This is a genomic window from Candidatus Acidiferrales bacterium (assembly GCA_035515795.1).
GTDB lineage: Bacteria > Bacteroidota > Ignavibacteria > Kryptoniales > JAKASW01 > JAKASW01.
Genome location: DATJAY010000002.1, coordinates 57,672 through 115,342, shown reverse-complemented (window position 1 = coordinate 115,342; position 57,671 = coordinate 57,672). Strand labels below are relative to the sequence as shown.

Below are 57,671 nucleotides of genomic sequence, written 5' to 3'. Positions count from 1 at the left end.
CAGACAGAATACTCTGCAACATTTTTATCGTTATGCCGGTTGAGTTCAGAAATTACTTCCTTCTCAAACCTTGGACCGAGGTTAAGATTTCCTCCAGAGGCACCATAAAGTAAGCTGATCCATTTCAAAACAAGAGGGTCATTCTCGCTGAGTAGCTTGCTTAGCTCATTCTTAGTCTGAGGTCGCATGGCTGGCAAGAAATATCCCGGGGCAAGCATGACCGCTTTGCCAACAATGGAATTAGCTTCTTTTGTCGCTGTCTCTGCCTCCCGGCGATCAGTAATTTGGTAAATAGCCGAAACTAGCCATGTGAGATTCTCTTTGTCATTTTCGCGTGTCATCTGCCCCCTGAGGAAAGGCAAGAAACCCCGCTCCTTCAGAAGACCTATCGCTTTGTACGACCACCGTCTAACTTGAACGTCAGTCCAAGTTCCATGTCTAGACATCATTCTCAAAATCCTGGACCGAGTTTGACCTTGAGGGATATATCCAGATTCCATGATATCACAAAGTCGCTGTATTCCGCGCTTAACCATCGCAGGGTCGGCAGACTTTAGGAGCTCAAAAATCAAAGCTAGCGCAGCGTCATTTTTCGCGATCATTATTCGTCATACCTTCGATAACAACTCTCAGAAGATTGGAATCTTCATTGACGGATAGGCACCAGTATTCATGGTCACGACATAAGTGACTACCATCTGGTATTACTTTACAGTGAAGCCCGACTTCCAGAAATTGGGCACGCAATTCATCTCTGCTCCGTTGATCTCGGCGATAGACATTTGCCATTACAGCTCCATCAGGCTTTACGACTCTTCTGATTTCCTTAATCTGCTGAATGCTTATCGGGAACTGAAATACAAAGAGTGCAACAACAAGATCGATGCTTGAATCAGGTAATGGTAGGGGAGCATTAAGATTAAAGTGAAAAGACTTAATCCCCTTACTACTCAATAAATCGACAGATTCTAAATCAAGATCTGCTGTGAAATACTCTTTGAACTTGTGACCGGAATCTGGGAAAAGAGGGTTACTATCAGGACCGATTTCTAGAACCGAATTTATAACAAGACTATCTATCACCCGCAAAAACTTGGCTCTCACCGAGATGTTTATCTCCCAGTGGGGCATCTTCTGAATGAATTGTTCACGCAGTTTATTGACTGCCAGGACTTCATCTTCGGACAATTCCTCTGCTGACTTCGATATGTAAATGAAATCCATAAATCTGGAGTAGGTCTTGCCTTCGCATCGAATCGTCTCGGGCCTTTCTGGACCAGCGGGATCAATATACATGATTCCATTTGTTGCCTTCTTCAACTCACATAAAGGTGGGTCGTCATCTGCCTTTTTCATTATCGGTCCCTATCTCCATTTCTTCATTTACTTCGAATATATTTTCAGATATTCGGTTTTTACTTGGGCAATTAGGCGCCTGCGAGCAGTCGTAATTCGTCTCGTTGTGTTATACTGCAACCTGAATCCAGCTTCAGTGGCATATTGTTCAAGTAGATCACTCGTATCTTGTCTGGAACTTGAATCGCCGAGCACAATAGCCAGCAGTCCTGTCCGTTTCAAAACTGAATGCCAAAGTCTGAAACAATCATGCATGTAATCAACGTACTGCTGAAATGCTTTCGCGCTGTTCCTAGAAGACCGCTGCCCCATCTCTCGTTTCCTGAGTTCTTCAAAATCATCAAAGGAATATCCCTCTACAGGAATCAAATCCTTTTCGAACCACAAGAAAGAAAGCCGCTGTGATTTAACATAGTCTGCAACGCCGTAATAAGGTGGTGACGTCATAATGAGATCGACCGAACTTTTTGGAAGGGCACTTACAAAAAAATTGCTGTCTGCACATGACACTCGGTGTCTGCGTCTGATCTCCCTCCTGGACAACATAATTCCTCTCCCTTGCATATCATCAAGTACCTCATCGACAAAACTTGAATATTTCTCCAATGCTCTGTGGAAAGCATTAAACGCATCCTTGTAGATTATTTCGTCATGTTTCGGTGCAACATTATCGCACACCCAGCCCCAATGACGCCACTGTGAAGAAACCGTTTTGAGAATGCTGGAAAATATCGCCTGCGCCGGGATTCTGATTGAAGTCTCACGAATACACTTCACCCTATGTAAGATCAAAAGGAGTTCTTTATAGGTATCTTTGTGATACCATCTTTTCAATTCGGTCTCTTTCGGGTGATGATTTGTAATCAACTTTTCATCTTTGGCAAAAAGTCCACTTCGTGATCGAAAGGAAAGAGTCTCATGTAAACGCGACAGGTCGGGAAAAAGAAGCTTAGCCTGTGAAATAAGAATCGCAATGGGATTTGAATCAACCCCGATAAAACTTCGGTTCAACCTAATCGCTTCCAGTCCCGTAACCGACGTCCCACAAAAGGGATCCAATACAACGGCATTCTCCTTCGTCAGCAATGGGATAAGAGAACCCGGTACCGCAGAGACAAATGTGGCCGGGTACCAATGAAATGATTGCATGCCTTCATTTCGGATGTTAGGAAAATCCCAGTCAACACCCTCAAGATCTTTCTTAGAATAACTCAATTTGCCTTCTTTCGAAATAATTCAATAAAGGTCGTTCGTCGTAGTCCTCGGGGAATTTTGTCCAAAACCTCCATCCAGGAGCGATTGTCTTGACCAGCTCAATTACTTTCACCCGCCATGCATTCTTTTCCTTTTCAGGAATTCCAAGCATATCTCGTCCATAATCCCTTGTCGCAATTGCTGACACTAAAATACTGGAAGAGTCCGTTCCCACGGTTAACTGCGCACCCTGCATGTTTTGGAAATGCGTTTCTCGAGCAACTAACTTTGATTCAGGCCAAAAGAAATACTGTGCCTTCAACCTGAACTCCATAATATCGGATTGGCTAACTCCTTCTTCGATCAAGGGAAAGGAGACTGGGGGTTTCTCTGTTGAAACGAACCATACATAATCAATTAACTCGTACTGGGGCCGCGATAGTAGCCAAGTGGCCTGGCTTCGCGTCGAACTATTGTCCAGGAGATTTTGCTCAAACTGAGAATCGGTCAGAAACCAAGTCTTCTCATCAATCACGTTTGACTCTACTGCATTTATGAGCAAGAACTTCAAAAATGCATTATATGAGACACACTCCGGATGAGTGATTATCATCGTATAGATTTGTTCTCTCATAACAAGCCATTTTCTAATCGCCGGAATCGCATCTGAGGAAAAGCGCAACTTCATCTGCGAATCAACAACAATATTTTTAAGGATCAGCTCTAAGTTCTCGTGAACTCCTTCATAACCAAGCAGATAAGCCATTCGATGGACATTGTCGATATTATCAATGTCAATGTCTGCCGACACTGCAGAACGAGAACCACCAGGTGGGCAAATCAGACGAAAGACCTCATCGCTCTTTATACCATGTCGCCTTAGAGTTCCAGCCAGTTGAAGAGAAGATGAAACAAGGATCTGATGATATTTATTAGTGGGATGATAATTGCCGAAGAGAATGGATTCCACCAATTTCTCATGTGAGAATGTGGGATTCTTTTTCTTAATGATCGTCTCTAGTAAATGGCCGAATGGAAGAATTCCCACGTCGTGCAAAAGGCCAGCTGTAATCAGAGTTTTCCTTTCTCCTATGGTGAGACTTGACCTTTCCGCAAGCTTATATGCAAGAAAAGAAACCCCAATCGAATGAGGAAATCTCCTCGCCGATGCCAGATCCTGGATATGCGGCGCATCAAAGTTCATAAGCCGCATATGCCTCAATCTCTGCACCTCTGGGCATCCAAGCAGTTCATAGAGTAGGTCCTGGTATGGAGTACCCCTAAAGTCGATTACACCATGGAGATCGTCCCTAAATAACATCACCGACCCAAACATGTAATGTTTCAAAGTGTTCCATCATGACTCCATACTAAGTTCACAAATTGCTCTCCATCAAAGATTTATCCTCCATCATGCACCATTTAATATTATTGATTGTCATGAATACCTTGACCATCCAAGGTAATTTAATTTCACAAGAAAGACTGATTATTCCAACCTTAGGGGCGATATATTGCCTTGTTTCGTCTTCATCCGACTTTTTTCAGCGCCGCATCAATATCCAGCACCGAAAGTTCACCGTTGCCATTCGGGTTGGCGGCGTCGAGGGTACCAGCGCACTCGTGGCATTTCATGATCGTCCTGGGCCATCCATTGAAATGGACGGCTCCACTCTCGGCAAAACCCCTTCGGGGTTGCGGGCTTTCGTGAGGCGTCCCGCCTTGCGGGATGCCGATGGTGATCCATTCTATTATTCATTGCCATTCCTTCGCAGCGCCGCATCAATATCCAGCACCGAAAGTTCTCGATCACCATTCGGGTTGGCGGCGTCGAGGGTACCAGCACATTCATGGCACTTCATTATAGTCTTGAGATACTTCTTCTCCACGAGCTCGGGAATGTAATCGAAATACTTCGGCTCGTCGGGAAGTATTTTGTCGTGGTAGAACTCGTAAAGTCCCATTGTCCCCTTCGATGAGTTGCACGAGCCGCACGCCCAGACCTCATTGTGGATCGACTGGATATGGTCGCATGTGGGACAGTCGGGTTTAATATGCAGCGACTTCGGTACGATGTGCTCGCGGGTCAGGTTCTCCGTCGAGCCGCAATAGGCGCACTTCTTCTCGGCTTCGACGAGCTGCCAGTCCTCGCGCTCGATGTGCGACCATGATTTCCCGCCCGACTTCAAGTCATGGAACGTCTTCTTGATGAAACCGTAATGCAGTTTCTTCGCCTGCTGCCCGTCCGGAACATTGAAGGCACGGCAGGTTATGATCTTGGCGTACTGGTAATAGATCAAATCGCGAATTGTTTTTACTTCTTTATCTGGCATACAAAAATCCCACTTTCTTTTCGTAAACCGGTATATCTTTTAGTGGCCCGCCTTCAATTACTAAAGCTCGTTTAATTTGCCAGGAAGGAACGATTAAAACAAATCACTATCCAGCACCGAAAACTCGCCGTCGCCGTTGAGGTCGGAGGTGTCGATTTCTAATTGATGCCTTGGATCAACCATGTCCATTTCTCCTAAGAGCCATATCAATATCCAAAGAGTACTCCATCATTTTTCAGATCTTTGCCACCATTCCCGACATTTTGAACAACGGATTCAATTTCATGAGAAAAAAATAAATACAACCTTCTGTCTGAAGCTCTCTCTAACCACGGTTGATTCCCGGCCCAAAGCCGGTCATTTCCCGGTTGGAAGCCGTATGAAAGCCGTCTGTTTCTCGGTCAAAAGCCGTGTGAAAGCCGTATGATTCTCGGTCGGAAGCCGCCTGTTTCTCGATTGCAAGCCGTGTCATTCTCGGTTGTCCCTCGATATCGCCTCGATTATGCCTCGGTATCGCCTCGGTCAGAAGCCGTCCGATTCCCGGTTGAAAGCCGCTTGCGCGCCTGACGACTTCCTCGGATCGGGAATCGAAGGCGCGGCGTGCAATGATCTTTTCGTACTGAGAATATGTGGGGTCGCGAATTGTCTTTACTTCTGTACTTGGCATAGCGCAGGTCCTCTTTTGGTCTTCGCATCTCATACAGCCCGTGCGAAAACGGAGTCACGTCCCCTTTCCACTGAACTTTCAATACGCCTGAATGGGCGATTTCGGGAGTCTCAGCTGTCATATACAATCCACCGTATATTGAAATCGCCCGCTTTGACTGGGGGGACGTGACGATCCGCCGACGGCGTACCGTTTTCGCGGGCACCCTTTTCTTTCCGTTCACAGTTCCCGTTCAACATTTGTATTCCAAGGTACGGGATCCCGCAAGGCGGGACTTTTGGGTGAGCAAAAGAAAGTGAACAAACACTACAATACTCCAATTCGCTAATGACTGATTCCACAAAACGTTCTTTCCTTTATCTTAATATCCCGATATTCATTGGGACAGGCTCCAGAAAGTACCAAATGCCGCCTTGCGGCATCCCGCAGGGCGACTTGACGCCATTTTTTCTCCAGCCATTTTACTCCAGTTGGGATATGTTAAAATCGCGAATTGCTTTTACTTCTCTATCTGGCATACAAACAGCCCACTTTCTTTTCGTAAACCATTCAGTGTTTCAAAACCCGCATCGAACGACTGATTTGATGCGAGAGGGAGATCAAAGCAAACTCACCCGCATTATTGTCCGGCGCATTTATTAACTTGAGCTAACAATACGAGACAGGAAGCTGCATGAAAATCATAGGCGCGAAAGAAGACGAAGAGTATGGGAGTCAAGCGAAGAGCAATCCCGGCATTGAGGACGGTCTTCATCGCCCCGGCCCGCCCCTCTCTTTCTCCGCACGCCGGACAGCAGGCATCGTCCTGAAGGTCCTTGCGGCTTCGATAATCGTGTTCATCCTCTGGCGCCAGTTCGTCAACGTGAAGGTGGACTCAGTGCTCGCACTTCTTGACAGGGTTGGATTCGCCGTAATGCTCGTCCTCATTCCGCCGCTCCTTGAATTATTGGCCGAGTCTCTCGGTCTCGCACTCTGCATTCCCGGCACCGGTCCGTTCAGACGTTTGTTCAAGGTTCTCCCCGTGCGCATCGGGTGCGACACGCTGATCAATTCCCTGCCTGCCGGCGTCGTGCCAGCTGAAACGCTCCGTCCCATCTGGCTGCGCCGCGCCTGCAATGTACCGATCGAAGAAAGCTTCGCCGCCTGCCTGATGGGAAAAATAAATATGGCGGCAGCACAGGGATTGTTCCTCACGGTCATCATGGCATTGATTATTTTTGCCGGGCCGGCGCATGGATCCGCCGCCGCGCTTTCAGGAAGAACAATGATGCCGGCAGTCGCCCTCCTCGCCCTCGTCTTCGCTGCGGTTATATACATCTACAGCGGCGCGCGTCTTACCCAGCTTGCATCGCTCCTGAAACGAATCACGTGGAATCGATGGAGGCGTTTTCTTTCCCGAATCGAGTCGAGCGTGAACAGAATCGACGCGACGATCCTTCACTTCTCACGTCAGAACCGGCGAGCGCTCTTCGGCTCCCTCGCATCGTTCGTCGTCGGATGGACACTGCTGGGATGCGAATCGTACGTGATCCTGAGAATCCTCGGTCAGAGCATCACGGTGGGTCAGGGATTCCTCATGGAAGGGACTGCATGTCTTCTCCGGATAGCGTTCTTCTTCATCCCGTCGGCTTTCGGTGCTACAGAAGCCGCTTATGTTTCACTGATCGCCAGTTTCGGTGTCGCCGACGCTCCCTCGGTCGCATTGGCATTTATCACCATCAAGCGGTCCCGCGAGGTCATCTGGATAGTCTTAGGATATCTGGCAATAATGATTTACGGAAGAAGCAAGGCTGGAGATGCGGGTTCCCTCCACCGGGTGAGCAAAAGAAAGTGAACAAATCCCACGAGATTCCAAATCACTGACATTCGATCGCAACATAAATTGCTCATAGCGCTTTTTCTCCTGTCTTAACACAAGAGAAAGAACCCCGGCGAGAGTTGGATTATCGTGAGCCCATAGGGCCGGTATTCGTTCATTCAAACTCTCGATTATTCCTCCGCTTCAATCATCCACCGGCTTGCGGCCTGGGCCACCGCAGGCATCAGCGACGTCGAAACCGTGAGCCGAATTTCACCTGCTCCATCGATCTTCGTTCCATTCTCCGGAAGGGAAAAAGTCTTCGCGACGACAGACGCCTGGTCCGGTGTCACGGAAGCCTGCGAAATTGTTGTAGCACTGAATCTCACCTCTTCGGTGGTCTGCACGTCCTTCAAGGCTCCGGTGCATTCGTTTCTGATCCCATCGTAGGTCTGACCCTCAGCTGCCCAGTCTGCGTTCTTTGCCCTGTTGAGATCGTACGCTTTCGAGAACATTCGTTCCATTTCTTTAAACAATGGGTAGCTGACAAGAGTCTTCCCTGCCGGGAGACTTCCGTTGAAGGTTACCTGGTACTGGTTGGCGCCCGGCATGATCTCGATTCTCACATCCCCTGTGTTGAAGTCTCCGGCGCAGACCTGCTCGCTCTTCGCAACATCGGTGTCGGAAGCGCTCGACTTATGCGTCATGCTCAGGAAGCCGCTTGCTTTTCCCACATAGAGGATCCGTTCCGCCGAAGAGTCTACGCGCTCGGCAGTGAACTCACCTTGAGCAACGAAGCCGTTCATCAGAAGCGCCGTGGACGATCTTTCTTTCTGGTCGTAAGCGTAGTTGACGATAGCAATTACGAATTTCCCGTGGAGCTTCCTGACCTTCGACCAGTCGGCGCCTCCGGGCATGAAAGCTGCGAAGGCAATGGATGCGACTGTCATGAAAGCAAAAAACAGAAAACGGTTCTTGCGCATAAGTTCCTCCTTGTGTTATTGGATGTGACACGAAACGCGCTGCAGGTTATGACCTTTGCGTATCGGTAATAGATCAAATCGCGTTTTTACTTCTTTATCTGGCATACAAACGTTTCCATTTTGTAAACCGATGAGTGTTTCAAAGCCCGCCTCAAATGACTGTCTAATTTGATAAGAACAGAAGATTAAAGCAAACACTGATGGCACCGACGAGATCGGATCTGATTCCCCCGGAAACCTGCACAGCCTGCCCGACTACTTGCATCTTCGTACGAACGACCTGCGCCGTTCTCCAGACCGCATGGATCACTGCTACAGCCACATGCAGCCTGGTCCCAAAATCCACTTCGAAGATGAATCTTGTGCGGATTACCTCTCTACCACCCTTTAAAAAGTCTCAAAAAGATTCCCCGTCATCCCGCATGGCGGGATTGGTTGGAATGACGAGCAGGCGTCATACTTTTTCGGATCTTTATTTCGACTCCACCATAACGTGAAGCGCTTCGTTGAGTCCGGTATAGATGTTCGCATACTTCGGGACGAAACCCAGCTCATCGTGCAGACGCTTGCTCGATAAGACCTTCGGCGTGACAAGCAACCGAAGAGTCTGCGGCGTAATGTTAGGCGGTCTGCGGCTCAATCTGTCTGTCCACGCCGCCGACCACGCATAAAGATAAGCGGCAAGTCTGGGAAGATAGTACGGACCGCGGACATGCAGCTGGGACGCAATCTCCTCGAGGAACTGCCGCCACGTTGCGGGCTCGTTGTCGCCTGCATTGTAAATGGTGAAACCCGGCTTCGCCTTTTCGCATGCAAGAAGAAGCGCCTCGGCGACGTCCTCGACATGTATGAAGCTGATTCTTACTTTTCCGTCGCCTCCCCACGGACAAAACCCCATTCGCAACTTGCCGCCCAGTTCGTGAAGAATGCGGCCGTCGGAGCCGTACACTTCGCCGACACGGCAAACCATTACTTCAGGAAATCCAGCATCATGGAACAACTCTTCAACACGGAGTTTTATTTCTCCGTAAGGAATCACGGGACGGCACGGATAATCTTCGTCAGCTTCGCCGTCGATGTCGCCGTAAACTTCTGCCGCACTTGCGAAAACCCACCTCCGCACTCCTTCTTTCTTTCCCCATTCAATCAGGTTATTGGCAATAACAAGATCGGTATCCACCAGCTCTTTCATTGTGCAGCCTGCAAAACCGCCAGCAAGATGGATGACAGCATCGGGGACTTCCCAATTGCGAATGGGATCGCGTAAATCCGCAACTAAATTTGTCTCGGCACCCGGACGTCTCGCGACTCCGGTCACTTTCCACCCGTGCAACCGCGCTTTTCTTACTACCGAGCGTCCGATGAAGCCGCCGGCTCCAGTCACGAGAACATGCATGGCTCACCTCACCTTGCTCAAGTAAACGATGGTGACTGTGGACTGTTCTTCGTAAGAATTCATCTCCTTGAGCACCGCCAGAGCGCGCACAGTCCCCTCGCGCTGGAAGAGCGCCGCAAAATGAGGAGGCACGCCGGGTTTATCGAGCGAGGAAAAACTCTTGCCAGTGTAGATCAGCATGAAATCGAAAGGCTGCCATGGAAGCGTTGACTGGATGACTTGAAGACCGGTAAACGTATTTCCCTTGGCGATAACCTCCTCGATAGCGGGCCTAATATGCTTATCGAAATCCGCCTTCCAGAGATAGGATGTTCCGGGTTTGCACCGAACCTGTACCAGTATCGCAGGCTCCGTCGCGGCTGGCGGCGATTGCCGGTCTACACTGAGCGATGGTAAACCCGCCGCCGTTCCGGCGAGAACTAACACCAGCATTATCCATCGCGGAATCCGGTTGATTTGCGACAACACGGTTCTGGCAAATCGAGACAGCAGCATCGGATCTTCCGAACGTGATGAGTACAAGATGCAGATAACTCCTATTAATCCGTCTATGCCTAGTAGAGATGGCGAACGCAGAAGGCATGCAAGCCCGACCCCGCCCAGCCAGGTGCCCGCCGACTCGACTATATGCAGGCAATTCATCTTGACTGAGGATGACATATCATTATGGTACGCACACATCCAGAAATACCTGAAAATGACCGCAACACTTGCAAGAACCAGGACAGCGGCAACTGTCTCCGTCCAAAATGGGAGCCGCCATACAAATGAGAGCTTGTAATCAAGCTGTAGAGCCAGCCACGGAAGAAAAAGGAAATAGACCAATAAAGTCGAGAGAGTAGGCAGTAAAAATCGCATGAATCGTTGCATGATATTTCCTTTCTTTTCTAAAAGTTGTTGGAATATTCTTCTATCATTTGATACTTCTATAAAGACAATTGGATTGGGTCAGGTTTTATTCTATTTATTATGCAAACGCTTTTGTCTTGTAATCTGATGAGTGTCTAAAAGCCCGCCTCAAATGACTGTCTAATTTGATAAGGACAGAAGATTAAAGCAAACACTGATGGCACCGACGAGATCGGATCTGATTCCCCCGGAGACCTGCACCGCCTTCCGAACCACTTGCATCTCCGTCCCGACCACCTGCATCTTCGTCCCAACGACCTGCATCTCTTTCCCAACCACTTGCATCTTCTTCCCAACGAATTGCATCTCTGTCCGAACCAATTGCATCTCTCTCCCAACGACTTGCATCTTCGTCCGAACGACCTGCATCTTCTTCCGAACCACTTGCATCTCTGTCCCAACTACCTGCATCTTCGTCCGAACGACCTGCATCTCTGTCCCAACTACCTGCATCTTCGTCCGAACGACCTGCATCTTCTTCCGAACTAATTGCATCTCAGTCCCAACTACCTGCATCTTCGTCCGAACGACCTGCGCCGTTCTCCAGACCGCATCAATCACCGCTGCACTCACATGCAGCATGGCCCCGAAATCCACTTGGGAGATGAATCTTGTGCGGAGCACTACACAATCCGCATTATCTCCCGTCGATCACCGTCACGGTGTTATCGTATTGGTTCACCACGTAAACTTTATGTGTGACTGAATTGACGGCGATTGCGACCGGTTTTGTCCCGACACGCAGGGTGGTAATCCCATTCGTTCTGCCATCGAGAACTGTAACGGTGTTGTCATTCGAGTTAGCTATATAAATCCTGTTCAGAGCTTCATCGACCGCCATCGCTCCCTGGCCTGCTCCGCCGGTCAATGTCGTAGTTTCGTAAGTCGCGCCGTCGATCACCTTGATGTCGCTGCTTCCGCGGTCAGCGACGTAGACCTTGCCGGTCGCGGGGTTGAGCGCAATCGAGGGGTTATCCACTGCCGCATAATTTATGTCGTGAAACGTGCCGGTAGAACAATCGACAACCAATACTTCGGGCGAATTAGTGCGCCGTCCCGCGCAAGAGACATAGATTTTATTTGCAGCAGGATCGACCGTGATGCCATATACTATGATCGTATCCAGGATGACATGCATCCGGCCTGTCGCGCAATCGAGCACGATCAGGCTGCTGTCTACCGAAATCCCTCCGATATATATCATGTTCGTACGCATGTTGGCCGCAATCGTCACCGGCGATCCTCCGACAGGCAGGAATGACACGGCGTTGGTCTTACCGTCGATCACTACAAGCTGACCGAAATTCCGGCACACGATGTAAAGCCTATTGGGGACCGGGTTGAGCGCCATTGCAATCGGATCGGCCGGAACAGGTATGTCGATCGTGTCATCTGTAGCTCCGTCAATTACTGTGACAGATTCCGATCCCGCCGCGTAAATCCTGTTCATTGCAGGATTGACAACGAGCATCTGAGGAGCAAAACAGGCATGTATGGTGGCCGTGCTGTTCCTCGCCCCGTCTATCACCGTGACGGTGCTGTCGTACGTATTCGATACGTAGATCTTGTCGGTAACAGGATTTACGACGACATCGGTAGGAAGGGCGCCGGTCGGAATCGTGGCCATTACCTTCTGTGCGTAGAGCGCGCGGGGCCCAAGTGTATCCACGGTGAAGAGAAGCGCGATGAGTGCGGCAGCGAATACATTATCGCAAAAATGATGAAGTATGAACTCTTTCATTCTTCCGCCTCCACGATCCATCTGCAGGCAGCCGGTGTCACTGTCGGCATGATGGTTGTCGAGACCATGAGCTGGAGCTCGCCCGATCCCTCGATCTTCTGACCGGTTTCCGGGAGATCGAAGAACTTCATGTCGGGAAACTTCTGGCCCGGCTTCGTCACCATCTTCGGTACGGAAGCCGCACTGAACGTAACCTCTTCGGTTGAGTCCACGCCTTTCGAGGCTTCTGTGAATTCATCCCTTAAGCCTTTGTCGATCCTTATGTCGTCGGTCCAATCGGGGTGGTACTTCGTATTGAAGTCGTAAGCTTGCGAGAACAAGTCTGCCGCCGCTTTGTACAGAGGATAGCTGATGACGGTTTTCCCGCCCACGCTTCCCTCGAACTCAACCTGATATTGGTTGTCGTCTGTCATGATCTCGACAGTTGCCTCGCCGTCATTAAATGGTCCTCCGCAGACCTGTTCGCTTGTTACCATAGTGTCCCCGAGGACGGTCGCCTTATGTGTCATACACATGAAGCCGCTGGCTTTTCCTTTGTAGAGGAGGGTGCCGCTCGAGGGAACCCGCTCGGCTTTGAACTCACCCTGGACGAGGAACCCGCTCATCGAGGATTCTATAAGGGCCTTCGCCTTCTCGTCGGAAGTGTAATTGTTGAGGGTAATGACGAATCTCCCGCGCAGTTTCTTGATCTTCGACCAATCAGTGGCTTCTTTCCCGGACAAGAATGCCGTCAAGGCAAGAAATGTGAGAGATGTAAAGAATATGCGGCAAAACTTTCTCATGTTAGACTCCTTGTTGAGTTCTGGTGAAGCTCCCTGTCATAAATGTTTTTCGTTTTTCTGGCCGGCACACAAACATTTTGCTCTTGTGAACCGATTAATAAATCAAACCGCCCTCCATGATGGCTTCTTCAATATCCGCAAGTTGATTCAATAATGCAAGAATGAGAGGCGGACGGAAGGAGTCTTCTCCGCGAAAGTAATCCGTCATCAAAACGGCCGCGAGAAAATTCCTCAACCGGTGTCCTGCTACGGATTCTTTAATAAAGCAATTATCTCTACGACGGCCGGAGTAATCATCAAAGTGCCGGGGCGTTTCTCACAAGCATCGACCGCGCGCAAAATCTCCCTCGCCCTTTCTCTATCCATACGACCGAGCTCGACTAGGCGATCGAGATTCGCATTGATAAAAGCCCTCGGCCATTGCCATACGAAGCTGGACGCAGGCACGATGTCGATGATCGGTTTCATCTCCGTTATCTCGAAGCCGCACTCTTCCAGCCACACCGGCAGGTTGAGACCTATATCCGGTTCCCCGCCGCTCGCACGCCAGCTTCCCATGACCGCTTCCACGAATTCCTCCAGTTCGCCGGAACGCGGAGCGAACCGCCACGTTGAATAGTCAAAGTATTCGTGAAGGACGATCACTCCATTCTTCTTCAAACTTCGTGCAATGCGGCTGACCAACTCATGAGGACGTTTCACAAAGGAGAATATCCACCTGCACCACGCTCCATCCGCACGCGGGGCCTGAAAATCTTCTTCGTCCAAATCGCATTCGACCGCGGTGATATTTGCGTAACCGCGTCGGTCCCGCGCTGACTCGACGTTGTCTAAAAATCTCCTGGAACGGTCTATGGCAAAAATGTGTCCCGAGGCTCCGACTATTTCCGACAGATCAAACGCTGCGTAACCCGGTCCACACCCGATGTCTATTATCGTTTGGCCGACAGAGAAGCCAGCGCGTTTCCATGTGTCCAGTGCCCGCGGCCGCCAAACGAGATGCTGAAGCCCGAGCCGCGAAATCTCTTCATCGTGCGTTCCCAGTATATAATCTTTTTCGGAAGCCATCTCATCTCCTTTCGCGATGTCACTTCTTTCTGAAAATCTGCAGTTGTTTAAAGATCCAAAAGCACAATAGAGAAAAAGTTTTTCAAATCATGATAGAAAGAAGACTGCGAACAACCAACCCGATTCTTGCTATGTTATCATTTGGTAGTTACAGCGACGACTATTGGAACTCGGAGGATATATTCTTGCGCTTACTCCGCTTTCTCGTCGATGACATCTCTGAGCGTCATCATCATTTCCGCAAGCCTGTACGGCTTTTGGATGAAATGAGTCACACCTAAGTCGAGCAGCTTCGATCTGACGTCTCCTTCTATGAAGCCGCTTGCTGCGATCAACTTTGCCTTCGAATCCATTGAACGGATTGTCCTCAGGACTTCATCGCCCGGAATCTTCGGTAGACCTAAATCCGATATGACGACATCGATATCCTTTCGCCACTTCTTATATAGGTAGATTCCTTCTTCGCCGTCCGATGCGACAAGCACATTGTAGCCTTTCGATTCGATGACGGCTCTCACAAGATTTCTCAGCATCTCTTCATCCTCGATCAGGAGAACGGTTTCGTTCCCGCCCGGAACATCCTGCATCGCTATTTCAGTCGTCTCGACATTTTCCATCTTGCGTTCCTTAACCGGAAGAAAGATGTAGAACGTCGTACCTTTGTCGAGCTGCGTCTCCACATCCACAAATCCGCGGTGGCTGGCAACGATGCTGTGAACGAGTGCCAGACCGAGTCCCGTACCTTTGCCGACCTCTTTGGTCGTAAAAAAGGGATCGAACATCCGCTTCTTCGTCTCCTCGTCCATTCCGATCCCGGTGTCGCTCACTGCGAGCATAACATATTTTCCCGGCGAGACTGCCGGAAACTTCGAAGCCAGCGACTCACCTTCCAATTGTCCGGTTCTAATCTTGAGCGTCCCGCCGTTCGGCATTGCGTCACGCGCATTGACGCAGAGGTTCAGCAAAACTTGATGGATCTGTGTCGAATCAGCAGCGATCGACGGAAGTTTGGTCTCGAGATCCGGCACTACCTCGATTGTCTTTGGGAGAGTTTCCTCGAGAAGTCTCATGATCTCCTCAGCAACATCGTTGATCGAGATGCGTTCATATACCGACTCGCCTTTCCGGGCAAATGTGAGAAGCTGCCTCACGAGTGCGGTTCCCCGGGCGGTAGCTTTCTGAATCGCTTCGGTGCTCCTCAATATTTTCTCCGGCCCGGGGTCTCTTCTCTCGAGGAATGCCGAGTAACCCGCGATAATGCCGAGAATGTTATTGAAATCATGGGCGATTCCACCTGCGAGGGTTCCGAGACTCTCTAATTTCTGTGCCTGGACAAGCTGGGTCTCGAGGTTCTTCTGCTTGGTGACGTCACGAAGAATACCAAGGACAGAGACGAGGCGACTCGATTCATCGCGAACACCCGTTATGCTGGCGCTGACCGTTACCAGTTCTCCATTTCTTCTTTTGAGAACGAATTCATGCTCTTTCAGATGATTATCCGATTCGAGAACCTCAAGGAGTAATTTCCTGTCTTCAGGTTCGGCATAAATATCGCGTATGTTCGTCCGAAGGAACTCATCCTTAGAATCAAAGCCGAGCAGATCGACCGCTGCCGGATTTGCGTCTATCATGGAGCCGTCGCGTCTCGCCATGACGATAGCATCCTTCGATTGCTCAAAGAGCGACCTGTATTTCTCCTCGGAATGTTTTAAGTCCTCGTAAGCGGCATTGAGTTTTTCTTCGGCTCTCTTCCTCTCGGTGATGTCCATGAAAGAAGCCATTATGCAAATGGGTTCTCCCCGTTCCGACTTCACGATGTTGGCGGAAATCTGGAAATCGAATGTGGTCCCATCTTTTTTTACACCTTTGCTTTCACCGAAGAAACCTTTCCCTGCCTTCATTGTTGCGATTGCACCTTGCAGCCTTTCCGCCGACATAGAGAATTCCGAAATATCCTTCCCGATCACATCATGAATGTGGTCATAGGCCCAAAGATTTAAAAAAGCTGCGTTGATGTAAAATACCTTGCCGTCCATGTCGGCGAGTCCGATCGCGCTCATGGATGACTCGATGGCGGCATTTCTTACAAGGAGCTGCTCTTGACTCTGCTTTTGATTGGTAATATCGCGCGTCACGGCGAATACCATCTTCTCTTCGACGAGCGGGACGCAGTTCCACGAAAGCCACTTATAAGTTCCGTTTTTACACCTGCACCGGTTCTCGATGGAGTAGACCGCCTTCCCTCTCGCAAGACCCGCTGCAAATTCGGTCGTCGGCCCGAGATCTTCGGGATGGATGAACTCCAGAAACGGTTTCGCCAACAACTCCTCGTTCGTCCAGCCAAGTATCTTCGACCACGCCGGGTTGATCTGCTTCAAGTACGAATCGAATCCTATGATCGACAACATGTCAAGTGAATAGTTGAACATGCGGTCGCGATCCTTTGACAGCTCCTTGTGCTTCTCGTCAAGCTCGATATTCTCAATCGAGTATGAAATGTCGGAAGACAATTCTCTCAAAAGAGCAACCTCCTGTTCGTCGAAGAACCTGGCTTCGGAAGAATAGAAGCAAATGACTCCGTAGGTTCGATCCGCATTCATCAGCGGGAAGGCCGCGGAGGATCTAAACCGGCGTTTAAGTGCCTCGGTATGCCATGGCAAGACCACACCGTCATGCTCGATATCATTTCTGACGACATGGCGCTTTTCGCGAAGTGCGACACCTACAGGTCCGCGGCTGCCAGGTTTCTCGGGCGAAATAGAAATGTCCAGCAACTCGAGGTAACCTCCTCCATCGCCGGAATATGAAACCGGATCGACATCCCCGGTCTTCTCGTCGACGGTTCCAATCCAGGCAAGCTTAAACTTCCCGACCTCGACTGCGATTCGACACGCTTCTTCAAACAGCTTTTTCAAATCGCGTACACGGATCAGTGTCTCGTTGATCTCTGAAAGGACAGCGTAAATCCTGTTCATGCGATTGATTTTGTCATCCGCCAATTTCCTGTCAGTTACATCTTCGGTAATCGAAACCGAATAGAGAAGTTGTCCCCCCGAATCGTACACTCCCGAGGATACAAGCCGCACCCAAACTATTCTCCCGTCCTTCCTGATATATCTTTTTTCCAGCGAACCTGTTCTGATCCTGCCTTCGGCAATTTCGTTCATGAGAGTTTCATTTGCTGCCCTGTCCTCGGGATGGGTGACCTCGTAGATCAACAGCTTCTGCAATTCTGGTTCGGTGTAGCCGATGATTCTTTCCAGCGCCGGATTGCATCGTATGAATTTGCCATCCGGAGTGATGTTCGAAATTCCGACCGGCGCAGCTTCATAAAGATTCCTGAATCGTTCTTCGCTTTCCTGCAGCTCCCGGCGTGTTTTCACCTGCTCGGTGATGTCTTGAAATGATCCTCTTACTTTAACTACGCGGCCGCCCTCTTCGACCGGAACGCCAATCGTCCTGATCACCCTGTGATTTCCTTTCGCCGTGATTATTTCCAACTCAAGATCGAACGGCTTTCCGGATTCAACCGACTCTCTGACCGCCTTTTCTATCCTCGCTCTAGATTCAGGCACATAAAAATTCAACCCGATTTCGACGTTTATTTCAAAATCCGGTTCCAATTCATGGATCCGCGCGACTTCTTCCGTCCACGACCCCTTCCCTGTAGCAGCGTCAAATTCCCAGCCGCCCACCTTCGCCATTTGTCCCACTGACGACAGCAACAGCTCGTCTTCCTTCAGAACTTTCTCCACATTTTTGTGGCCGGTGATATCATGGACGACAACCATGACTACCTTTGTTCCACGAATCTTAATCGTACGGGAATTGACTTCGACATCTATTATTCTGCCGTCTTTGAGACGATGCCTGTGCTCTCCGAGGTATTTCTCCTCCGACCTGGAGTGACGGCTCTCCAGCTGCTGCCGGTCTTCTTCAGGATAGATGTCCTTGACGGTCATGCTGAGGAATTCACGCCGTGAGTAGCCATACTTCGCGACGGCTGCCACGTTGACGTCGAGAAATTCAAGCGAAGCAGGATCGTAAACCCACATCGGCTGTGAACTGGACTCAAAGAAGACCCCAAATTGACTTCGAGATTTCCGGACACGCTTCTTCATGAGATAATTATCGACCCAAAGCGGATTACGCTTTACTAAAAATACTCAGGCTTGAAGATCAGACCAGCTTTAGATCAAGAAGGAATTCCCACAAGCTGTGGCGAATGGATCATCTTCAATCAGTTTCAAAAGATGACTCCAATTGTGTTCACGCGATCTTGTCCAGCCTGACAAGTATCATTACTCGTGCTTCTGACTCATCTAACAAAGGAACACAATTTATATTTCGGAAAAATGTAGACAATTTATAATGAACTTTCAACAAATTGATTTACTGTCAAGCAGTGCGAATTATTTCCGTGTAAATCCGTTAACGGACTGAATTATTCCCGTCGATGATTCCCCTGATGGTCTGCAATATTTCGGAAGGCAAATATGGTTTCTGAACGAAACGCTCGACCCCCAAGTTGAGCAGCCTCATTCTTACATCAGACTCGACAAACCCGCTTGCCGCAACCAGTTTTGCGGCCGGATCTAACGACCGGATTCTCCTGAGGACTTCATCACCAGGAAATTTCGGCAGACCCAGATCGGAAATGACCAAAGCAATCTCACTCTGCTTGCGTTTGAATATTTCTATGCCTTCTTCTCCGTCGCACGCCGTGATGACATGATAGCCTTTGAATTCGATGACGGTCTTCACCAGCTCCCTCAGCATCTCTTCATCTTCTATGACCAGAATTGTTTCGGTTCCGCCGGGCACATCTTCAAGCGGTATGACGGCGGTTTCGACATGCTCCGCTTTCTGCTCCTCTATCGGGAGGTAGATGCCGAACGTCGTGCCCGCTCCCGGACTCGTGTCCACATCGACGAAGCCGCCATGGTTTGAGACAATGCTATGAACAAGCGAGAGGCCTAGTCCCGTGCCTTTGCCTACATCCTTAGTCGTAAAGAACGGATCGAAGATTCTTCGCTTCGTCTCTTCGTCCATCCCGGTGCCGGTATCCGTGACCTCGAGAAATATGTACCCCTTTGACGAGGCATTAGGAAACCTCGAGACAACCTTTTCTTTTTCCAAAGCGGTGGTAACAATCCTCACTGTGCCTCCACCGGGCATTGCGTCGCGCGCGTTGACACAAAGATTCAAGAGTACCTGCTGGATCTGCGTCGCATCGGCATCGATAGGTGGAAGATCGGGCTTGAGCTCCGTGGCAATCGTAATCGTTCGAGGCAGAGTCTCCCTGAGAAGTTTTGTCGTCTCGTTTACAACGTCGTTGATCTGTACGCGCTCAAACACCGATTCTCCTTTTTGGGCGAATGTAACGAGCTGTCTTACCAGGGATGCGCCGCGGGCCGTAGCTTTCTGAATCGTATCCACACTTCGGGCTATCTTATCGGGTTCGGCAGTTCCCTTCTCGATTACTGCGGAATAACCCATGATAATGCCGAGAAGGTTGTTGAAATCGTGGGCAATCCCCGCTGCGAGAGTCCCGACACTCTCCATCCTCTGAGCTTGGATCAATTGCTGCTGAAGAGCTTTCTGCTTCGTGATATCACGGACAATCCCGAGAAACAAGAATGTCTGTCTCGACTCATCAAGTACGACAGTTGTGGTGGAACTGACTCTTATTTCCTCGCCATTTTTCTTCTTGAACATAAATTCCTGGTCTTTCGCAAACCTGTCACGTCGAAGCGCATCAAAAAGGGATTTGCTGTCGTTCGGTTCGGCGAAAAGATCAGCCATATGGACTCCGATCAGATCATCCTTCGAAGCGAAACCGAGGAGCTCGACCGCCGCGGGATTTACGTCTACTAATGAGCCATCCGGTTCCGACATGAAGATGGCATCCTTCGATTGTTCGAAGAGAGAACGATATTTTTCCTCGGAGTCTTTCAACTCCTCGTACATTTTCTTGAGCCTTTGTTCCACCTGCTTCCTTTCGGTGATGTCTATGAATGAAGCCATCATGCAGATCGGATCACCGTTCTCCGATTTAACGGTGTTCGCTGATATTTGAAAATCGAACCTTTCTCCGTTTTTTCTAACACCTTCACTTTCGTCCAGGTATCCCTTACCCGCCTTCATGAAATCTACAGCCTGCCGCATCTTTTGAAGCGAGTGAGAAAATTCCGAGATATCTTTGCCGATAATTTCGCCCTCATTGTTGCATCCCCAGAGTTTGACGAACTCTTCATTGACATAAAATATTTTTCCACTCAGATCAGCGAGGCCTATTGCGCTTATCGAAGATTCAATTGCAGAATTCTTTATCAGGAGCTGTTCTTCCGCGCGCTTGCGGTCTGTGATCTCGCGAATCACACTGACCAGTGTACGGGCCCCGTCGACTTCCATGCCTTGCGAACTCACTTCAACGGGGAACGTGCTGCCGTCCTTGCGCACGTGGGTAGTTTCAAAGAGAATACCTCCCTCGTCCGCTTTCGACATTTGCTCCGCCGTAAGATTCCTTTCTGCAGGAAACCGCAGATCGTTGATCGACAGGGATAATAATTCTTTCCGACTGTAGCCGTACGCTTTCACAGCAGCGGCGTTCGCTTCGATGATGCGCCCGTCAGCCAGTCTCACGAATAGAATAAGATCGCGGGCGTGATTCGCAAGCATTTCATAATGGCCCAGCGCCTTTTCGGCTTCTCTCCGCCTTTCCATCTCCGCCTGCCAGCGATTCAACTGCCGATGCAGTAATGTGTAGAGCAAAACGGCCGTGGCAGTTACAAAACCCCATCCTTTATAGGTGGACAGCGCGGTGAACACTGCGGGTTCGGATGAGAATTTCATGACAGCGCGGTCTGAAAACAAAATCCACAGGAGGGAAAATGCCCAGTAGATCAGGGTCGTCCGAAAAGCTACCCGTATAATTTTGTTTTTCATCCGCGCCCATTTCGATTGAATCGAGGAAAAATAATTATTCTCCGGTTGTCGACGCACTCCTGTTGCAGCAAGGTCAATAATGCATCTCGTGCTTCTGATTCATCCATCAAATCGTCACGATTTACATTGGAAAAAATGTAGCCAAATTATGGCGAACTTCCAACAAATCGAGAATGTTTTCCCGATATCGTGGAGCAACAAATCTCTAGAAGAAATAGTATCTGAATCCGACCCCCCCATCGAGATCGAATTGCGCCGGCGACGGTGAAAAGTAAAAGACCGGTGTCAACTGCAAGAAGATGTCTAGACGGGTTCCCCGTGGTAGGACTGCAAGGCCAAAAATGCCGCGCACTCCGAATACCGTTGGGGTGCTGGTGCCGATGACACCACCGATGCCTGCGTATAGCGGAAGATGTCCGTTTGCTTTGATAAAATTCATGGCGTGCCAGAGATATTCTCCCGTAATATATGTACCTGTGTTCGAAAGGCTATTACGCCAGCCCGCGCCGAACTGGAGTGCTCCTGTAGAAGATGTCCATGCTTTCACCGTAAGTCCCGTCGGCATACCGAGCATTAGTCCGACGCCAAAACCGCGCGACTGTGAAAATGCTATGGGAGATGTGAGAATAAGACAAACAGTGAGATAAAATATTCGCCTTGCCATGAGCTCTCCTTTTATTTCCTTGTTGACGATTTTGACTTTCGGTGCATTCGAAATACCCATTCGGTCTGTTCTTGCCACATCCGACGACGATGCGAAGCACCTCTTCGTAAAGCTAGTATTGAGTCATCAAATAATCAACCGGTGCTCAGCGTAAATTTCACGAATGATCATTCGCAATTTCACATCAAAGAAACAAAAAGAAGGCGTCCCGACCTTTACCGGAGCGCCTTTTATTTTGGCTGAGAAAATAAATGTTCTCTTACTGGCAGGCGACAACCACATTAACCGTCACCGGCCGAGCACCGACCATATCTTGATCCGTTGCTGTCACGGAAAATACATTCTCTCCTTTTGTCAGCGGGACGGAAACGATTTTTCCATAACCGACAACGACGCCGCCTTTCCGCCATTCGTACCGGACATTACGGCTGTCGGGTCTGTTCACATCAGGCGCATTCAGTACTTTGGTCGGATTCGAGGGATTCCATTCGGTATTAACCGGTGCAGGAACGTTTTTGAATTCCAGAGACGGCCACACTTCGATATCGAATTGCTCCTTTTCGAGTATCGTTCCCTGTGGATTCCATGCGAGAACGATTATTTGCTTCCCTGCCGAACCGACCTTTGTTCGAGACATGAAGCCGGAATCGGTCACAAAGCCGACCTGCGGAAGAGACGTAATATTCGAAATCTCAACCTCACTCCCCGCGATCCAATCTTTCTGGAAATTCACAGAGTTCAAATCCGGCTTCAACGTGACGAAGATTTCCTTGGAAACCGAATCGACCGAATTGCTCATCTGTCTTCCGTCGTTCGCGATCAGCGTGATTGCATGTTTGCCGGGGATAGTAAGATGCAAACCCGATGGATCATTTTCGATACCATCCATCTTCCATACAAATGAAAGACTGTCACCGTCTGCATCCGTGAATCTTGCCGGAACAAGATGCACAATCTCTCCCTCGTACAGCTTGTCAGGCAGACTGAAATCCGGATTAGGTTTCGAATTGACGAAGACGGTCATCTCTTTGTAAACTGATCTAGACGAGGTCCCGGAGTTGTCCGTGATTAGCAGAGAAAGGATGTGATTTCCCGGAGCAACCATGACCATCGACGCCACTGGGGTCGTCGCGACGGTCTTGCCGTCGAACTTCCAGTTATAGTTGATTATGACTCCGTCAGGATCGGTCGATGCGGTGGCATCCATCGTGAGCAGGTCTCCCAGTGCAACGGCATCCGGGACATTCCATCTGAGGACCGGCGGCGCGTTGACAACGACAGTTCGAGTGAGCGTCGCCGTCCCGCAGCTTGCAGCGGTTTCGAGCACGATGGTGAGCGTTACATCATATTTTCCCGGACTTCGCGGTATGAAATCGGCACGGGAACCTTCTATCGTGAAGGACGTGTCTTTTGACCGGATGCTCCAATCTGTCGACAGGACCTTTCCTTCCGTCTTCGAGCCGGAGGCATCAGTGGTTATATATTCTCCAACGCTGACGGCCTGGGGAATCGAAAACATCGCGACGGGTCCTTCCACTACACGAACCGTGGATGTCGCCTGGCTGACGCGACTGCACCTGCCGCTGCCATTTCCGATCACCGTCAGCTCAGCGCGATACGTTCCGGTTTTTGAATATGCATGCGAGACTTTTCTTCCGAATGCGGTTGTACCGTCGCCGAAATTCCACGCGAACGACCCGATCGGACCGTTCGGGTCGCTGCTGCGCGTCCCGTCAAATTCTATCGGAGTGTTCAAGCACACGGTGGTATCCGAAAAATCCTGAACTGCCTGGGGAGAGCCCTCGATAATGACCGGTAGAGTCGCAACGGAAGGCTTTTCAGCAAACCCATCGCTGATAATGAGTCGTGCTTCATAATAGCCGGGCTCTGTATATGTATGGACAGGGTTGATTTCCGCTGACGTCGTGCCGTCTCCGAATTTCCATTCGGCGATGAGCGGGTCCTTATCCGGATCGTAAGACCGCGACCCGTTGAATAGCACCGTTCGACCACTGCAGGAATAAATGATGGAGTCGACCACGGCGACGGGGGGGCGGTTCACAATCACCCGGATTGTCTCGCGTGCTATGCTGTTCTTCTTTCCCTGCCCATCATCGACCGTCAAAGTGAGGAAATGAATTCCTCCACCGGGGGCTTCCCAATTGAAAGTCGACTCGTATCGGCGAGTGCCGTCCGGAAGAAGCCATTCGAACTTCAATGCCTGCCCGTCTATATCGTAACTTTTCGACGCATCCAGGTTAACGATCCGTGAATTCGTTCGGATGAGATCCCTGGTTACTATGATAGGCGGACTGTTCACCAACAACGAAAACTCTTCTGTCTGCGCGGAGTTCTCAAAACCTTCTCCGTCATTCACCGTTATCTTACAGACTACAACCCCGCTCTCTTTAAATGCCTTTTTCACGACAGCACCTTCAGCAGAAGTGCCATCGGAGAAATTCCATACGACGGATTTGATCTCGCCATCAGGATCGGACGTGCCTTTCGAGTCGAAGGTGACTACCTCCCCAGGTTCGGCAACTTTCGGAGTCATTTCCCATTTGATTACGGGAGGATAATTGACATGGATCCGCGCGGTCTTCAACCCAGCTGCATCTTCAAATCCGGAGTTATCTTTCACCTTCAATGCCACGGCATAATCTCCCGGTTCGGGGAAAACGAGAGCGGCAATGCTGTCGTGTCCCACCGTATTTCCATTTACGATCCAGGTATAACCGGTGACGATTCCGTCAGGATCGTAACTTCTTGTTCCGGATACGCGAAGCGTTTTTCCCGGCTCCCATTCTGAAGGAAGCGAAAACTCAGCGATCGGATTCTTGTTAATCACAATGACATGCGTCGCGTTCTGAACGCTGTTCGATTGCTTCTTTCCATCATCTACCGTTAGCGTGATTGTGAATTTGCCGCCTGTCTGGAAAACGTGAGTCACGCTCTCTCCAACGCCCTTCGAGCCATCACCAAAATCCCATGCATAACTAACACCGGCACTGTCTGCACTTTTAGTCTTGCTCCCTGAGAAATTCTGCCGCGACAAATTCGAGCTGTCCGCCGCGGTAATTATCGGGACTACAGGAGCATCGATATGAATTTTGTGCTCTGTCGATTGGACGGAATTCGCCACCCCCTGTCCATCGTCGGCCGTCAGCTTCACGACATAATCGCCGGGTTGTGCGAACGAAAATTTCGCGGTTGGTCCGGAAAAGTTCATGCCGTTACTAACCTCCCAATGAAACTTTAGATTGCTGTCGTCGGGATCTCTTGAGTCCAAGGCGGAAAGTGAAATCTCGTCACCGGGAGCAGCCATTGTCGGGAGGGAAAACATAGGGACCGGATCTGCGTCGACTCGATACGAGAAAGTTGCGGTGTAGTCCGAATTGGCAGTCCCCGTTTGATCGGATACCGTCAGCGAAATTCTATAGTTCCCCGGTTTCTCATGCGTGAGCGAGATGCTCGGTTGGTCGTGCGGAGAGACGATGCCGGTTCCGCTCCAGGAATATATCAGGCTATCACCGTCGCTGTCGCTGGCATTCGAGGCGAGAAATTTTACCGGCATGGAATGGGCTATCACTTTCGGTGCATTTATTTCAACATAAGGTCGGGAGTTGACTCTCAGCTCCTCCGTGGTGGACGCCTCGTTGCATTTACTACTCAACGAGCTGTTTTTCTCGATAAGCCTGACGACATATTTCCCGGGTAGAAGGCTGGAAAAAAGAAGGGAAGGCTTGCTCCCGCGATACTCGTTATTGACATACCATCGGTAAGCCGCAATGATATCCTCTTGAGATTCTTTCGCCGTCAGCACTATGGTTTCGCCTGGAGACAGGATTCTCTTCGGTAGAGATATTTTCGGATCGGGCGGAGCAATTATCCGGGCAGTAAAGTCACCTACCCAGTATTTTGGGAAATACATTCCTGTCGTCGGCAAGAAAACTTTTCCACTGTACGTTCCCGCATGGACAAAGGAGATAATCGAAGAGTCTCCTTCTATCGTCGTCTTAGCGAGTACCCAAATCGGTTCCGATTTGACAACCTGGCGTTTGGTCTCCCCGGAGAGAGCGAAGCGCGCAGACAGACAGTCGTTCCCAGGAAGCTGCTTCGCTGAAACCTTTCTTGGGGCGACCCTCCCGACAATTACCGGCTTCCATCGCCAGAGAAGCGGACTGTTGCCTTTGACGACTACATTGTTGATTCGGAGGTGGGATCCGCCGACTGCAATTCCCCATCGATTGCCAAGATCTCCCGCCGAGCTGTCAAAGCTAATACTTCCACGGGAGAGACGAAAAGACCTGCCAAACTCGTCTTTCATATAGACTACGGCTCCCTCGCCACCAGCAAAGGAGAGTTGACGGATGTCATCTGTTTTATCCGAGACCGGACGGAACTGGACCTCATCGCCTATAGGAACCTTATACAAACATACCGGCAGATTGAGTGCATATATTTCCCATTTGTGCTCAGAAGAATCCGATGAACTTCCCCTGACGCGGAGCTTAAATGAATTTGACTCCCTCCCATGGCCGGCGGAAACCCTGAGAAGCCAGCCCTCGGGACTGCCAGCAGGATCCAATGAATCGAAGTCAGTCCAACGGTTGATGTATCTGGCATCTTTTGCAACCGTGAGTGTTTTCATCATTCGATCGGCGCGGCCGTTCCTGTAAGTATACAATTGATATGTGGTCTCCATGGCGCGCCCTTTGTAAAAGACATCGGCCACTCCGCCCAGTGACGCATCGTATATCTCAAGTTCCGAAGAAACCGACCGGGGAGGTGGCTTGATGATGAAATCGTAACTGTGTACCGCATCGCCTCTGATTGTCACGGGTGCCTCTCTCCCTGCGACAAACATGAAAACATCCTGCGCAAATACATTGTTCGCTAATATCAAGACAAGCATGATGCTAAAGCAAAACTCTGCAAGCAACTCAATCTCGACTGGTCTGATTTTATGGAATGGCCTCATTTCACCGTACCTTCCAGGTTTTCGAGCCGATGGGACATGCATCGTCGATGGATTCAAAAGTTAATCTCAACAACTTACTCCTCTCGGGCTTGAGAGACATTGCCCAAATTCCTCGCGGACTCGTCAGCGCGGTGACTTTTTGGTCGCCCACCTCAGCGACAACTCGGACGCGCGGATATGCGGTTCCTCGAGCCTCTATCGTCGGGCCCGTGGCACTAAGTTCTCCTCCAATGATCGGACAGTTCCAATCAACCTGGAACACCTTCGACGAATCCATCGGTATTATGGAGAGCTCCCTCCTGCTGACATTACCCGAGTTGTCCTGTGCCACGATGTCCAGGACGGTCTCGGGCTTGTGCAAGCGAGCAATGTAAGAAAATGCTCCCGACGAATCCAATTCCACAGCTCTTCCGTTTATAGCGAGCGCGACATCTGTCCGAGTTCTTCCATGTATGGTCACCTCTTCAAGAACCGTGTATCGCAAATCAGTATTCCACCCGTCAATTAGGATAGGAGGACGAGGCGTATTTTCAGTCCTGATAATGGTATAAACAGGCGAATCGATCCCTCGCAACCCATATCTGTCGATGCAGTGCAATCGAACGTAGGTCGATGCCAACGGTATGCCGAGCAGCTCAAAATCCGTTGAAGCGGTCGCGAACCGTTTCGTCTCCTGGTCGAAGTTCTTCCCCGGACTGGCTTCCACTTCATATTGCGCTGCCCCGGCAACCTCTTCCCATTTCAGAATGAGATGATCGACGTAAATGATGGAATCGTTCAGGCGCCAGTTGAGATGAGGCGGCGGAAGAAGCGTTATAGGCCGGAGCGGAGGCTGTCCCTTTTTTATGATTGTTCCCTCGTTGCTCTGGAGAGTGACGCGGACGTTACTGGCAGATAGATCGATCGTGCCCTCATAGTTGGAGATCTTCGCACTTAGATCTCCCTTCGCACTTGCCCAGAACTTGGCCGATTTGACAACCGACTCAGATGTACCGGCCTCGAAGGAAAAATCATTTGTCTCTTTCGCTTTTTCGGAAAACATCGTCAGGAGACTACCGTTGACGAGCGCCATATTCCGTTTCACCTTTTGGCTCAGCCTGTCGCGCTTGGATGCACGAATTATCACGGTCGTGTTTGGATCCACGCTAACATCAACGCCATCCACAAAGCTGAGGAGCGCGATGCTTTTTTCTCCCGTCTTGACACCGTCGTATGCAACAAATAAATCCCCGAGAAATGCGGTCTGCCAGGCACCAAGATATCCTCTGCGCTTGTCGACCGTTCCGGTCTTTTGTGCCAGCCGGGCATCGACAGCTTCGTCCCGGTTCTCGTCGGTCAGTTTTTGCATTTGCTCCATACCTGCCATGATCTGCGCGGCATGTCGATGGGCTTCTTCGACGGAGCCTTCCCGGATGGCATGTTCATACATCGAAAAGAAACTCATAACGGAATCCAGTTGGTCGCTTGCAAAGACTCTCGCACCGTTCTCTATCAGCAGCGACATTTGCTCCCTTGCCTGCAGGACTCTATTGTGTTCGATGGCAAATCCCTTCAACTGCTTTTGAGCTGCGACGGACAACGTGAAAGAATTCGAAGCGACATTGCGAATCGCCAGCGACACTATGATCGGCCACGCCGTCGAGTCGCCGGCAAAAGCGAACGCAGTCCCAGACAGTTCCGAAGCTCTAAACTCGATCGATTTCTTCTGTGCTTGAAGAGATGGCAGAAAGATTAGCATCGCCAGCAACACACATAGACCCTGGTGGACTCGCGTATTCATTTATTCGGCAGGCCCTTCCACTATGGGGATCGTCAATGTAAACCTGCATCCGATCTCCGGATTCGATTCAAGCGAGACGGAGCCGTTATGGTAGGCCGCAATCTCCTTTACATATGCCAGACCGAGTCCGGTCCCAACCTGGTCTTTCACCTTCTCATCAGTCAATACTCTGTAAAACTTCGAGAACAATTTTTCCTGGGCTTCAGGAGAAATGCCGTAACCGTGATCCGTAACGCTCAACAGAATCGAGTTATCCATCCGCGACAAATTCACCTCTATGGTCCGGTCGGGACCTCCGTACTTAATCGCATTCGACAGTAGATTCGCGACTGCGTCATGGATTAATTCGGGTACGACTACGGAAAGCGGGATTTCATCGGAAACGATAAACTCCGACTTCAGCGACTTCTCCTGGAACTGAAGCATTTCTCTCTCGAGTTCATCTCGGACGATGGTTACGATGTCCGAAAGTGTCTTAGTATAGTCGACGCGGCGGGACTCAAGACGGGAGATATTGAGGAACCTATTAATCAGGTCGTTGAGAGTCTGCATGCTTTTCGCGATGATGTTGAGAGATTCGCGACGCTTGCTCTCCTCCATGGCACCCTCTCTCGACAAGAGCGTAGACAGCATAGAAATGGTCGTGACCCGGTTTCGCAGTTCGTGCACTATTACATTCATCATATCCGTTTTCATCTGGTCGATGAGGCGATCATTCGTAAGATCGTGGAAAATTATCAACGACCCCAAATTTTCGGCGCCGCGAAGGATCGTAAGATCGTTTACCCTGTAGTACTGGGCGACTTCGTTTTCAAACTCGACCTTCAACTCGGATTGGACGAAATAAGTTGTAAAAGAGCCTGCCTCCTCAGTCTGTATCGTTTCCTTCAGAGGCTTAATCCTCGCATGGTGTATCACATCATCCTTCATGGCAACATCGCCATCGAGCGAAATGAGCTGGCACAGCTCGTTGAATTTTGCATTCCGGAAGACAAGCTTCCCGTCGCCGTCTGCGATCGCTATCAGATCACCGCTGTGGTTCATCAATAGTTTGTTCTTCCACTCCTCAAGAATAATCTTCTCGACATTCAAGCGCTGGTATCGTTCGAGGGAACGTCTCATGGACTCTATTGTCTCGCCCATCTTGTGAAAATCATGCAAGGCTGGAATTCGAACCCCCTGTCTGAAATCGAGATCCTCCATTCGTTCAACGTCCTTCACGAGCATTTCAATCGGCTTGCTTATTTGATGCGACATGAACCATCCGAGGACAAGAAGAGCTGTCATAATTGCGATGATAAGTGTGGACGAGTAAATCAGCAATTGATTCACCGGTGCAATGATGGTTTTTTCAGGAACCGCGACGACTACGTTCATGTTTGCGTTTTGGAAAGTACTCGTTGCAGTTTGCCAGTTCTCTTCTCTCAGGCGAACGAGCCGCAAATTGTAGGTACGCCGGTAGGTAAAAGAGGTATCGATTATTCGGAGATCATAGCGGTTCTTATAAACGACACGGTTCCCTGCGAAGATACCCAGGAAATAAGTCGATCCGAACGGTAACCTCGTCAAGTATCTTTGAAGAATGCCCGCATCCCACATGATATTGACAAAGAATAATCTGTCTGCAACCTTGAAAGTTGTTCGAGTCACAAATGCCTCCGAGGGAGAGCCGGAAAGTCCGGTGAGCCATGCGAGCATCACTGTGGGATCGCTGGACGCTACAAACATGCTGTCCGCGATTTGAAAAGCTGGTGACGGATAGGTTACATTTTGACCGTTTATTTGCTCGGAAATGCCTGGTGAATTGACCCTGATCTGGACAATATTTGGAAACAGCGTGATTGCGTCAACGAGAAGTGCTTCGCCCCCCTTTGGATCATCCGTCAGCTGCGCGGCCACAGATTTTGTTGCAGTGATCCAGGCTCCTATCTGGCTGTCAATGTTTTGGACTTCAAAGCTTTGAAGCTGCTGGAGAATGGTGATCCGCTCGGCCACGACGCTTTTTTCATATTGCGGACGGATAATTATCCAAACTACCGACAGCGCAGCAAATGTAAGGCCGCCTAGGCCCAGAAATATTCGATTCCGCAGAGAGAGACGAATTTTCATTATCTATACGACTAGAATCTTCAAGAGAAATAAAACACCAGACTACAAGGAAATAATAATTATTATTGCAATGAACATCCAGTGTCAATTGGAGTCACGATGTTTACTCAATCTTCTAGAACGGGAATGATTGCTTATGATTATAATGCCGATATGCGAAGCCGACTACTCAACAAAAAAAGGCGTCCCGACCTTTACCGGAGCGCCTTCGTTTTGGCTAAGAGATACTCTCAAAAGACCGTCCTGACGATTTTATATCAGGAGCTTAAACCTGTTCAACGCCTTGATATAATTCGCGCGCTCGAAAGCTCCCGGGTCGGCGACGGACTTCTGGCTCATGCTTCCCTTCATTTGTGCCACCGATTCATACTCATGCTCCTCGAACCAGAGAGTCATGTCGGCGAGGATTTTTGCGATGTGACCGGCTCCATTTTGTAGCAATGCAGAACACATCATGGTTATGTCAGCGCCGACCATGACCGTCTTGATAACGTCCTCCGCCGTATGGATACCGCTCGAAGCCGCAAGATCGACCTTGAGCTTTCCATAAAAAATCGCGATCCATCTCATGGGAAGCCGGCTTGCAGTCGAGTCGCTCAGCGCAACCCCCGGAATGACTTCCAACTCATCGAGATTGATGTCGGGCTGGTAAAAACGATTGAAGAAGACGAGCCCGTCCGCTCCGGCTTTAACAAGTCTCGCAGCTAAATTCGGCAGCGAGCTAAAATAAGGACTCAGCTTTACGGCCACAGGGATTTTCACTGCCTCTTTTACTTCCGAAAGAACGTCGATGTAACGCTCCTCGATATCCAGAGATGTGAGCCTCTCATCGGTCGCGATATAATAAACGTTCAACTCGATCGCATCTGCACCCGCATCCTCGAAGTGTTTCGCATACTTTATCCACCCGCCCGGGGTGATTCCATTCAGGCTCGGAATAACCGGTATCCCTAAAGATTCTTTCGCCTTTCTTAGGAGATCCACATAAGCATCCGGCTCGAGATTGTACTCCGCTGCAGACGGCATGTATGTCAGGGCTTCTGGATAGCTTTCCGTGCCATAATGCAGGTAATGATCGAGCTCGGCACTTTCGTGCGCGATTTCTTCTTCAAAGAGTGAATACATCACGATGGCAGAAGCACCCGCATCTTCCAGGCGCTTCATGCTATCAAGATTTTTCGAGAGAGGGCTCGCCGACGGAACGATCGGGTTCTTAAGCTGCAGTCCGAGGTACTTCGTTTTGAGATCGATCATGTCTGAATATATTCTAAACGTTGCTCCGGAACCTAAAGAGCATTGTGAAAAAGAAAATTCTCATTGCGAGGCCGGACATCGGCAGGATAGAATTCGCGATGCAATCCTTTTCCTCAACAGGTCCGGGTAAAAGGCCGCTTCGTCAGTTCTGTCCTAGCAATGATAGACAATGTCTATTCTTTCACAGATACATGCATTTTCAATTCATCGCCGGCACAGGCTTTGTCCCTGCTGCGTCGCCGGCTTTTTTCGGCTCGTATTCCTTGGAAAGCTGCTCGTACATCTTCCATCTGTCGTCAACGTCTTCTTGCGCAAGCTTCATCAGGAATTCTGCCCTCGCCGGATTGGTCTTCTTCAGACTGTTGAACCGGTTCTCAAGCGAAGTGAACTCATTCACAGATCCTTTCGGCGCCTTTGAATCGAGCTTCAATGGATTCTTTCCCTGGGAAGCCTGACGTGGATCAAACCTGAACAACGGCCAGTAACCGGTCTCGACGGCAACCTTCTGGTTTCTTGCTCCCATGGACATGTCGATTCCGTGTTCAATGCAGTGTGCATAGGCGATGATTATTGATGGACCATCATACGACTCAGCCTCGAGAAATGCACGCACCGATTGTGCATCGTTTGCTCCCATTGCGACACGGGCGACGTAGACGTTGCCATACATTAACGCCATCAATGAGAGATCTTTTTTCCGCATCGGCTTTCCGCCTGCGGCAAACTTCGCTACGGCGGCCCGTGACGTCGATTTCGACATCTGCCCGCCGGTGTTCGAATACACTTCCGTGTCGAGAACAAGTATATTCACGTTTTTCCCGGAGGCAATGACGTGGTCGAGTCCGCCGTATCCGATATCATAAGCCCAGCCATCTCCACCGAATATCCAGACACTTCTCTTCACGAGATTGTCCGCGATGCTCAAAAGACTCTGCGCCTCGGCCGACTTCATTGAACTCAATTTTTCTTTCAGCATCTTCACTCTCTGACGCTGGTCGTAGATTCCGGCTTCATCGGTTTGGCGGGCCTCAAGCAATTCTTTCGCAAGCTGCTCTCCAATTTGAGAAGCTAATTTTTGCACAAGCTCTTTCGCCATTTCAGTTTGCTTGTCGACCGCGAGTCTCATGCCGAGACCGAACTCGGCATTATCCTCGAACAGCGAGTTAGACCATGCAGGTCCACGGCCGTCGCGATTTACCGTATAAGGCGTAGTCGGGAGATTGCCGCCGTAAATAGATGAGCAACCGGTCGCGTTTGCAATGAGCGCTCGGTCTCCGAACATTTGAGTCACTAGTTTCACATATGGCGTCTCGCCGCATCCTGAACACGCACCCGAATATTCAAAGAGCGGCTGCAAGAATTGAGAGTCCTTCACGTTGTCAAACCTGATATCCCTTCTGTCAATTTCAGGAATGTCCAGGAAGAACTCATAATTTGCCCTTTCCACTTCGCGGATCGGCGGTTGAGGCTTCATGTTGATAGCTTTCACCTTCGTGTCGGTCTTGCTCTTCACGGGACAGAACTCGACGCACAGCCCACAGCCCGTGCAGTCCTCCGGTGCTACCTGCAAGGAGTACTTCATGCCTTTGTGCTCAGCGCTCTTGAAATCGACAGCCTTGAAGTTCGCAGGAGCATTGGCCAGGGCAGAGGACGGATAGACTTTCGTGCGTATACTTGCATGCGGACAAATCACGATACACTTGTTGCATTGAATACAAATGTCGGCTTCCCAAACAGGAACTTCGAGAGCGATGTTTCTTTTCTCCCACTGTGCGGTCGCCGTTGGAAAAGTACCATCTATAGGCATTGCACTCACCGGCAGTGAATCGCCTTTGCCCGCGATCATCTGAGCCGTGACCTTTTTGACGTATTCGGGAGCACGATCGGAAACAACCGGGGGCATTTCGATTGTGCTCGTCACTTTGTTCGGGACCTTCACTTCAAAAAGATTCGCCAGAGTCTGATCAACTGCCTGGAAGTTCTGCTGAACGACCTGGTCGCCCTTTCGACCGTACGTTTTCTTGATCGCCTTTTTGATTTCTTCAATCGCCTGCTCGCGCGGCAGCACGCCGGAGATCGCAAAGAAACAGGTCTGCATTATCGTGTTGATCCTGCTTCCCATGTTCGTCTCGCGTGCCACTTTATACGCATCGACAACGTAAAACTTCAGCTTCTTCTCAATGATCTGTTTCTGGATGTTTCTCGGTAGTTTGTCCCAGACTTTGTCAGGTCCATAAATACTGTTCAGAAGAAATACGCCGCCAGGAGCAGCTTTCTCCAGAACGTCGACCTTCTCGACAAAGAACCATTGATGACAGCCGACGAAGTTTGCATTGTTGATAAGATAGGTTGAATGGATCGGCTTGGGTCCGAAGCGAAGGTGGGAAATGGTGATCGATCCGGATTTCTTTGAATCGTAGACAAAGTAACCTTGCGCGTTGAAATCCGTTTCACCGCCGATGATCTTGATGGAGTTCTTGTTAGCTCCGACGGTACCGTCTGCCCCGAGTCCATAAAAGACCGCTCGCTTTACTTCCGGCGACTCGGTATCGAATGATGGATCGTAGTCTAAGCTCGTGTTCGTCACGTCATCCACAATGCCGACCGTGAAATGATTCTTCGGCTTGTCTTTTTTGGCCTCGTCAAACACGGCTTTGACCATCGCCGGCGTAAATTCCTTCGACGACAAACCGTACCTCCCGCCTATTATTCGAGGGAACGATTTAAGCGGAAATTTGCCCGATGCATTCGTTTCCGTCAGCGCCGTTACGACATCTGAATATAAAGGTTCGCCTGTCGCCCCAGGCTCTTTCGTCCTGTCGAGAACAGCGATGCTCCTGGTTGTCTTCGGTAACGATTTTACAAAAGCTTCAACCGAGAATGGCCGGTACAATCTGACTTTTACAAGGCCGACTTTCTCTCCTTTACTGTTCATATACTCGACAGCTTCATGTGCTGCCTCCGCACCAGAGCCCATCATCACAATGACACGTTCCGCGTCCGGCGATCCGACATATTCGAATAACTTATACGCTCTGCCGGTTACTTTCGCAAACTGATCCATAACTTCCTGAACGATTCCTGGACACGCCTCGTAGAATTTATTTCCGGCCTCTCTCGCCTGGAAGAACACATCCGGATTCTGTGCGGAGCCGCGAAGCACGGGGTGGTCGGGTGAAAGGGCCCTCTCGCGATGCTTGCGAATCAACTCGTCGCTGATGAGTGCATGCATCTGGTCGTCGGTCAGCTGCTGAATCTTTAAAACTTCATGAGAAGTTCTGAAGCCGTCGAAGAAATGCAAGAATGGCACGCGTGCCTTTAGAGTAGCCGCCTGGGCTATCAAAGCAAAATCATTTACCTCCTGTACGGAATTCGACGCGAGCATTCCAAAGCCGGTCGCTCTAGCGGCCATGACGTCGCTGTGGTCTCCAAAGATCGAAAGCGCATGTGCGGCAACCGATCTTGCCGCAATATGGAACACCGTCGAGGTCAGCTCACCGGCAATCTTAAACATGTTTGGGATCATCAGGAGCAAACCTTGAGAGGCAGTGAATGTTGTCGTCAACGCACCAGCTTGAAGTGCACCATGGACGGCTCCGGATGCACCGCCTTCACTCTGCAATTCAGCTACTGTCGGGACGGTGCCCCATAGGTTCGGCCTGTTTTGTGCAGACCACTCGTCCGACCACTCTCCCATGGGAGAAGATGGAGTTATCGGATAAATCGCAATTACCTCGTTAAGTTTGTGGGCAACATAAGCGGCCGCCTCGTTACCGTCGATTGTTACAACATTACCTGGGAAAGCTGACTGTTTGCCATCCTTCCCGGATTTATTCTCTTCAGCCATTTTTGTTCCTTTTTTCAAAAAATACGATGTGATAGAAAACTCTAGACGCCGTATTTTCTGCAATTTGGATGCCACGAAAGCCTCCCTGTTAGTTCTTAAGTTTCAACAAGTTACAACATTTGGGAATGCAGGAAAACGGAACCGGGTGGCATTCTACCCCAGAAAGATGAAATTACGAAATTGACAATGCCTCCCTGCACAATTCTCCCGTGAAACTTCCTTTCGCATCCCCACATTGTTCAAATCAAGAAAACTATCTTAGTTGCCCGTCGCAGCGTTCTTCCTTTCCCAGATATTATTATCCCGGTTCACGTCCGGCATGACGTGCCCGGGATCGACTACGACTTTATCGATTTTTCTTTCATCGTAGATCTGAAGCGTATAGTCGTTTCCGAGAAACCATGCCTCGACGGGAACGTTGAAGCTGTCTATACTCCCGTCATCGAAAGTAACTTGCAGCTTGAAAGGCATCACGAGCCCGGCCTTGTTCGAGAGGTAAACGAACGACACGGCAGAATCGGCGACCACGGTATCCACTGCCTGATCAAGAACATCAGTCGAGTAAAACCATCCTTTCCAGAACCAATCCAGATCTTCGCCTGAATAGTCCGAGATCGTTCTGAAGAAATCCGAAGGCTGAGGATGCTTGAATGCCCATCTCTGGATATAATTTTTGAAACCGCGATCAAATCGTTCAGGACCAATTATCTGTTCCCGCAGCAGCCTCAAGCCGAATGCGGTCTTGTAATATTCGAGGAACCCGTATTTGTCCGGCTTAATCTGGTCGGCGCGAGTCATGATCGGCTGATCATTGACCGGAGTGCACATTCGTCTCGCGATAGTGTCTGCGTTCCCCGTCCGCAGTGCAATCGCCTCGCCGCCGTAATAATCAACGCCAGAATAGTAATTAATAAATGTGTTGATCCCCTCATCCATCCACGCGTATCTCCGTTCGTCGCTGCCCACCGTCATCGGGAACCAGCCATGTCCGAATTCGTGGTCGGTAACAGAATACAATCCCTGTCCTCGCGAGCGAACATTACAGAACACGATCATCGGATATTCCATTCCGCCGACAATTCCCGCGACGTTCGTCGCGACCGGATAAGGAAAATGATAATAAGTCTCGGAATAAAACTTGAACGTGTGCCTCATGAACTCGACGTCTTTTTCCCAGCCGGGCACTCTTGAAGTGTCGGCTGAAATTCCTTCTTTCGGATAAACCGCCATCAGCAAAATATTATCCCAATGAGAAGCATCCCATATGAATGCGTGAGACGCTGCCCAAGAAAAATCGCGCACGTTCTCAGCGTGATATCTCCAGGTCAGATCCACTTTGCCTTCAGGGCGTGTTCCCTGCTGTGCGATCTCATCTTTTGAGATAACATGGATGGTCGAATCAATTTTTCTAGCGAGAGCAAGTCTGTCCCGCTCGGACCTGGTCAACACCTGTTCCGGATTTTGAAGGACACCTGTAGCCATGACGATGTAATCATGGGGAACTGTTATCTCGACATCGAAATTTCCGTACTCGAGATAGAATTCACCTTCACCGAGATAGGGGAGCGGATTCCAGCCGTTGACGTCGTCATACACGCACATTCGAGGATACCACTGGGCAATCTCGTAAATCGTCCCGTCTTGCGACTCAAATCTTCCGAGGCGGTCGGAGCCGTATCTCGGAACCGCGAAAGACCATGTTATCTCCAACTGAACTTTTCCGCCCCGGGCGGGAACCGGCCGCTCTATGTCGACTCTCATTCTCGTATCGTCCACAATATAATGCGATCTGACTTTCTTGCCGTCCTGCACCACGATCACACTGCTCAATTCATAACCGCCGTTTTCAAAAGCTCCCCTGTACCGGCTTCGTCGGCCGGTGAATTCATAACTTCCACGGCTTCCTTCCTTGAAAAGATTCTGGTCAAGCTGAAGCCAAAGATGGTCAAGGGATTGCGGCGAGTTGTTGGTGTAAGTTATCGTCTCACTTCCGGAGATTTTGCTCTCGGATGTGTCAAGATCGACCTTTATTGAATAGTCCGCCCGCTGCTGCCAGTAACCCGGCCCGGGTCTCCCGTCGGCGGTGCGAACGTCATTTGCAGTCGGCAAATCAAGAGGTGAAAAAAGATTGCCGTTCGATTGTGCACGAAGTAATGGCGTTTCTAAGAATAGGATTAAAAAAACACACATCATCCTCATAGGACTCTCCTTGTCAAGTAAAATTCTGCTTGATAGATAATCTAAGAAAGGAAAGATTTTATAAAAATGTGGAAGGCGCGAGCTCCCGGTGAGACTCATTCGGGGAACGCTTACATTCGGAATGATTGATTGAAGAAAGATGAGTTCAATAATTCATCAGGCGGACAAGAGAGTTACTCGGTTTGCTCACATTTCGTGAAGTCAACATAAAAGTATTCTCCGAGTTTCAAATAATCAGAGGCCGGAGGATTGTCCACCCATAATTCAATGCTTCCAGCCGGCGTCGCCTTCGCAAACCGTTTGTTTTCCTCTATACCGTCGTCGTAAACAGCGACCAGACTTACACATTCAGAACCCTCGACGGTCTTTGTAACCTTAGTGACTCTACATTTTGCCCGTACCATATTATCTCCGCTTGGTTTCGGTTTCACGTGCGAATCGCATGGGCGCGCCAGACAATTCCTGGTTACCCGAATCTCCCGGTGATGTAGTCTTCCGTTTGTTTCTTTTTTGGCCTCGTGAACATCTCTCTGGTTTCCGTAAACTCTATCAACTCCCCGAGGTAGAAGAACGCGGTGTAATCGCTCACCCGCGCGGCCTGCTGCATATTATGCGTGACGATGATGATAGTGTAAGTATCTTTCAGTTGAAAAATTAACTCCTCAATTTTTGCAGTTGAAATCGGATCAAGAGCGCTCGCAGGCTCGTCCATCAGGATAACCTCGGGGTTAACCGCAAGCGTCCTTGCAATGCACAACCTTTGCTGCTGGCCCCCGGAGAGGCTTGCTCCCGACTTATGGAGCGAATCCTTTACTTCATCCCACAGAGCTGCCTGCACCAGACTTTTCTCGACGATCTCGTTGAGATCCTTGCGCGAATATCTTCCTGTTAGCTTCAGCCCGGCAACTACGTTATCGTGTATCGACATCGTGGGGAATGGGTTTGGCTTCTGAAACACCATACCGATTTTTCTTCTGACGAGCACCGGATCGACACTGGGCGCGTAGATATCCGTACCGTCAACAAGAACCTTCCCAGTTATGGACGCATTTTTCGCGAGCTCGTGCATGCGATTTAACGTACGCAGGAACGTTGTCTTGCCGCAACCTGAAGGTCCGATGAACGCGGTAACAAGATTCTTCTGCATCGAAATGTTGATCCCCTTCAACACCTCGACACTTCCAAAGTATGCCTTTAGATCCTGTGCCACTATACCGGTTCGAGCCGCAATTTCGACAGCCGGGTTCATTCTGACATCATTTTCAAGAATTGAAGACTTGAGATCATTCACGAAGCATTTTCAAATCTTTGTTTCGAAAACGTCCTGACTACGAGATTTACCACGAGTATGCCGACGACCAGAACGAGAGCGCCGGCCCACGCCTGGCGATGCCAATCTTCATAGGGCGAAATTGCATAATTAAAAATTTGCACCGGCAGACTCGATATCGGCTGCGTCAAGCTGTAGCTGAAGAACGCATTGTTGAAACTCGTGAAAAGCAGCGGCGCGGTCTCGCCGAGGACCCTGGCAATCGAAAGAAGGACACCCGTGACGATGCCACTCCTGGCGCTCTTGAGCACGACGGAAAGAACGGTCCTCCAATACGGGACTCCGAGTGCGAGTGAAGCTTCGCGGATTGTCAATGGAACGGTCTGAAGGATCTCGTCGGTCGTCCGAAGAATCGTCGGTATCATCATGATACCGAGTGCAAATCCGCCCGCAATCGCCGTAAAACTTTTCATCGGAAGCACAACGATCGTATAAGCAAACACACCCATGACTATCGACGGTGTACCATTAAGCACGTCTGCAACAAATCTCGTTACGGTGGACAATCTGCTGTGCGGATATTCTCCTAGGAAAATTCCGCCAAGGAGTCCGACCGGTATTCCCAGGAGAGACGCCAGTCCCACGATGTAAAGAGATCCGATGATGGCATTTCCCATGCCGCCTCCGGTCTCGCCCACGGGAGCGGGTCTATGTATAAAAAAATTCAGATTTACTGATGAGGCTCCTTTAATAAAAAGGTAACCTATGATGAGAAGCAACGGTAGAAGCACTATTAAAATGCTCGAAGAAAATAGGAATGTAAAAAAGCCATTGAAAATTTTTCTGCGCCAATAGGAAAATCCGGCGCCGGAGAAAACCATTTTGCTAATCTTATTACGGTCCCTCACTATGCCTGGATCCTCTCGGTGTCTTCTTGCATATCCGTTCGATTCATTTTACCCCCGTCGTTCGCCAAATCAGCCATCTCGCTACCGCATTGACCAGGAGAGTAATCAGCAGAAGAATGAAAGCGACCGCGACCAATGCAGAAAGATAAGAATCGGACGTTGCTTCGGTAAATTCATTCGCAATAACTGCAGCCATGGTGTAGCCGGGATCCAAAAGCGATTTGCTTATCTGCGGAGTATTGCCGATAACCATGGTAACCGCCATGGTTTCTCCCAACGCTCGCGCCAACGCCAGTATGATCGAGCCGAATATCCCGCTCCTCGCGTAAGGAAGCGCGATCTTCTTCGTGGTTTCCCATCTCGTCGCACCGAGCGCGTACATCCCCTCCTTGAGCGCGACCGGGACAGTGCTTAAAACTTCAGTCGAAACCGAAATTATGAACGGAACGATCATTATCGCGAGGATTATTGCGGCGGTCAGAAAACCGATCCCGAGAGGATATCCCTTGAAGAACGGGAGGAACCCCAACTTGTCCGACAGAAACGGCTCTACTTTGCTCGCCATCAAGGGAGACAAAATGAAAATTCCCCACAAGCCATAAATCACGCTCGGGATTCCTGCAAGAAGCTCAACAAGGGGCTGGAGAAAGCCCCTCAGCCATTTCGGGGACAGCTCGGCGAGAAAAAGCGCGGTCCCAATCCCGAGCGGCGTCGCGATCAGAAGAGCCAGAAAAGATGTCACGATGGTTCCATAAATGAACGGAAGCGCTCCGAAGACGCCGGTCACCGGATCCCACGTAGTTCCTTTTATAAATTCCCAAAAACCTAGCGATACGAATGCCGGCCGGGACGAGGTATAAAGCTGCACCCCGAGCCAGACAAGCAGGACGACAACAATAAATGCAAAAAAGCCCACAACAAACTTAAAGACACCATCGGCATGCACAATAGATTTTTTTTCTACCTTTGTAGTCGTCTCAGGCACAAAAACGCCTTCTAGTTCAACTGCCATACGGTTCAAAGTAGTGGAAGGCGTTGACTTAGATGTTAAGCTAATGTTAAGAAAAAGTTAAGCAAGTTTGACAACATGGGATCAAGTTTGTAATTCGCGCGGAAAAGAAATAATTTTGGGTACCAAACTGAGACCATTTGAAATGCAGAACAAATCTAGGGAGTTTCGTATTCGGCGCCGATGAAAACATTCACACTTACCGCAAACGTGAGCACAGATAATCGCAAGGCAATCAAGCTTGTCTTAGAAAAAATTTTTCCGAAAGAATCGATGAAACCGGCGGAGGAAGGATTTCTCGTCCAGGCCACACTAGAAGGAGAAAGCGCACGTGAACTGAACAGGGAATTACTCTCGAGATTGCGAAGAGTTGAGCGGAAAACCAGAATGCGTGCGGAATGGAGATCACGCGGCAAAGTGGAACGCTTCTTTGACTATGTGCCGAAGAGCGTCAAGGGAATATGATCCTTGAGCGCTTTCCAGGTCATCGTGGCAGAATTTCCTCTCGGTTGGTAGACGCAGAAAACTTTAGGAAACCGGTAGTGTCAAGCCGAATTTTCCTTAGGGCAATCCCCAAATCTTTCTCATCACCCACTCCGCTCCGAGCAGGACAAACACAGCCGCAAGGACCGGCAGGGAAGAAAGTAACTCGAACTTATTTTCAGTTTTTAACGTCAGGGGTTCAGTCCACTCGGGTTTGATCGTCAGTCTTCCGTCGATGAATTCCTGCGGAGTCAGGAATTGCCCACCCGTGACGAATGAAATTTGGTTTAGCAGCCGGGCATTCATAGAAGTCTGGATAAATTCTTTATTCAGCGACTCCACCACGATTGTACCACTATCCGCTCCCATGAAACCCGCCGACGACTTTGCCCGCGCATAGTAGGAATATCTTCCCTCGCCGAGTCCGCCGACATTCCCGGTGTAGCTTCCGTCGCCGTTTCGACTCAACTGTACGTCGTTGACAAAATTCTTTGTCGGTTCTTTTCTTATGTTTACATCGATTACTGCGTCGTTTACCGGCGAGCCGGTTTGATCGACCAGAATCGAATTGAAATTTATAGTTTCCGACGGATCGTAACTCTTTTTATCGGTATCGACCGTCAGAACCTTTTGTCTGCCGCTATTAATAAGATTTCTCACCAGAGTTGCGACCAGGTCCCGAAGGAAATCGCTCCTCAACCCGCTGATCGAATTCATGAGCTGTATCCGCCAAAATCCGTACGCAAGAAATGCAGCGCTCCGGCCCATTTCACTGACAAGAAAAACCGGCGATGTCAGCCTGACCCCGTTCAAAACCGGCACGGCGAGCGAAACCGCCCCGTTCGCAGGTGTACATTCCATTCGCTGGTAATAAAGCGGCGGAATCAAATCACAATTTTCATTCAGCAACGCGAAGAGCGGCAGTAGACCGGCCGACGATTGACCGGGAGAAATCGTGGATACACCAACCTGAAATTCCCCGCCCGGCAGCTCCGGATCGAAACTCCGTACCACAAAAGGTATTCTTGGAATATGACTAAGCTGCTCTGGTGAAAAATTCTTCCCGGCAAAATAAACGTAAGGAGTCGAATTCAAGATGCTCTGAATCTGATGAAGCGTTCCCTCGGATTGTGGACCCGGAAAATCGTACAACAAAAGGGCATCGTATTTCTGCGATAATATTTCATTTACATCCTTAGAAGCATTTTCCCTGCCGACAGGCGCATAGAAATTATTCTCATCTTTCTGGATCAAGACTTTCAAATCGAACTCGTCAACCGATTCGATATTTCTTCGCAGGAATGCCACATCGGAGGCAGGCTCTCCGGCAATGAGTAGAACGGAGTATTTCCCTTTCATGACTTCCACTGAAGCGGAAACCGAATTGTTTCGCTGATCAAATTCTCCCTTCAATGGTGGGACGCGGACGATAAGGCCGTGCGTGCCGGCAATCTTCGGTGTATAAGAAAAAGCGACCTCGATGTTGCCCTCGTTAGTTAAGGTTACTTCTTTGGAGTCAACCACCTTCCCATCTTCCAATAGTTGAACCGCCGCAGATTTGTCTCCAAATCCGAACGCGCTGATGATGGCCCTGACAACACTTTTCTTCCCGGCGTATGCCGAAGGAGCCGTTATCATTTGCTTTGCCACGACGTCTTTCGGTTGAATCGAATCGCCAACCCCAACAGAGAATACCGGAAACGATAGACTCCTCGCGATATCTACCGGGTTCCCCCCTGAATTATAATTCCCGTCCGTCAAAAGAACCGCAAACGCAGGCTGAGCATTCGTCCCCAGCCTTGATGCCTCTACCAAAGCTGATTCGACATTTGTAAGCGGTTGATCAAACTTGAGCGAATCAAGACTATTCAATTTCAAAACCTCGCCGCCGAATATCACCGGAACTATGTCAAATCCCTTTGATAGGTCTTGAAATCTCTCGCTTTGAAGGAGGTTCCTCTCAACCTGGGAACGCCGAACCGTGCCATCATATAACGACATGCTCTTCGAATCATCGAGGAGAACAAAAATATCGCGTTTCTTTGTGTATGCCTTGACAATATCCACGGTGAGATTAGCCAAGACAAGGAAAAGGAGGAAAAAAGAAATCGACCTCAGTGTGAAGAGAAAAGCTTGTTTAGGTTTCGCGATCTCATGAACTTTTCGATACATCAAGTATGCGAGCCCCACCGACGAAAATGCAAACAAAAATATGAAGTAGAACGGGAGATCGAAGCTGATTTGAGCGAGAAGTAATCTCGTTGAAGAATTCATTTCAGATAAAGCGCTTTGAGAACCCTGATCGTGCCGCCGACATTGACCTCGATGAGATACACGCCGCTACTCACATCCATGCCATTATCTTCCCGTCCATTCCAGATAAATTCCTGATAGCCGGAAGCATTTGATCTGAAAAAATTTCTGATTTTTCTCCCCAAGATATCATAAATATCGATCTTGACATCAGCCGCACTTTTTAAAGCGAGGCTTATGCGGGTCTGGGAATTAAATGGATTAGGATAATTGTTGAACAATACGAAATTGCCCTGCGATTGTTGAAGGTACAGCATCCATCCCGGCGCACTGAAAGGATCGGCACTCCCATAATACGGTACATTGATTTCATCGCCATTTGAATCTGCAAACAAAAAATAAAAAAAGAAATTGACAGATGGGGAACCTTGAACCGGGATCTTGAATGCATACTCGTTCACCGTGTCGGTCTGTGAAACTGCAGTCGTTGAATAATGTGCTCCATCGGTCGAGTAGTAGACCCGGCTGCGGCTGATGTCGATTCCATGAGTGCCGTAAGCTCGCGCTGCAAAATAAAATGATGAATCTCTCTGCCAGAATGTGAAAGTATTTGATCCAACGAGTCCGAGTTTTCTTATCGCATTCCATACGTTCACTATGCCTGAACCGTAGAAGTTATTTGGATATGTCGAAGTTCTCGCAGGAAAACTGGGATCTTCTACATACACTGCCGTGCTCTTGAGCAGGTTGATCACCTGCATCGGCGCAAAATCCGGGCGCACTGAGAGTATCAACGCCGCAGCGCCGGCAGTGATCGGTGTCGACAACGACGTACCGCTTACGTACTCATACGTATCGGGTCCCGGAACGCTTGCGGCGTAATCGCTGCTTCCGTCGGCAACGAGATCGGGTTTTATCCTGTTATCGTTTGTCGGCCCGGTGGAACTAAAGGTTGCCAGAATGCCATCCCAGTCGACTGCTCCGACCGATATTATGCTGTCGGCGTCCGCCGGAACATCCATAGTGCCTGCCACGCCGTTTCCGTTGCCTTCGTTTCCCATGGCCTGGACGACCACGACACCAAGTTCTGCTGCTCTTGTCGCAGCGATGCTTGCCAGCGCGGTCCGACCATTGAAATCTCCTCTCGACCAGAAATAAGATTCGGAAGAATCAATCGCTCCGGTTAATGAATCTACAAAAACATTATAAGCCACAGAAGACGACACTATGTCCACGCCGCGCGCTTCCATCCATTCAATTCCTCTAACCCAATTGTCTTCTTCCGATTTGTAATCGATATCGCCCGGATCAGGATAAATAAGCTCCGTTTTTGCAAGCATGAAAGATGCCCCGTACGCCGCACCGACAAGATTGCCTGGCGAATATCCGCCGATGGCCGATAATGTCAATGTACCATGCTCGTCCTGATCGGGTGAATCACCTGCCTGGTTTTCAGTGATAGAATCATTCTGAATAAAGTCATGTTCTCCGACAATTTTTATATTCTTCAGGGCGTCGTGAGATTCATACCTAAACCCTACATCGAGCATTCCGATGAGAACGCCGCTCCCGTTTATTCCGAGCGCATGTACCTGCGGAATCCCACTCAACTCGAGCTGCGTATATGAGGGTCCGTAGAAACTTGAATCGCCTGGCTGAGATTGCATCAAAGTCTTATTCAGTCGCGTGTTAGAAACGGGAATACCTCCGATGGGCTTTATGGGATTTATGCACGCTACTATCTTCTTGATGCCAACAACGAAGGAAAATTTTTCCGCCGCGGCAAGCCGTGCGCTATCGCCAATCACAATTGCCGCATTGAACCATCGGCTTGTACCGTCAATGGCCAGGCCGATCGACTCCAAGCTGTCTAAGTACGGAGGGTAAACCGGGAAGTCAGAAATTGAAACAACAGATGAGACCGGAAGAACTTTCAAACGCCGGCTGATCGCACGCTGAGAAAGCAGACCGCTTTCAACCAAATAGTCCAGACTCGATTTGCCATTTCCGAGATGAGTGAATGGTTCTGCGTTCGGCTTATCTCTGAAGAAAATCCAATACTTGCTTTGAGCGGGTGATCGTCCCGCACAGACACCGGCAACAACCGCGATCCAAAACAGGATACGAATGAGGACCCGCAACTTCATCCGGACAATACTGGACGACAGACTCGATTCCTTCATCAAGGCATCATGGAACAGGCATAACCTTGCTCCATCCGGTTCAAAAGATGGACGTTTCAAATCGAGGAATGACGAAACGATACCATTTCCTTTTCGTATTACGAAAGAGTCGAGGGGAGGTCTAAGAATTCGTTTAGACTTAAGCGTATATACGACTGCGTCAAATTTTTCGCGGCAGGTGCACTTCTACGCCTCAAGAAGTCGCCGGATGATGTCGGGTGTAGCTACGTTCTCCGCTTCCGCATTAAAGTTCGTTATAACTCTGTGGCGCAAAACGGGGAGAGCGACGCCTTTCACGTCGTCAACGTCGGGACTGAAACGGTTTTCAAGAGCAGCGATCGCTTTGGCAGCAAGAATCAGATATTGGGATGCCCGGGGTCCAGCTCCGTAGCTGACAAATTGCTTGATGAAATCCGGCGCTGTACCATTATGCGGGCGAGTGCGGCTGGAAAGCTCGACGGCAAATTTCACGACCGACTCGGAAACCGGAACTCTCCTTAAGAGTTCCTGAAAGAAGAGTATGTCCGACCTGTCGATGACTTTTCGTACCACAGGTGCATACTCACCAGTAGTTGTCTGGACAATTTTCACTTCCTCATCCGATGAAGGATAATCGAGCCACAGATTGAACATGAACCGATCAAGCTGCGCTTCAGGAAGAGGATAAGTTCCTTCCTGCTCAATCGGGTTTTGCGTTGCCAAAACAAAGAAAGGCGGCTCGAGCTGAAATGTCTGACCAGCTGCAGTCACCCGATATTCCTGCATTGCTTCGAGAAGCGCACTCTGAGTTTTTGGCGGAGTCCGATTTATCTCGTCAGCAAGGATGATGTTGCCGAAGAGCGGTCCTTTGACAAACCGGAATGTTCTCTCTCCGGTTGTTACATTTTCCTCAATTATTTCCGTTCCGGTTATGTCGCTCGGCATAAGGTCTGGAGTAAATTGGATTCGGCTGAATTTTAGATCAAGAGCCTCTGCTAATGTTCTGACGATAAGCGTCTTTGCCAAACCGGGAACGCCTATGAGAAGGCTGTGCCCTCGAGACAGGATAGCCACAAAAATCTGCCTGATGATCTCATCCTGCCCGACAATCACCTTGGCAATTTCCTTCTGCAGGTCTGAAAAATTTTGATTGAGCCTTGAGATTCCTTCTACGTCCGAAACTTTTTCCCTTTTCAATATCGTCTGGCTCACGTTATTTCCTTCCGGCAATGGTACCGTCGATGGCAAAACTCGCGGCGGCAAGCTCCGGCGCCGCCGTCACATCCATAATGCGAACATAGATGTGCGGGCGATCATTTAGGTATCTTGTTCCCATCTTGATCCAATATTTCAACTTTACCAAACTTTTTCAACATCGACGATATTTTTTCGGAATCGCCGCTGAGAACTATTGAAAGTTTCTCTGGAAGATATCTTTTGGCAGAAGCCTGTACGTCTCTCGCCGTCACCTTCCGTATGTTCTCCTTGTAATCTTTGTAATAATTCCTCGGAAGATGATACAGCTCCATCGCGACCACTCTCCTCGCGACCTGCTGCGGGGTTTCAAGCTGAATCGGGAAGAGACCGGACAAGTATTTTTTCACCATCTCCAGCTCATCTTTAGACGGCAGCGTCTTACGTATTCGGTCTAATTCGCCGAGCGATTCGCTGATAGTCTCGCCCGTTACTTCATTGCGAACATCAGCCGAGACTTCGAATGGACCCGGAAGAGTGCGCGCATCGAAAACGCTCCTGCCGCCGTAAGTGTAACCGTGCTTCTCCCTTAGATTCTGATTAATTCGCGAGCTGAAGTATCCTCCGAGCAGGGTATTCATCACGAAAGTCTTCAAATAATTCCTGTCGTTCCGGGCAATCCCTATTCCGCCTATCCGCAGAGAGGATTGAACTGCACCAGGTCTTTCAACGATAACAATCTTGCCATTCAAGGACGATGGAAGCAACTGCGGTACGGAATAGGATTTTCCATCACCTTTCCATCTCGCAAAGTATCGAATCACATACTTCTCAGCTTCGGCTGGGGTCACATCGCCCGCAAATACCATGAACGAATTGTCGGAAGTATAGAAGTCCTTTTTGAATTTGACGAAGTCCTCCCGCTTCATCGCCTTAATAGATGCTTCGCTGCCGACAGGAGGTCTTCCGTACGGGTGATCCCCGAACACGACCGCTGCAAATCTTGTGTCTGCAAGATATCCAGGATCCGCTTTCATCTGTTGAACGGACGCGATGCGCTGGGTTTTTACTCTGTCTATTTCTTCTTGTGGAAACGTCGCGTGAAGGATAATGTCCTGCAAAAGATCGATGCCGATCTTCAGATTGTTTCTCAAAACCGAGACAAACGTTTCATTTGCATCCCAGGACGAGCTGCTCGAAAGAGAACCGCCCACATAATCTATCGCCTCCGCAATCTCAGTCGCCGTTCGTTTCTCGGTCCCTTTAGAGATCAATTCACTCGTCATACTGGCGAGCCCGGGCAGATTCCCGTCGAACGTGGAACCTCCTCTGGCCACAAATCCTACGGTGACGATCGGCAGGGCATGGTTTTCAACGACGAAGAACTTGAAGCCGGTCTCCAGTTTCTTCACGAAAAATTTCGGGAATGAAACTTTGCCTTCCTGTCCGGGTCTGGGCGGTTTAGATCTGTCTAGTTTCGTATTCATCAGACACTCCGACCGGGGAAATAATTCAGGATAACTCGCTCGTCTTTCTTCAAAAATTTCCCCGCAATCTCATGTATCATGGAAGCTGTTACGGCAAGTTCCCGATCGACCTCGGAATTTATCATACCGGTATTTTTGAAGAATGAATAATAATGCGACAATGCATCGGCTACTCCGCTGTTTGTTGAAAGCCTCCCTATATAAGAAGAGATGGTGGTGTTCTGCGCTTTGTTGAATTCATATTCTGTCACTTGAGACTCTTGCAGCCTGTTAATCTCGTCATCGAAAATCTCGAGCACTTCCCTTTCAGAGTGCCCCGGCGCCACAAAAGCCGTGAACATGAAGACCCCTGACTTTTCCATTGCCTCGATGGACACGTCAAAGTCGGAAACTGCCTGAGTCTCATAAATCAATTTCTGATACAAACGCGAGCTGTTGCCGTCGGATAAAATTTTTCCTATTTGACAAAGGGCGTAATATTCCGGCGAGCCTTCGGGCGGCACTTTGTACGCGACGAAAACTCCGGGCGATGGGACGTTGCCGCGCATGATCTCAACCCGTTCCTGACCAAGCTTCTCGTCTTCGAATAAAACCGGCTTGATATCGAAGCGGCCCGGCGGGATATCGGAAAAGAATTTGCCGATCAAGTCTTCGGCTGGCTTAAAGTCTATGCTGCCGCTTACAACGAGAACCGCATTGTTTGGACAATAAAACCGTTCGTAAAATTCCCTGACATCGTCCATGTTCGCGGCATCCAGATCTTCCATCGACCCTATCACGGGCCAATGATATTGCCCAACCGGGAAAACGAGGTTCTGCATCCTCTCTGAAGCATCACCGTAAGGACGATTATCAATCCGCCAGCGCTTCTCTTCTTTTACGACCTCCCTTTGAGTCGAAAGAGCTTCCCCGGTCACACTGAATTTCAACATTCGGTCGCTCTCAAGCCAGAGAGCAAGCGCAAGCTGGTTCGACGGAATAACCTCATAGTAATTTGTAACATCTTCGGTCGTATAGGCATTATTGTACCCTCCGGCAAGAGAAATGTATTTATCGAATGCCCCTTTCTCGACGTGCTCCGAGCCCTCGAACATCAGGTGCTCGAAAAGATGCGCGAATCCTGTCTTACCTTCCTTTTCATTTTTTGAACCGACGTGATAGCAAACATCTACTGCCACCACCGGCATTGAGAAGTCTTTTCGGAGAATTACCGTGAGACCGTTGTCTAATTTATATTCTTTAAAATCGACATTGACTCTCACTTTTTTAGGAGATACAACAGACCGGTTTCGATAAATCATCTTCTTGATTGCCATCAGTTCACTGTCCGTTCATTATCGTCGGAAAAATTAAAAAAATTTACTCAAAGACAGGACGTTCGGCCAAAATTTTGAGCCTCCCAATGGCCGAACTCAACTCATGATCTTTAGATAAATCTGACTCTTGAGTTGATTAATCCAATTAAGGTAAGCCTGGTTCTGCTTCATGGATAGAGCCATGTTGGAAAGTCTGTCGTAGTCCTCATCCAAACTTACCTTGTGAGGTGGAATCTGGTTCCGCAGATATACAATATGGTAGCCGTAAGATTTTCCGTAAGTAACTTTTTCAGGCAGACTGATCTCTCCGACTTTCAGCTTGTTTACCGTTGCAAGGAACGAAGGTTCCAATTGATCGATAGCGAGTGTCCCGAGGTCTCCCCCTAGATCCTTCGTATCCTTATCCTGAGAAAATTCACGCGCAAGCACGGCGAACTTGACACCTGCCATCGCATAAGCCCTTAATGAATCGAGCAAGACAATAACAGAATCGTCATCCGATTGCAGATGCGGTATTTGAATCAGGATGTGTCTGACATGCACCTGATCTCCGCGACGATCCAATAATTGTATTATATGGAAACCGAATTGTGTTTCGACAATATCTGAAATTTCACTGGGCTTCAGATCAAACACGGCGTGCTCAAATTCGGGAACGAACTGCCCGCGTTTAGCCCAGCCAAGATCACCTCCGGAGGAAGCGCTGCCGGGATCTTGTGAATACTTCTTTGCGAGGGCAGCGAAATCCGCACCGCTCCTCAGGGAATCCAAAAGGGACTTTGCGAGTGAATATGCTTGATCGCGTGCTTTCTCGCTCGGCTTGGGAACTATGAAAATATGGCTCAGGGTGACCTCCTCGGGAACTTGAGGAATGCTGTCTTTATAGGTGTCATAAAAATTACGCACATCGACAGCCGAGACTTTCATATCTCCAAATTTCTGCTGCTTCAGTTTTTCAACTATCAGCTGCTTTCGCATGTCGTCCTTGAATTCAGATCGAATTTTGTTGATAGACATTCCATAGACTTCTTCGACCTTTTGGTCGCTCCCCAGTTGCTTTTCTAAATTCTGAATCCTGGAATCGAGCTGCCGGGTCACCTCGTCATCAGTAACGGTCACGCTGTCCAAAATCGCTTGAGCCAGAATAAGCTTGTCGTCAACCAATGCTTCGAGAACCCTCTTTCGAAGCAGAGAGTCGTTAGGATCCAGTTTGCTTTGATAAGCCGTCAGCTGTACCTGGTAATCCAGCTCGGACTTCAAAATAATTTCATTACCTACCACAGCAACGATCCCGTCTAAAACGGGTTTGGTTTGCGCCCGAGCGATCCCGGCAGAAACAGCGATCAATAAGATCGCTTTAAAAATACTCTTCGAATTCATCATTCCTCAACATTCGTGTCTCTAATAGCAACACTCGGATCGATCTGAAAATTTCCGGCAGAACGAAGTGAATCTAACAGCAAATGGTAGCGTTGACGTCTCTTCTCGATCGTCAGCCGCTCTCTTATGTGCGGAGATGCATAGTCGATAGGAAGCAAATCTCCAACACCAAATTTCTTAATGACCTGCACGACGTAACTCAACGTATCAACCTGGATCGGGAACGATATCCTTCGAGTCTCGAGTGATTGGATAACGTTCCAAATTGCCGGATGGACACTGGATGATGTGATATACACGGAATCTTTCACATCGACGATAGCGTTGGTCGGTATATCGTTGAACACGTCGTTCCACGATGAGCCTGACACAAGCGCATTCCTGAAGGACACAGCGCGGCTTCTCTTGTCGAACGCGGCAAGATTCACGCAGACAATTTCATTGTTCGCCCGAAGCTCGTCGCGGTGAGAATTGTAATAATTGGAAATCTCGTCCTCGCTTAATTGTATGGGAACTTCGTATACCTTCCTGTTAAGAAGCATCGTTATGGCAAGCTGCCGGGTATATTCCGCCACGCTTTCTTGAAACTCAGGCGCATTATCGAGTCCTTCCTTCTTTGCCGCATCAAACAAAAGCTGCTGACTGACCCAATTGGAAACGTAATTCCTGACTGCGTAGGCCGAGTTCGTATCCACGTGAGAAGCTATGTCTTTCACGTAAAGCGATGAATTATTAACAGATGCAAGACGGCGTCCGTTTTCCTGATGACGGGAACATCCGGCCAACAAAATCGCCAGCCCAATCATCAGGCGAACTGCCATCCTGTCATTTTCCTGCCAGAAGTTCACGGAACGTCTTGTCATCGATTTGAACGCCGAATCGCTTCCTCAAGCTTTCGATCCATTCTTTTTGAACTTCCTTAGATTCGGCTTCTTGATAGTCTGCAGATACCTCCGGACGCGCTTCCTCGAAAGTCTTCGGTCCGGATGGGACAAACTTGTTGACCCTAATTATCGAGTAGCCGTTTTCAAAGTTGATCGGCTTACCGAATTCTCCTTCCTTCATTTTCATTGCCGCCATGGAGAGAGCGTTCGTGGAATCGGCAACCAATCCCCAATGTCCGTCCTTCTCGACCATCCCCTGCCGCTTCGTATACTTCACCGCGAGCGAATCGAAATCTCCGCCAGCTTTCAACGAATCGTAAATGAAATTGGCAAGACTGTCGGTTAATACCTGAATCTCGCTGAGGTCGATTCGATTGGGCCAATAGTATTTGTTAATGTGATCAAAATAGTACGGCTTCAGGACGCTGTCGGTTGAAGCCACTTTTCCCCAAACGTTCTTCTGCTCAACCTGATAAATTAGAATCCCATTTTCATATTGGGCGATAAGCGAATCGAAGTCCGGATAAGTCTCCGCTTTTAAATCGGCGTAATAAGTAATGATCATTTGTTTAGCAGATTCATCCACGAGCGAACTCAGATTCTGCCAGTTCAGGAGCGTTTGAGGAGCCTGTATGTTCCCTGACTTCACCAGCGACAGGACAGTATCGATTGTGCCGGCGGAATTGTCGAATGTGAACAATGCTTTTTGCCGTTCTGCGGGCGTCAGAAGCGAATCAAAATTGTTTCCATCAAATTGTTTGGCAGAATCTATTTTGCTATAAAGGAACTTCAGCGTTTCGCCATCCGGTTTGTAATTGTACTTGGCTTTGAGTTGATCTATGAACGCCGAAAAATCCAGTTTGTATCCTCCGTTCAGATAAGCTTCGCGTATTTTATCTTTCACCTCGGCAAATTGAGGCAGCGGTTTTATGTCCGTCAACTTAATTATATGGTAACCGAATCTCGTTCTCACAGGACCGGCAACTTCACCAACCTTCATGCTGAATGCCGCCTGATCGAATTGCCTGACCATCATGCCGCGCGAGAAGAATCCGAGGTCGCCTCCCTTTGCTGCCGAATATTTATCGGAAGAATTGTCCGATGCTAATTTGCCGAAGTCCACTCCTTGTTTTACGGAATCCATAATTGCGACCGCCTCGTTGAATGCTTTCAGTGTATCCGCTGGAGTAGATCCGGATATGGGAATGAGGATGTGACTTGCGCGCACGCTCTCGACCCGTGGTCTCCGTTCCAACAATTTGACGATGATGTAGCCGTAGGCCGTCTGTACAGGAACCGGTCCAACATCGCCTGGATTAAGCGTGAACAACATGTCTTCAAATTCTCTTCCACCGACATATTGCAGAAATGTACCGGCAGTAACATAATAAGTGTCTCCGCCGCGATATTTCTTCATCATGGAATCTATCGGAGTTCCCGCTTTGAGTTCCTTGATTACCTCGAGCGCTTGGTTGTGGGCTTTCGCGGTATCGCCGGCAAAAGGTATAAACACCTGTTCGGCCCGTGCCTCGTATTTCTGCCGGTCGTAAATCTTCTGCACCATCGGCAAAGTAATCTCTCGTTCCATGACATAACTCACCGCGAGCTGGTCCCTGTAACCTTTCAGCTCAGCCTTCACCTCCGGATCGACCTGAATGCGCTCCTCTTCTGCATCGAGGAGTTTCAGGTGGTAATCCACAAGAAGATCGAGAAACTTTTCCTTGCTCTCGGTCGATGCTATCGAGTCGGAACCGCCGAGATAATTCTTCGAATATTGCTGCTTGAATTCGCCGTAAGTAATTTTCTTGCTTCCGACTACGGCAATTACTTTGTCATCGATATTCGAACTGGCCGCACAGCCTGCCGCAACGATGCTCAGTAACAAAAAATAAAAAGAATGCTTAAGTGACATTCAGGATACCTCCAATTTGATTTAAAACGCAGATTAAATCATAAAGAACCGGTCTCTGAAAATCAAGGTAAACATCGGTGCGACGGTGACTCCTTGTGACTCGAGCTTCAGTTAAAGATTGCAATTTGTTTTTCCGTTCTTTATTTTTGTTAGCCTTTTATGCGGGTGAAAAGAATTTTCATAAAGAATTGCCTTAGGGGCAAAGCGTCCATATGATCGCATTCGTGCTGGGTATGATCATAGGCATTGTCATTTCCATACCGGTCGGTCCGATCAACGTCACTGTTATCTCAAAAGGATTCAAACAGGGTTTCAGTAATGCTTTTGCAGTCGGGTTGGGTGCATCGGCTATGGACTTTTTTTACTGTGCCGCTGCCATGCTGGGCCTCTCCGCATTTGTTCACAAGTTTACAGTAAACATAATTTTTCAAGTTATCGGCTTCATCCTTCTTCTCTATCTCGGGATAAGAGATGTGGCGACAAAAGTTGAGAGTTTCCGTTATGAAAATCTGGTCCCGAAAAATGGCAGGTTCCACAGCGCATTCTTGGTAGGAGTTTTCATGTACGTGTCCAATCCTACACTTGTCGCATTCTGGATAACTCTCAGCGGTATAATCCAATCCCAGGAATCGATTATCGGAAATATCGGTGATGGAATCCTCTTCGCATTGGGAGTAGGATCGGGAACAGCGCTCTGGTATTATTCGCTCCTGAAAGCGATATTTTGGAAGCGAGATTCTTTCAAAGCCGAGACGCTTACATTGCTTTCTAAAGTTTCCGGCATTATTATGTTGGTGTTTAGCGGTTATATTGGTTACGAGTTGCTGGCTCACTTCTTGAAATACGGTATCAGCTAAATTGAAGCGTCATGAATCGCTTCGGGGACTGTGGTCCAGCAGACTGGTCGTTGTGCTTTTCTTAAAGATTGTTTGCGAATAATACTCGAAGATGCTAACGTGTCACAAGTGCGCGTAAAATTTTCTAAGTCATGGCAAAATATACGACCTCTCAGAAACATAGAGGTCGCCAGCAGTTTGCTGACCATTCATCGCGAAACAAATGACGACAATTCCAATAAGAAGATATTCTGCGCCTCGTTCGAATCGCCCATCGGCGTCATTTATATTGCTTCGACTGAAAAAGGCTTGTGCAAGATAGCCATCCCGAGAGATTCGAAATCCAGTTTCTTTGGATGGATCAATTCAAATTTTCAAACGGATGAAATCGTCGACGACAGGAAAAAGAACTCCTCCGCGATCCGCCAACTAAACGAGTACTTCATCGGCAAGCGCTCTAAGTTCGAGCTTGATATAGATTTGATCGGAACGCCATTTCAGCAAAAGATTTGGACGGAGGTTGCCAAGACCCCGTATGGCACTACGACGACCTACAAACAAATTGCGAAAAGAGTTCACACCAGAGGTTACAGGTCAGTTGGAGCCTCAGTAAGCAAAAACCCTCTCCCGATCGTGATACCCTGCCACCGGGTCGTCGGTTCCAACAGCAAACTTATCGGTTACGCAGGCGGGATCAAATTGAAAGAGTACCTCCTCAGGCTTGAAGGAATTATCATAGTATAGTTCGGTGTGCATCGAGTATTCTCTAATGATGCCATCTCGTCTACAGAGTCCCAAAAAATCCTATTGAAGTTTCTTGCTGTCAATTTTCCCCTTAAATGCGAGTCCGAGCGCTGATCTGAATCTCGCGGCTGTCTAATAGTCCATCAGAGAAAATATTCTTACAAATCACTCTCGATATGCTATTGAATTTTGATTGAGATTTAGTTATTAAGCACCAATGGAAATGAGTAATCAAACGCGGGCGCCTCAAATCAGCGGCACAAACGTAGTCGGTGAATGGATAGAAGTAGATTATTCTAGGAATCTCATCAGCGCTGTGCTGTTCTTTGAGCCCGTTTCCGGGAATTCTTCCGAAGCCGTAGAGTTGGTCCAGCGGATAGCCCGGCGATACGAAAAACTTCCCGTAGGATTTTGGTTCATCATGGAACCGCGGTTGTCTTGCATGTTCCGCGGAAACACTGCTCAACTCACCCTGCAGAGATTCAATCTGATGAAGAATTCGATTTTTGACGGAAACGGCATGATGGAACATCAAGCAAGGATCAAAGCGGTTCCCGCCCTTTTTGTTGTCGATTCAAATTCATTTCTAAAATTGCAGTGCGAAGGTGAAATCAGCTTCAGAGAATTTGAGCGCACGATTCAAGCACGTCTTGCCGCATCAGGGTACAGAGAGGATCTGCCGGCTATCGGTGAGTTGGATTACGATTTCCCGCATCCAGTCAGCTATACGATGAAACAGATGGGATATGTCACCGGCGACTACCTGTTCAGTAGCTTGGTTACCCCGGAGACCGATCAGCAGTTTTCTCTTCCCGACTTCTATCTCCCGAATACAATTTATCCGTGCGGGTCGTGGTTCGTCGGTCGAGATTTTATCGAGGGTAAATCGGGAAGCACGGTTTACATCAGCTGCCTGAAAGACGAGTCCGTCAACGTTTTTTTCGGCTCGGAAGAAGGAGCATCCGTTCGAGTTCATACTTCAATGGAATCCACGCATCACTTGGTTCTCGGTAAAGACATAACGAAGAACAGGAGCATTCTCGAATTGAAGGTGAATGAGTTCCGACCTTATGAAATACTTTCCCTGACCGGCGACAGCGATGTACTCATCAGCTTGCAGGTCTCCGCGGGCTCATTGAAATTATATTGCGTGGAATACCGTCATTGCAACCAAGTCACTAAGGCCGTCTTTTAGAAGCCGCATCACACACCTCGGCACTTCAAACCATCATTCCGCTGATTTATATTGACATCCCGAGTGATCCGCAAGCCGATACTGTTAGGCTACCGGACCGAAACGCGAACACGCCGTTCCGCGCGGCATTGCCCTTTCAGCGCAGGAAGGTTAGATTATTCGTAACAATCACAAGAAAACAAAATCATGGAAACAAAATTAGTTGAATCAATCAAGGCGAAAGCGAAGGCATTGAACCGCCGGGTCGTGCTGCCGGACGCGACGGATGAGCGCGCGATACTCGCGGCACGAAAAATCACTGACCAAACGATCGCAAACATTTTCCTTATCGGGAATGAAAAAGAAATCCGCAAAAAAGCAGAGGACTCAGGAGCTCACCTTAACGGAATTGCAATCGTGGATCCTGAAAATCACGACAACGCGGAGCGATATGCAAGGACTTTTTATGAGATGAGAAAATCGAAAGGCATAACTCCGGAGCAGGCTGTTCAAACCATGAAGCATCCTCTCTTTTGGGGAGCCATGATGCTGAAGGATGGACTCGCCGATGGAAGCGTCGCAGGTTCCCTTTCGACAACAGGCGACGTACTTCGAGCAGGAATCCAGGTAATAGGAATGCAGGAAGGAAT

Annotated in this window: 42 protein-coding genes (2 of these 42 cut by a window edge); 6 read left to right on the top strand and 36 right to left on the bottom strand. The window is 49.1% G+C overall.

The window, feature by feature from the left end:
- The 6 genes from VLX91_00745 to VLX91_00720 all read right to left on the bottom strand — a co-directional run.
- Positions 1-341, bottom strand: the start of a protein-coding gene (locus VLX91_00745) for a hypothetical protein (protein HUI28712.1). It extends 1,426 nt beyond the left edge of the window; the window shows 341 of its 1,767 coding nt (coding positions 1-341); its start codon is at positions 339-341; its stop codon lies beyond the left edge, outside the window.
- A 244-nt stretch (positions 342-585) separates the two neighbouring features.
- Complete coding sequence (locus tag VLX91_00740) at positions 586-1,356, bottom strand: methyltransferase domain-containing protein (protein HUI28711.1); 771 nt, start codon at positions 1,354-1,356, stop codon at positions 586-588.
- 27 nt (positions 1,357-1,383) lie between these two features.
- Entirely contained in the window at positions 1,384-2,571 is a 1,188-nt protein-coding gene (locus VLX91_00735) for a DNA methyltransferase (GenBank protein HUI28710.1), read from the bottom strand.
- The gene (locus VLX91_00730) at positions 2,558-3,886 is read right to left on the bottom strand and encodes an HD domain-containing protein (protein HUI28709.1); all 1,329 of its coding nucleotides are present in this window, start codon (positions 3,884-3,886) and stop codon (positions 2,558-2,560) included. The genes VLX91_00735 and VLX91_00730 overlap by 14 nt, the downstream gene beginning before the upstream one ends.
- A 415-nt stretch (positions 3,887-4,301) precedes the next feature.
- A complete protein-coding gene (locus VLX91_00725; protein HUI28708.1) occupies positions 4,302-4,883 on the bottom strand; it encodes a hypothetical protein in 582 nt (193 codons plus the stop codon).
- A gap of 325 nt (positions 4,884-5,208) precedes the next feature.
- A complete protein-coding gene (locus tag VLX91_00720; GenBank protein HUI28707.1) occupies positions 5,209-5,550 on the bottom strand; it encodes a hypothetical protein in 342 nt (113 codons plus the stop codon).
- Between the two features lie 673 nt (positions 5,551-6,223).
- On the opposite strand from VLX91_00720, the gene VLX91_00715 reads away from it, so the two are divergent.
- Positions 6,224-7,384, top strand: a complete 1,161-nt coding sequence (locus tag VLX91_00715; protein HUI28706.1) for a lysylphosphatidylglycerol synthase transmembrane domain-containing protein — start codon at positions 6,224-6,226, stop codon at positions 7,382-7,384.
- A gap of 155 nt (positions 7,385-7,539) precedes the next feature.
- Here the strand turns inward: VLX91_00715 and VLX91_00710 are convergent, their stop codons facing one another.
- The 21 genes from VLX91_00710 to pstC all read right to left on the bottom strand — a co-directional run bounded on the left by VLX91_00710 (position 7,540) and on the right by pstC (position 41,199).
- A complete protein-coding gene (locus tag VLX91_00710) occupies positions 7,540-8,331 on the bottom strand; it encodes a hypothetical protein (protein HUI28705.1) in 792 nt (263 codons plus the stop codon).
- A gap of 163 nt (positions 8,332-8,494) precedes the next feature.
- On the bottom strand, positions 8,495-8,653 hold the full coding sequence (locus VLX91_00705; GenBank protein HUI28704.1) for a hypothetical protein: 159 nt from the start codon (positions 8,651-8,653) through the stop codon (positions 8,495-8,497).
- Positions 8,654-8,803: 150 nt separating this feature from the next.
- A complete protein-coding gene (locus VLX91_00700) occupies positions 8,804-9,727 on the bottom strand; it encodes an NAD(P)-dependent oxidoreductase (protein HUI28703.1) in 924 nt (307 codons plus the stop codon).
- Positions 9,728-9,730: 3 nt separating this feature from the next.
- Complete coding sequence (locus VLX91_00695) at positions 9,731-10,597, bottom strand: hypothetical protein (GenBank protein ID HUI28702.1); 867 nt, start codon at positions 10,595-10,597, stop codon at positions 9,731-9,733.
- 159 nt (positions 10,598-10,756) lie between these two features.
- The gene (locus VLX91_00690) at positions 10,757-11,218 is read right to left on the bottom strand and encodes a hypothetical protein (protein HUI28701.1); all 462 of its coding nucleotides are present in this window, start codon (positions 11,216-11,218) and stop codon (positions 10,757-10,759) included.
- A 55-nt stretch (positions 11,219-11,273) separates the two neighbouring features.
- On the bottom strand, positions 11,274-12,377 hold the full coding sequence (locus tag VLX91_00685; protein ID HUI28700.1) for a YncE family protein: 1,104 nt from the start codon (positions 12,375-12,377) through the stop codon (positions 11,274-11,276).
- Positions 12,374-13,159, bottom strand: a complete 786-nt coding sequence (locus tag VLX91_00680) for a hypothetical protein (GenBank protein HUI28699.1) — start codon at positions 13,157-13,159, stop codon at positions 12,374-12,376. The genes VLX91_00685 and VLX91_00680 overlap by 4 nt, the downstream gene beginning before the upstream one ends.
- 246 nt (positions 13,160-13,405) lie before the next feature.
- Complete coding sequence (locus VLX91_00675; protein HUI28698.1) at positions 13,406-14,227, bottom strand: class I SAM-dependent methyltransferase; 822 nt, start codon at positions 14,225-14,227, stop codon at positions 13,406-13,408.
- A 191-nt stretch (positions 14,228-14,418) separates the two neighbouring features.
- A complete protein-coding gene (locus VLX91_00670; GenBank protein HUI28697.1) occupies positions 14,419-18,348 on the bottom strand; it encodes a PAS domain S-box protein in 3,930 nt (1,309 codons plus the stop codon).
- A 310-nt stretch (positions 18,349-18,658) separates the two neighbouring features.
- Positions 18,659-21,175, bottom strand: coding sequence for a PAS domain S-box protein (locus tag VLX91_00665; GenBank protein ID HUI28696.1), 2,517 nt, complete (start codon positions 21,173-21,175; stop codon positions 18,659-18,661).
- A gap of 205 nt (positions 21,176-21,380) precedes the next feature.
- Entirely contained in the window at positions 21,381-21,839 is a 459-nt protein-coding gene (locus VLX91_00660; protein HUI28695.1) for a hypothetical protein, read from the bottom strand.
- A 259-nt stretch (positions 21,840-22,098) separates the two neighbouring features.
- A complete protein-coding gene (locus VLX91_00655; protein HUI28694.1) occupies positions 22,099-26,754 on the bottom strand; it encodes a PKD domain-containing protein in 4,656 nt (1,551 codons plus the stop codon).
- A gap of 67 nt (positions 26,755-26,821) precedes the next feature.
- Entirely contained in the window at positions 26,822-28,600 is a 1,779-nt protein-coding gene (locus VLX91_00650) for a FecR domain-containing protein (protein HUI28693.1), read from the bottom strand.
- The gene (locus VLX91_00645; GenBank protein ID HUI28692.1) at positions 28,601-30,709 is read right to left on the bottom strand and encodes a HAMP domain-containing sensor histidine kinase; all 2,109 of its coding nucleotides are present in this window, start codon (positions 30,707-30,709) and stop codon (positions 28,601-28,603) included.
- A gap of 252 nt (positions 30,710-30,961) precedes the next feature.
- Positions 30,962-31,963 carry a dihydroorotate dehydrogenase-like protein gene (locus VLX91_00640; GenBank protein ID HUI28691.1) on the bottom strand — a complete coding sequence of 334 codons (1,002 nt, stop codon included), beginning with the start codon at positions 31,961-31,963 and terminating at the stop codon, positions 30,962-30,964.
- 199 nt (positions 31,964-32,162) lie between these two features.
- Entirely contained in the window at positions 32,163-35,810 is a 3,648-nt protein-coding gene (nifJ, locus tag VLX91_00635) for a pyruvate:ferredoxin (flavodoxin) oxidoreductase (GenBank protein ID HUI28690.1), read from the bottom strand.
- 258 nt (positions 35,811-36,068) lie between these two features.
- On the bottom strand, positions 36,069-38,009 hold the full coding sequence (locus VLX91_00630) for a M1 family metallopeptidase (protein HUI28689.1): 1,941 nt from the start codon (positions 38,007-38,009) through the stop codon (positions 36,069-36,071).
- 173 nt (positions 38,010-38,182) lie between these two features.
- A complete protein-coding gene (locus tag VLX91_00625; GenBank protein ID HUI28688.1) occupies positions 38,183-38,413 on the bottom strand; it encodes a hypothetical protein in 231 nt (76 codons plus the stop codon).
- Positions 38,414-38,475: 62 nt separating this feature from the next.
- Positions 38,476-39,300: a phosphate ABC transporter ATP-binding protein PstB gene (gene pstB / locus VLX91_00620; GenBank protein HUI28687.1), complete on the bottom strand. Its 825-nt coding sequence runs from the start codon at positions 39,298-39,300 to the stop codon at positions 38,476-38,478.
- Complete coding sequence (gene pstA / locus VLX91_00615) at positions 39,297-40,160, bottom strand: phosphate ABC transporter permease PstA (protein HUI28686.1); 864 nt, start codon at positions 40,158-40,160, stop codon at positions 39,297-39,299. The genes pstB and pstA overlap by 4 nt, the downstream gene beginning before the upstream one ends.
- Positions 40,161-40,230: 70 nt before the next feature.
- On the bottom strand, positions 40,231-41,199 hold the full coding sequence (gene pstC, locus VLX91_00610) for a phosphate ABC transporter permease subunit PstC (protein HUI28685.1): 969 nt from the start codon (positions 41,197-41,199) through the stop codon (positions 40,231-40,233).
- 180 nt (positions 41,200-41,379) lie between these two features.
- Here pstC and VLX91_00605 point away from each other — a divergent pair, with 180 nt between their 5' ends.
- The gene (locus tag VLX91_00605) at positions 41,380-41,661 is read left to right on the top strand and encodes a hypothetical protein (GenBank protein ID HUI28684.1); all 282 of its coding nucleotides are present in this window, start codon (positions 41,380-41,382) and stop codon (positions 41,659-41,661) included.
- A 96-nt stretch (positions 41,662-41,757) separates the two neighbouring features.
- Here the strand turns inward: VLX91_00605 and VLX91_00600 are convergent, their stop codons facing one another.
- The 9 genes from VLX91_00600 to VLX91_00560 all read right to left on the bottom strand — a co-directional run bounded on the left by VLX91_00600 (position 41,758) and on the right by VLX91_00560 (position 54,267).
- Entirely contained in the window at positions 41,758-43,953 is a 2,196-nt protein-coding gene (locus VLX91_00600) for a hypothetical protein (protein ID HUI28683.1), read from the bottom strand.
- A complete protein-coding gene (locus VLX91_00595) occupies positions 43,950-46,115 on the bottom strand; it encodes a S8 family serine peptidase (protein HUI28682.1) in 2,166 nt (721 codons plus the stop codon). Before VLX91_00595 ends, VLX91_00600 begins: the two co-directional genes overlap by 4 nt.
- A 186-nt stretch (positions 46,116-46,301) precedes the next feature.
- Complete coding sequence (locus VLX91_00590) at positions 46,302-47,306, bottom strand: MoxR family ATPase (GenBank protein ID HUI28681.1); 1,005 nt, start codon at positions 47,304-47,306, stop codon at positions 46,302-46,304.
- Position 47,307: 1 nt separating this feature from the next.
- A complete protein-coding gene (locus VLX91_00585) occupies positions 47,308-47,430 on the bottom strand; it encodes a hypothetical protein (GenBank protein HUI28680.1) in 123 nt (40 codons plus the stop codon).
- Entirely contained in the window at positions 47,408-48,775 is a 1,368-nt protein-coding gene (locus VLX91_00580) for a pitrilysin family protein (protein HUI28679.1), read from the bottom strand. Before VLX91_00580 ends, VLX91_00585 begins: the two co-directional genes overlap by 23 nt.
- A complete protein-coding gene (locus VLX91_00575; protein HUI28678.1) occupies positions 48,775-50,091 on the bottom strand; it encodes a pitrilysin family protein in 1,317 nt (438 codons plus the stop codon). The genes VLX91_00580 and VLX91_00575 overlap by 1 nt, the downstream gene beginning before the upstream one ends.
- Positions 50,092-50,187: 96 nt before the next feature.
- Positions 50,188-51,471: a peptidylprolyl isomerase gene (locus VLX91_00570; GenBank protein ID HUI28677.1), complete on the bottom strand. Its 1,284-nt coding sequence runs from the start codon at positions 51,469-51,471 to the stop codon at positions 50,188-50,190.
- Positions 51,471-52,334, bottom strand: a complete 864-nt coding sequence (locus VLX91_00565; GenBank protein ID HUI28676.1) for a peptidyl-prolyl cis-trans isomerase — start codon at positions 52,332-52,334, stop codon at positions 51,471-51,473. Before VLX91_00565 ends, VLX91_00570 begins: the two co-directional genes overlap by 1 nt.
- A complete protein-coding gene (locus tag VLX91_00560) occupies positions 52,297-54,267 on the bottom strand; it encodes a peptidylprolyl isomerase (GenBank protein ID HUI28675.1) in 1,971 nt (656 codons plus the stop codon). Before VLX91_00560 ends, VLX91_00565 begins: the two co-directional genes overlap by 38 nt.
- Positions 54,268-54,479: 212 nt before the next feature.
- Between VLX91_00560 and VLX91_00555 the strand changes: the two genes are divergently transcribed.
- The 4 genes from VLX91_00555 to pta form a co-directional block, all read left to right on the top strand.
- Entirely contained in the window at positions 54,480-55,124 is a 645-nt protein-coding gene (locus VLX91_00555; protein HUI28674.1) for a LysE family transporter, read from the top strand.
- Between the two features lie 72 nt (positions 55,125-55,196).
- Positions 55,197-55,847, top strand: a complete 651-nt coding sequence (locus VLX91_00550; GenBank protein HUI28673.1) for a methylated-DNA--[protein]-cysteine S-methyltransferase — start codon at positions 55,197-55,199, stop codon at positions 55,845-55,847.
- A gap of 223 nt (positions 55,848-56,070) precedes the next feature.
- The gene (locus tag VLX91_00545) at positions 56,071-57,042 is read left to right on the top strand and encodes a hypothetical protein (GenBank protein HUI28672.1); all 972 of its coding nucleotides are present in this window, start codon (positions 56,071-56,073) and stop codon (positions 57,040-57,042) included.
- 186 nt (positions 57,043-57,228) lie between these two features.
- A protein-coding gene (pta, locus tag VLX91_00540) for a phosphate acetyltransferase (protein HUI28671.1) crosses the window boundary here: on the top strand, positions 57,229-57,671 show its beginning. The gene runs 538 nt beyond the window's last position; the window shows 443 of its 981 coding nt (coding positions 1-443); its start codon is at positions 57,229-57,231; its stop codon lies off the right edge, out of view.

Excerpts from the sequence above, each read along its gene's own strand:
- VLX91_00595 (HUI28682.1), bottom strand. The coding sequence starts at position 46,115 with ATGAAGGAATCGAGTCTGTCGTCCAGTATTGTCCGGATGAAGTTGCGG.
- VLX91_00725 (HUI28708.1), bottom strand. The coding sequence starts at position 4,883 with ATGCCAGATAAAGAAGTAAAAACAATTCGCGATTTGATCTATTACCAG.
- VLX91_00710 (HUI28705.1), bottom strand. The coding sequence starts at position 8,331 with ATGCGCAAGAACCGTTTTCTGTTTTTTGCTTTCATGACAGTCGCATCC.
- VLX91_00555 (HUI28674.1), top strand. The coding sequence starts at position 54,480 with ATGATCGCATTCGTGCTGGGTATGATCATAGGCATTGTCATTTCCATA.
- VLX91_00695 (HUI28702.1), bottom strand. The coding sequence starts at position 10,597 with ATGCAACGATTCATGCGATTTTTACTGCCTACTCTCTCGACTTTATTG.
- VLX91_00650 (HUI28693.1), bottom strand. The coding sequence starts at position 28,600 with ATGAATACGCGAGTCCACCAGGGTCTATGTGTGTTGCTGGCGATGCTA.
- VLX91_00580 (HUI28679.1), bottom strand. The coding sequence starts at position 48,775 with ATGAATACGAAACTAGACAGATCTAAACCGCCCAGACCCGGACAGGAA.
- VLX91_00570 (HUI28677.1), bottom strand. The coding sequence starts at position 51,471 with ATGAATTCGAAGAGTATTTTTAAAGCGATCTTATTGATCGCTGTTTCT.
- VLX91_00585 (HUI28680.1), bottom strand. The coding sequence starts at position 47,430 with ATGGGAACAAGATACCTAAATGATCGCCCGCACATCTATGTTCGCATT.
- nifJ (HUI28690.1), bottom strand. The coding sequence starts at position 35,810 with ATGGCTGAAGAGAATAAATCCGGGAAGGATGGCAAACAGTCAGCTTTC.
- VLX91_00575 (HUI28678.1), bottom strand. The coding sequence starts at position 50,091 with ATGGCAATCAAGAAGATGATTTATCGAAACCGGTCTGTTGTATCTCCT.
- VLX91_00730 (HUI28709.1), bottom strand. The coding sequence starts at position 3,886 with ATGTTTGGGTCGGTGATGTTATTTAGGGACGATCTCCATGGTGTAATC.
- VLX91_00675 (HUI28698.1), bottom strand. The coding sequence starts at position 14,227 with ATGGCTTCCGAAAAAGATTATATACTGGGAACGCACGATGAAGAGATT.
- VLX91_00545 (HUI28672.1), top strand. The coding sequence starts at position 56,071 with ATGAGTAATCAAACGCGGGCGCCTCAAATCAGCGGCACAAACGTAGTC.
- VLX91_00655 (HUI28694.1), bottom strand. The coding sequence starts at position 26,754 with ATGCTTGTCTTGATATTAGCGAACAATGTATTTGCGCAGGATGTTTTC.
- VLX91_00645 (HUI28692.1), bottom strand. The coding sequence starts at position 30,709 with ATGAAAATTCGTCTCTCTCTGCGGAATCGAATATTTCTGGGCCTAGGC.
- VLX91_00600 (HUI28683.1), bottom strand. The coding sequence starts at position 43,953 with ATGAATTCTTCAACGAGATTACTTCTCGCTCAAATCAGCTTCGATCTC.
- VLX91_00680 (HUI28699.1), bottom strand. The coding sequence starts at position 13,159 with ATGAGAAAGTTTTGCCGCATATTCTTTACATCTCTCACATTTCTTGCC.
- VLX91_00660 (HUI28695.1), bottom strand. The coding sequence starts at position 21,839 with ATGGCAAGGCGAATATTTTATCTCACTGTTTGTCTTATTCTCACATCT.
- VLX91_00690 (HUI28701.1), bottom strand. The coding sequence starts at position 11,218 with ATGCTGCATGTGAGTGCAGCGGTGATTGATGCGGTCTGGAGAACGGCG.
- VLX91_00685 (HUI28700.1), bottom strand. The coding sequence starts at position 12,377 with ATGAAAGAGTTCATACTTCATCATTTTTGCGATAATGTATTCGCTGCC.
- VLX91_00700 (HUI28703.1), bottom strand. The coding sequence starts at position 9,727 with ATGCATGTTCTCGTGACTGGAGCCGGCGGCTTCATCGGACGCTCGGTA.
- VLX91_00630 (HUI28689.1), bottom strand. The coding sequence starts at position 38,009 with ATGAGGATGATGTGTGTTTTTTTAATCCTATTCTTAGAAACGCCATTA.
- VLX91_00605 (HUI28684.1), top strand. The coding sequence starts at position 41,380 with ATGAAAACATTCACACTTACCGCAAACGTGAGCACAGATAATCGCAAG.
- VLX91_00640 (HUI28691.1), bottom strand. The coding sequence starts at position 31,963 with ATGATCGATCTCAAAACGAAGTACCTCGGACTGCAGCTTAAGAACCCG.
- VLX91_00565 (HUI28676.1), bottom strand. The coding sequence starts at position 52,334 with ATGACAAGACGTTCCGTGAACTTCTGGCAGGAAAATGACAGGATGGCA.
- pstA (HUI28686.1), bottom strand. The coding sequence starts at position 40,160 with ATGGTTTTCTCCGGCGCCGGATTTTCCTATTGGCGCAGAAAAATTTTC.
- VLX91_00740 (HUI28711.1), bottom strand. The coding sequence starts at position 1,356 with ATGAAAAAGGCAGATGACGACCCACCTTTATGTGAGTTGAAGAAGGCA.
- VLX91_00670 (HUI28697.1), bottom strand. The coding sequence starts at position 18,348 with ATGAAGAAGCGTGTCCGGAAATCTCGAAGTCAATTTGGGGTCTTCTTT.
- VLX91_00715 (HUI28706.1), top strand. The coding sequence starts at position 6,224 with ATGAAAATCATAGGCGCGAAAGAAGACGAAGAGTATGGGAGTCAAGCG.
- pstC (HUI28685.1), bottom strand. The coding sequence starts at position 41,199 with ATGGCAGTTGAACTAGAAGGCGTTTTTGTGCCTGAGACGACTACAAAG.
- VLX91_00665 (HUI28696.1), bottom strand. The coding sequence starts at position 21,175 with ATGAAAAACAAAATTATACGGGTAGCTTTTCGGACGACCCTGATCTAC.
- VLX91_00560 (HUI28675.1), bottom strand. The coding sequence starts at position 54,267 with ATGTCACTTAAGCATTCTTTTTATTTTTTGTTACTGAGCATCGTTGCG.
- VLX91_00720 (HUI28707.1), bottom strand. The coding sequence starts at position 5,550 with ATGCCAAGTACAGAAGTAAAGACAATTCGCGACCCCACATATTCTCAG.
- VLX91_00625 (HUI28688.1), bottom strand. The coding sequence starts at position 38,413 with ATGGTACGGGCAAAATGTAGAGTCACTAAGGTTACAAAGACCGTCGAG.